The organism is Caulobacter sp. 17J80-11, assembly GCF_014349105.1.
Classification (GTDB): domain Bacteria; phylum Pseudomonadota; class Alphaproteobacteria; order Caulobacterales; family Caulobacteraceae; genus 17J80-11.
Genome location: NZ_JACSJI010000001.1, coordinates 379,627 through 434,603, shown reverse-complemented (window position 1 = coordinate 434,603; position 54,977 = coordinate 379,627). Strand labels below are relative to the sequence as shown.

The 54,977-nt window shown below is 70.2% G+C and carries 53 protein-coding genes and 1 tRNA gene (1 of these 54 running past the window's edge); 22 read left to right on the top strand and 32 right to left on the bottom strand.

The genetic code is table 11. The features are described 5' to 3' along the window. The first annotated feature begins 135 nt into the window (after window positions 1-135). Window positions 136-678 (top strand): hypothetical protein, encoded by a 543-nt coding sequence (locus tag H8B08_RS02235; RefSeq protein WP_187448575.1) that lies wholly within the window; start codon window positions 136-138, stop codon window positions 676-678. Window positions 679-714: 36 nt separating this feature from the next. On the opposite strand, the gene metH is transcribed toward H8B08_RS02235, so the two are convergent. Genes metH through H8B08_RS02215 form a run of 4 tightly spaced genes read right to left on the bottom strand, consistent with a single transcriptional unit; the run spans window position 715 to window position 6,336 of the window. After that, complete coding sequence (gene metH / locus H8B08_RS02230; protein ID WP_187448574.1) at window positions 715-3,378, bottom strand: methionine synthase; 2,664 nt, start codon at window positions 3,376-3,378, stop codon at window positions 715-717. Next, window positions 3,378-4,442 (bottom strand): homocysteine S-methyltransferase family protein, encoded by a 1,065-nt coding sequence (locus tag H8B08_RS02225; RefSeq protein WP_187448573.1) that lies wholly within the window; start codon window positions 4,440-4,442, stop codon window positions 3,378-3,380. The genes metH and H8B08_RS02225 overlap by 1 nt, the downstream gene beginning before the upstream one ends. Beyond that, on the bottom strand, window positions 4,439-5,377 hold the full coding sequence (gene metF / locus H8B08_RS02220; RefSeq protein ID WP_187448572.1) for a methylenetetrahydrofolate reductase [NAD(P)H]: 939 nt from the start codon (window positions 5,375-5,377) through the stop codon (window positions 4,439-4,441). The genes H8B08_RS02225 and metF overlap by 4 nt, the downstream gene beginning before the upstream one ends. After that, window positions 5,374-6,336, bottom strand: coding sequence for a metalloregulator ArsR/SmtB family transcription factor (locus tag H8B08_RS02215; RefSeq protein WP_187448571.1), 963 nt, complete (start codon window positions 6,334-6,336; stop codon window positions 5,374-5,376). Before H8B08_RS02215 ends, metF begins: the two co-directional genes overlap by 4 nt. 201 nt (window positions 6,337-6,537) lie before the next feature. Here H8B08_RS02215 and H8B08_RS02210 point away from each other — a divergent pair, with 201 nt between their 5' ends. The 3 genes from H8B08_RS02210 to H8B08_RS02200 all read left to right on the top strand — a co-directional run bounded on the left by H8B08_RS02210 (window position 6,538) and on the right by H8B08_RS02200 (window position 9,896). Beyond that, entirely contained in the window at window positions 6,538-8,631 is a 2,094-nt protein-coding gene (locus tag H8B08_RS02210) for a glycogen debranching N-terminal domain-containing protein (RefSeq protein ID WP_187448570.1), read from the top strand. Window positions 8,632-8,681: 50 nt separating this feature from the next. Then, a complete protein-coding gene (locus H8B08_RS02205; RefSeq protein WP_187448569.1) occupies window positions 8,682-9,383 on the top strand; it encodes an SDR family NAD(P)-dependent oxidoreductase in 702 nt (233 codons plus the stop codon). A gap of 75 nt (window positions 9,384-9,458) precedes the next feature. Further along, window positions 9,459-9,896 carry a hypothetical protein gene (locus H8B08_RS02200; RefSeq protein WP_187448568.1) on the top strand — a complete coding sequence of 146 codons (438 nt, stop codon included), beginning with the start codon at window positions 9,459-9,461 and terminating at the stop codon, window positions 9,894-9,896. Between the two features lie 4 nt (window positions 9,897-9,900). On the opposite strand, the gene H8B08_RS02195 is transcribed toward H8B08_RS02200, so the two are convergent. From H8B08_RS02195 to H8B08_RS02170, 6 genes are all read right to left on the bottom strand, one after another. Continuing rightward, window positions 9,901-10,755: a hypothetical protein gene (locus H8B08_RS02195; protein WP_187448567.1), complete on the bottom strand. Its 855-nt coding sequence runs from the start codon at window positions 10,753-10,755 to the stop codon at window positions 9,901-9,903. A 56-nt stretch (window positions 10,756-10,811) separates the two neighbouring features. Next, complete coding sequence (locus H8B08_RS02190; RefSeq protein WP_187448566.1) at window positions 10,812-11,183, bottom strand: VOC family protein; 372 nt, start codon at window positions 11,181-11,183, stop codon at window positions 10,812-10,814. Window positions 11,184-11,264: 81 nt separating this feature from the next. Then, window positions 11,265-12,194: a 2-hydroxyacid dehydrogenase gene (locus tag H8B08_RS02185; protein WP_187448633.1), complete on the bottom strand. Its 930-nt coding sequence runs from the start codon at window positions 12,192-12,194 to the stop codon at window positions 11,265-11,267. 111 nt (window positions 12,195-12,305) lie between these two features. Then, on the bottom strand, window positions 12,306-14,666 hold the full coding sequence (locus H8B08_RS02180) for a family 16 glycosylhydrolase (RefSeq protein ID WP_187448565.1): 2,361 nt from the start codon (window positions 14,664-14,666) through the stop codon (window positions 12,306-12,308). Between the two features lie 469 nt (window positions 14,667-15,135). Further along, window positions 15,136-16,803 (bottom strand): energy-dependent translational throttle protein EttA, encoded by a 1,668-nt coding sequence (gene ettA, locus H8B08_RS02175; protein WP_187448564.1) that lies wholly within the window; start codon window positions 16,801-16,803, stop codon window positions 15,136-15,138. Window positions 16,804-16,986: 183 nt separating this feature from the next. Beyond that, window positions 16,987-19,914, bottom strand: a complete 2,928-nt coding sequence (locus tag H8B08_RS02170; RefSeq protein WP_255500619.1) for a TonB-dependent receptor domain-containing protein — start codon at window positions 19,912-19,914, stop codon at window positions 16,987-16,989. A gap of 560 nt (window positions 19,915-20,474) precedes the next feature. On the opposite strand from H8B08_RS02170, the gene H8B08_RS02165 reads away from it, so the two are divergent. Continuing rightward, the gene (locus H8B08_RS02165; RefSeq protein ID WP_187448563.1) at window positions 20,475-22,691 is read left to right on the top strand and encodes a S9 family peptidase; all 2,217 of its coding nucleotides are present in this window, start codon (window positions 20,475-20,477) and stop codon (window positions 22,689-22,691) included. A 37-nt stretch (window positions 22,692-22,728) separates the two neighbouring features. Then, complete coding sequence (locus H8B08_RS02160; protein WP_187448562.1) at window positions 22,729-23,016, top strand: SemiSWEET family sugar transporter; 288 nt, start codon at window positions 22,729-22,731, stop codon at window positions 23,014-23,016. Here H8B08_RS02160 and H8B08_RS02155 read toward each other — a convergent pair. Both H8B08_RS02155 and H8B08_RS02150 read right to left on the bottom strand, forming a co-directional pair. Beyond that, the gene (locus tag H8B08_RS02155) at window positions 22,995-23,489 is read right to left on the bottom strand and encodes a GAF domain-containing protein (RefSeq protein WP_187448561.1); all 495 of its coding nucleotides are present in this window, start codon (window positions 23,487-23,489) and stop codon (window positions 22,995-22,997) included. The two genes, H8B08_RS02160 and H8B08_RS02155, sit on opposite strands and share 22 nt — an antisense overlap. Then, complete coding sequence (locus tag H8B08_RS02150; RefSeq protein WP_187448560.1) at window positions 23,489-24,220, bottom strand: bifunctional 2-polyprenyl-6-hydroxyphenol methylase/3-demethylubiquinol 3-O-methyltransferase UbiG; 732 nt, start codon at window positions 24,218-24,220, stop codon at window positions 23,489-23,491. Before H8B08_RS02150 ends, H8B08_RS02155 begins: the two co-directional genes overlap by 1 nt. A gap of 135 nt (window positions 24,221-24,355) precedes the next feature. On the opposite strand from H8B08_RS02150, the gene H8B08_RS02145 reads away from it, so the two are divergent. Together H8B08_RS02145 and H8B08_RS02140 are read left to right on the top strand one after the other, a co-directional pair. After that, window positions 24,356-25,822 (top strand): tetratricopeptide repeat protein, encoded by a 1,467-nt coding sequence (locus H8B08_RS02145; RefSeq protein WP_255500617.1) that lies wholly within the window; start codon window positions 24,356-24,358, stop codon window positions 25,820-25,822. Window positions 25,823-25,845: 23 nt separating this feature from the next. Then, window positions 25,846-27,078 (top strand): hypothetical protein, encoded by a 1,233-nt coding sequence (locus H8B08_RS02140; RefSeq protein ID WP_187448558.1) that lies wholly within the window; start codon window positions 25,846-25,848, stop codon window positions 27,076-27,078. Between the two features lie 88 nt (window positions 27,079-27,166). On the opposite strand, the gene H8B08_RS02135 is transcribed toward H8B08_RS02140, so the two are convergent. Continuing rightward, complete coding sequence (locus H8B08_RS02135) at window positions 27,167-28,078, bottom strand: hypothetical protein (protein WP_187448557.1); 912 nt, start codon at window positions 28,076-28,078, stop codon at window positions 27,167-27,169. Between the two features lie 161 nt (window positions 28,079-28,239). Between H8B08_RS02135 and H8B08_RS02130 the strand changes: the two genes are divergently transcribed. Together H8B08_RS02130 and H8B08_RS02125 are read left to right on the top strand one after the other, a co-directional pair. Then, entirely contained in the window at window positions 28,240-28,404 is a 165-nt protein-coding gene (locus H8B08_RS02130; RefSeq protein ID WP_187448556.1) for a hypothetical protein, read from the top strand. A 74-nt stretch (window positions 28,405-28,478) separates the two neighbouring features. Beyond that, the gene (locus tag H8B08_RS02125) at window positions 28,479-28,949 is read left to right on the top strand and encodes a hypothetical protein (RefSeq protein WP_187448555.1); all 471 of its coding nucleotides are present in this window, start codon (window positions 28,479-28,481) and stop codon (window positions 28,947-28,949) included. 4 nt (window positions 28,950-28,953) lie between these two features. On the opposite strand, the gene H8B08_RS02120 is transcribed toward H8B08_RS02125, so the two are convergent. Both H8B08_RS02120 and H8B08_RS02115 read right to left on the bottom strand, forming a co-directional pair. After that, window positions 28,954-29,235, bottom strand: coding sequence for a hypothetical protein (locus H8B08_RS02120; protein WP_187448554.1), 282 nt, complete (start codon window positions 29,233-29,235; stop codon window positions 28,954-28,956). 243 nt (window positions 29,236-29,478) lie between these two features. Next, window positions 29,479-30,126 carry a trimeric intracellular cation channel family protein gene (locus H8B08_RS02115; protein WP_187448553.1) on the bottom strand — a complete coding sequence of 216 codons (648 nt, stop codon included), beginning with the start codon at window positions 30,124-30,126 and terminating at the stop codon, window positions 29,479-29,481. Between the two features lie 100 nt (window positions 30,127-30,226). Between H8B08_RS02115 and H8B08_RS02110 the strand changes: the two genes are divergently transcribed. From H8B08_RS02110 to H8B08_RS02100, 3 genes are all read left to right on the top strand, one after another. Next, window positions 30,227-30,709, top strand: coding sequence for a nucleoside deaminase (locus H8B08_RS02110; RefSeq protein ID WP_187448552.1), 483 nt, complete (start codon window positions 30,227-30,229; stop codon window positions 30,707-30,709). Between the two features lie 54 nt (window positions 30,710-30,763). Continuing rightward, window positions 30,764-31,285: a thermonuclease family protein gene (locus H8B08_RS02105; RefSeq protein ID WP_222934249.1), complete on the top strand. Its 522-nt coding sequence runs from the start codon at window positions 30,764-30,766 to the stop codon at window positions 31,283-31,285. A gap of 71 nt (window positions 31,286-31,356) precedes the next feature. Beyond that, entirely contained in the window at window positions 31,357-31,623 is a 267-nt protein-coding gene (locus H8B08_RS02100; RefSeq protein WP_187448551.1) for a hypothetical protein, read from the top strand. Between the two features lie 13 nt (window positions 31,624-31,636). Here H8B08_RS02100 and H8B08_RS02095 read toward each other — a convergent pair whose 3' ends face one another. The 3 genes from H8B08_RS02095 to H8B08_RS02085 all read right to left on the bottom strand — a co-directional run bounded on the left by H8B08_RS02095 (window position 31,637) and on the right by H8B08_RS02085 (window position 33,149). Further along, complete coding sequence (locus H8B08_RS02095) at window positions 31,637-32,308, bottom strand: SPOR domain-containing protein (RefSeq protein ID WP_187448550.1); 672 nt, start codon at window positions 32,306-32,308, stop codon at window positions 31,637-31,639. Window positions 32,309-32,507: 199 nt separating this feature from the next. Further along, window positions 32,508-33,041 carry a peroxiredoxin gene (locus H8B08_RS02090; protein ID WP_187448549.1) on the bottom strand — a complete coding sequence of 178 codons (534 nt, stop codon included), beginning with the start codon at window positions 33,039-33,041 and terminating at the stop codon, window positions 32,508-32,510. A 32-nt stretch (window positions 33,042-33,073) separates the two neighbouring features. Next, window positions 33,074-33,149 (bottom strand) — tRNA-Ile (locus H8B08_RS02085). A 195-nt stretch (window positions 33,150-33,344) separates the two neighbouring features. On the opposite strand from H8B08_RS02085, the gene H8B08_RS02080 reads away from it, so the two are divergent. Beyond that, window positions 33,345-34,103 (top strand): SIMPL domain-containing protein, encoded by a 759-nt coding sequence (locus H8B08_RS02080; RefSeq protein ID WP_187448548.1) that lies wholly within the window; start codon window positions 33,345-33,347, stop codon window positions 34,101-34,103. A gap of 40 nt (window positions 34,104-34,143) precedes the next feature. Here the strand turns inward: H8B08_RS02080 and H8B08_RS02075 are convergent, their stop codons facing one another. Together H8B08_RS02075 and panD are read right to left on the bottom strand one after the other, a co-directional pair. Further along, entirely contained in the window at window positions 34,144-35,595 is a 1,452-nt protein-coding gene (locus H8B08_RS02075; protein WP_187448547.1) for an amidohydrolase family protein, read from the bottom strand. A gap of 59 nt (window positions 35,596-35,654) precedes the next feature. After that, complete coding sequence (panD, locus tag H8B08_RS02070) at window positions 35,655-36,011, bottom strand: aspartate 1-decarboxylase (RefSeq protein WP_163262094.1); 357 nt, start codon at window positions 36,009-36,011, stop codon at window positions 35,655-35,657. A gap of 263 nt (window positions 36,012-36,274) precedes the next feature. On the opposite strand from panD, the gene H8B08_RS02065 reads away from it, so the two are divergent. After that, a complete protein-coding gene (locus tag H8B08_RS02065) occupies window positions 36,275-36,820 on the top strand; it encodes a YbhB/YbcL family Raf kinase inhibitor-like protein (RefSeq protein ID WP_255500616.1) in 546 nt (181 codons plus the stop codon). A 19-nt stretch (window positions 36,821-36,839) separates the two neighbouring features. Here H8B08_RS02065 and H8B08_RS02060 read toward each other — a convergent pair whose 3' ends face one another. Next, the gene (locus tag H8B08_RS02060) at window positions 36,840-37,181 is read right to left on the bottom strand and encodes a hypothetical protein (RefSeq protein WP_187448546.1); all 342 of its coding nucleotides are present in this window, start codon (window positions 37,179-37,181) and stop codon (window positions 36,840-36,842) included. 158 nt (window positions 37,182-37,339) lie between these two features. Between H8B08_RS02060 and H8B08_RS02055 the strand changes: the two genes are divergently transcribed. Further along, a complete protein-coding gene (locus tag H8B08_RS02055) occupies window positions 37,340-37,564 on the top strand; it encodes a flagellar basal body rod C-terminal domain-containing protein (RefSeq protein ID WP_187448545.1) in 225 nt (74 codons plus the stop codon). 48 nt (window positions 37,565-37,612) lie between these two features. Then, window positions 37,613-38,227, top strand: a complete 615-nt coding sequence (locus H8B08_RS02050; protein ID WP_187448544.1) for a TIGR02466 family protein — start codon at window positions 37,613-37,615, stop codon at window positions 38,225-38,227. 21 nt (window positions 38,228-38,248) lie between these two features. Here H8B08_RS02050 and H8B08_RS02045 read toward each other — a convergent pair whose 3' ends face one another. The 8 genes from H8B08_RS02045 to H8B08_RS02010 all read right to left on the bottom strand — a co-directional run bounded on the left by H8B08_RS02045 (window position 38,249) and on the right by H8B08_RS02010 (window position 44,233). Continuing rightward, complete coding sequence (locus H8B08_RS02045) at window positions 38,249-39,889, bottom strand: M20/M25/M40 family metallo-hydrolase (RefSeq protein WP_370545375.1); 1,641 nt, start codon at window positions 39,887-39,889, stop codon at window positions 38,249-38,251. 113 nt (window positions 39,890-40,002) lie between these two features. Beyond that, on the bottom strand, window positions 40,003-41,349 hold the full coding sequence (locus H8B08_RS02040) for a transporter (protein WP_187448543.1): 1,347 nt from the start codon (window positions 41,347-41,349) through the stop codon (window positions 40,003-40,005). 43 nt (window positions 41,350-41,392) lie between these two features. Beyond that, window positions 41,393-42,043, bottom strand: a complete 651-nt coding sequence (locus H8B08_RS02035) for a C39 family peptidase (protein WP_222934248.1) — start codon at window positions 42,041-42,043, stop codon at window positions 41,393-41,395. A gap of 76 nt (window positions 42,044-42,119) precedes the next feature. After that, entirely contained in the window at window positions 42,120-42,479 is a 360-nt protein-coding gene (locus tag H8B08_RS02030; RefSeq protein ID WP_187448542.1) for a hypothetical protein, read from the bottom strand. Window positions 42,480-42,804: 325 nt separating this feature from the next. Next, window positions 42,805-43,113, bottom strand: a complete 309-nt coding sequence (locus tag H8B08_RS02025; protein WP_187448541.1) for a hypothetical protein — start codon at window positions 43,111-43,113, stop codon at window positions 42,805-42,807. Between the two features lie 75 nt (window positions 43,114-43,188). Continuing rightward, window positions 43,189-43,482 (bottom strand): hypothetical protein, encoded by a 294-nt coding sequence (locus tag H8B08_RS02020; protein ID WP_187448540.1) that lies wholly within the window; start codon window positions 43,480-43,482, stop codon window positions 43,189-43,191. An 82-nt stretch (window positions 43,483-43,564) separates the two neighbouring features. Further along, on the bottom strand, window positions 43,565-43,852 hold the full coding sequence (locus H8B08_RS02015; RefSeq protein WP_187448539.1) for a hypothetical protein: 288 nt from the start codon (window positions 43,850-43,852) through the stop codon (window positions 43,565-43,567). 99 nt (window positions 43,853-43,951) lie between these two features. Next, window positions 43,952-44,233, bottom strand: a complete 282-nt coding sequence (locus H8B08_RS02010) for a hypothetical protein (protein ID WP_187448538.1) — start codon at window positions 44,231-44,233, stop codon at window positions 43,952-43,954. A 407-nt stretch (window positions 44,234-44,640) separates the two neighbouring features. Here H8B08_RS02010 and H8B08_RS02005 point away from each other — a divergent pair, with 407 nt between their 5' ends. Continuing rightward, window positions 44,641-45,396, top strand: a complete 756-nt coding sequence (locus H8B08_RS02005) for a response regulator transcription factor (protein WP_187448537.1) — start codon at window positions 44,641-44,643, stop codon at window positions 45,394-45,396. 7 nt (window positions 45,397-45,403) lie between these two features. Here the strand turns inward: H8B08_RS02005 and H8B08_RS02000 are convergent, their stop codons facing one another. Continuing rightward, window positions 45,404-46,036 carry a M23 family metallopeptidase gene (locus tag H8B08_RS02000; RefSeq protein WP_255500615.1) on the bottom strand — a complete coding sequence of 211 codons (633 nt, stop codon included), beginning with the start codon at window positions 46,034-46,036 and terminating at the stop codon, window positions 45,404-45,406. Window positions 46,037-46,385: 349 nt separating this feature from the next. Between H8B08_RS02000 and H8B08_RS01995 the strand changes: the two genes are divergently transcribed. From H8B08_RS01995 to H8B08_RS01985, 3 genes are read left to right on the top strand one after another with little or no spacing between them, the layout of a single operon-like run. Beyond that, a complete protein-coding gene (locus H8B08_RS01995) occupies window positions 46,386-47,993 on the top strand; it encodes a DUF4153 domain-containing protein (RefSeq protein WP_187448535.1) in 1,608 nt (535 codons plus the stop codon). Between the two features lie 2 nt (window positions 47,994-47,995). Then, complete coding sequence (locus H8B08_RS01990) at window positions 47,996-48,703, top strand: response regulator transcription factor (RefSeq protein ID WP_187448627.1); 708 nt, start codon at window positions 47,996-47,998, stop codon at window positions 48,701-48,703. After that, the gene (locus H8B08_RS01985; protein ID WP_187448534.1) at window positions 48,700-50,277 is read left to right on the top strand and encodes a HAMP domain-containing sensor histidine kinase; all 1,578 of its coding nucleotides are present in this window, start codon (window positions 48,700-48,702) and stop codon (window positions 50,275-50,277) included. Before H8B08_RS01990 ends, H8B08_RS01985 begins: the two co-directional genes overlap by 4 nt. Before the next feature lie 54 nt (window positions 50,278-50,331). Here H8B08_RS01985 and rpoD read toward each other — a convergent pair whose 3' ends face one another. Together rpoD and dnaG are read right to left on the bottom strand one after the other, a co-directional pair. After that, entirely contained in the window at window positions 50,332-52,263 is a 1,932-nt protein-coding gene (rpoD, locus tag H8B08_RS01980; RefSeq protein WP_187448533.1) for an RNA polymerase sigma factor RpoD, read from the bottom strand. A gap of 69 nt (window positions 52,264-52,332) precedes the next feature. Continuing rightward, a complete protein-coding gene (gene dnaG / locus H8B08_RS01975; RefSeq protein ID WP_187448532.1) occupies window positions 52,333-54,204 on the bottom strand; it encodes a DNA primase in 1,872 nt (623 codons plus the stop codon). A gap of 141 nt (window positions 54,205-54,345) precedes the next feature. On the opposite strand from dnaG, the gene H8B08_RS01970 reads away from it, so the two are divergent. Beyond that, window positions 54,346-54,977 carry the 5' portion of an aromatic ring-hydroxylating dioxygenase subunit alpha gene (locus tag H8B08_RS01970; protein ID WP_187448531.1) on the top strand. 430 nt of this gene lie beyond the right edge of the window, so 632 of the gene's 1,062 nt are visible here — the first part of the coding sequence; its start codon is at window positions 54,346-54,348; its stop codon lies beyond the right edge, outside the window.

The window sequence follows — 54,977 nt, the reverse complement described above, 5'->3', positions numbered from 1 at the left end:
CTTCCGATGACCTCCGCCCCCCGCGGAACTCAGGCCAAGCTCGACCGTTCCAGTTGGCGTCTCCCGACGCTTCGGGCAAGATGCCATGGCGCGCGCCCGCACGGCTACGCGCGCTTTGAGAAGGATCCACGCCGCATGGCCGCCACCCTGCTCGCGCTCGCCCTGCTCTTCGCCGATCCCGCCGCTGCGACGTCGGACGCCCCGGTCTCGACCCGCGCGGCTGACGCCGCCCCGCCCAGCCCGGCCGCGGATATCCTGCCGCAGGGCGCGCCGGCCGACGACTTCGGCTTCGTGGCCTGGTGCTACGGCGTGCTGAGCGGCCACATGGACCTGGCCGAGCGGGTTCAGGACAAGCTGCCGCTGGACGAGGCCCAGACCAAGATCGGCAGGGCCTACCTCGCCGGTTACGAGACGGCGCTGGACGCCGCGCCGGAAGGCAAGACCGAGGCCGGGCGCAAGCGCGCCATGGCCGAGCGCGAAGACGGCTGGAAGAAGTGGGACGAGGCCCGCAAGGTCGACCACCAGCTGGCCGCCGACTCCTACCTGGCCTGGCAGTTGCCGCCCCGCTGCGAGCACGCCGCGCAGCGCCTGGCAGGCCGCAAGGACATCTTCCGCCTGAACGCTTCCGTCGAGCACGGCGGCGAGGCCGACGGCCCCGTGGGGCGGCCGAAGTCGTAACTCTCCGTCCCCTCTCCCCTTGCGGGAGAAGGTGACTTAAGCCGCCGCCGCTTCCGCCGCGGGGTCGTAGTCCAGGATCGGCGACAACCAGCGCTCGGCTTCCGCGAGGCTCCAGCCCTTGCGGCGGGCGTAGTCGACGACCTGCTCGCGGGTGATCTTGCCGACCCCGAAGTAATGCGCCTCGGGGCGGGCGAAGTAGAGGCCCGAGACCGACGCCGGCGGCGTCATGGCCAGGCTCTCTGTCAGCTCCATGCCGGCGTTGATCTCGGCCTGCAGCAGGCGGAACAGGGTCAGCTTTTCGGTGTGGTCGGGCTGGGCCGGATAGCCGGGGGCCGGGCGGATGCCCTGGTATTTCTCGGCGATCAGCTCGTCGACCGTGGCGGTCTCGTCGGCCGCGTAGCCCCACAGCTCGCGACGCACCCGCTTGTGCATGGCCTCGGCGAAGGCTTCCGCCAGGCGGTCGGCCAGCGCTGTGACCAGGATGGCGGAATAGTCGTCGCCGGCCGCCTTGAAGCGCTGGGCGATCTCGACCTCGCCGTGGCCGGCGGTCACCGCGAAGCCGCCGACCCAGTCCGGCGCGACGCCGACCGGGGCGACGAAGTCCGACAGCGCCGTGTTGGCCTTGCCCTCGCCCTTGGCCATCTGCTGGCGAAGGGTGTGCAGGCGGGCGAGCTCGGTGGTGCGCGCGTCGTCGCCGTAGACGATCACGTCGTCGCCGTCGCTATTGGCCGGCCAGAAGCCGACCACGCCGCGGGCCTCGACCCAGTTCTCGGCGATCATCCTGTCCAGCATGGCGCGGGCGTCACGATAGAGGTCGCGCGCCGCCTCGCCGACGATCTCGTCATCCAGGATCTGCGGGAAGCGGCCGACCAGCTCCCAGCTGGCGAAGAAGGGCGTCCAGTCGATGTGCTCGGCCAGGTCGGCCAGGTCGTAGGGCGCGAAGGCGCGCACGCCGATGAAGCTGGGGGCCGGCGGGGTCCACGCCGCCCAGTCGATCTGGAACTTGTTCGCGCGCGCCTCGGCCAGGCTGGAGCGCGGCTTGGCCGGCCCGCGGCCGTAAGACTCGCGCACCTTGCGGTACTCCGCCCGGGTCTGCTCGACGAACGGGACCTTGTCGGACGGAGACAGCAGGTTCGACACCACGCCCACGGCGCGGCTGGCGTCCAGCACGTAGACGGTCGGCCCGCGCCGGTAGGCCGGCTCGATCTTCACCGCCGTATGCGTGCGGCTGGTCGTGGCGCCGCCGATCAAGAGCGGCAGGGACATCCCCCGGCGCTCCATCTCCGAGGCCACGAACACCATCTCGTCCAGCGAGGGCGTGATCAGGCCCGACAGGCCGACGATGTCGGCCCCGTGCTCGACGGCGGCGTCCAGGATCTTGTCGGCCGGGACCATGACGCCCAGGTCGACGACCTCGTAGTTGTTACACTGCAGGACCACGCCGACGATGTTCTTGCCGATGTCGTGGACGTCGCCCTTCACCGTGGCCATCACGACCTTGCCGGCCGACTTGCGTTCCTGGCCTTCCTTCTCGGCTTCCATGAAAGGCAGCAGCCAGGCGACCGCCTGCTTCATGACGCGGGCGGACTTCACCACCTGGGGCAGGAACATCTTGCCCGCGCCGAACAGGTCGCCGACGACGTTCATGCCGTCCATCAGCGGGCCTTCGATGACGTGCAGCGGACGCTCGGCCTTCAGCCGCGCCTCCTCGGTGTCAGCCTCGATGAAGTCGGTGATGCCGTGCACCAGGGCGTGGGCCAGGCGCGCCTCGACCGGCTGCTCCCGCCAGGCCAGGTCCACGACCCTGGCCGCGCCCTTCTCGCCCTTGTACTTCGGGGCCAGGTCGACCAGCCGCTCGGTCGGGGAGACGCCGCCGCGGGCGGCGCGGTTCAGGATCACGTCCTCGACCGCCTCGCGCAGCTCGGGGTCGATGTCGTCGTAGACCGGCAGGTCGCCGGCGTTGACGATGCCCATGTCCATGCCCGCCGCGATGGCGTGGTACAGGAACACCGAGTGGATGGCGCGCCGCACCGGCTCGTTGCCGCGGAAGCTGAACGAGACGTTCGACACCCCGCCCGACACCCGCGCGTAGGGCAGCATCTGCTTGATGCGCCGCGTCGCCTCGATGAAGTCGACGGCGTAGTTGTCGTGTTCCTCGATGCCGGTGGCGACCGCGAAGATGTTCGGGTCGAAGATCACGTCCTCGGGCGGGAAGCCGAGCTGGTCGACGAGGATGCGGTAGGCCCGCTCGCAGATCTCGACCTTGCGGGCGGCGGTGTCGGCCTGGCCCTGCTCGTCGAAGGCCATGACCACCACGGCGGCGCCGTAGCGCAGGCACTTCTTCGCGTGCTCGACGAAGACCGCCTCGCCTTCCTTCAGCGAGATCGAGTTCACGATCGCCTTGCCCTGCACGCACTGCAGGCCGGCCTCGATCACCTCCCACTTGGAGGAGTCGATCATGATCGGCACCCGGGCGATGTCGGGCTCGGAAGCGATCAGGTTGAGGAAGGTGACCATGGCGGCGCGGCTGTCGAGCAGGCCTTCGTCCATGTTCACGTCGATGACCTGGGCGCCGGCCTCGACCTGCTGTCGGGCGACCGACAGGGCCTCGGCGTACTGGCCCTCGGCGATCAGCTTGCGGAATTTGGCCGAGCCGGTGACGTTGGTCCGCTCGCCGACGTTGACGAAGATCGGGCGCATCAGCTCACCAGTTCGAACGGCTCGAGGCCCGACAGGCGCATGGCGCGCGGGCGCTCCGGGACGGCGCGCGGCTTCACGTCGGCGACGGCTTTCGCGATGGCGCGGATGTGGTCCGGGGTGGTGCCGCAGCAGCCGCCCAGGATGTTGACCAGCCCGCTGCCGGCCCATTCGCCGAGGAAGCCGGAGGTCTCGCCCGGGCCCTCGTCGTACTCGCCCATGGCGTTGGGCAGGCCGGCGTTGGGATAGCCGCCGATCAGGGTGTCGGCCACGCGCGCGAGTTCGGCGAGGTGCGGACGCATCAGCTCCGCGCCCAGCGCGCAGTTCAGGCCCACGGCCCACGGCCTGGCGTGGCGGATGGAGTTCCAGAACGCCTCGACCGTCTGGCCCGACAGGGTGCGGCCCGAGCGGTCGGTGATGGTGCCGGAGATCCAGATCGGCAGGGGCTCGTAGCCCTGGTCCTCGAGGTCGAGGATGGCCTTGATCGCCGCCTTGGCGTTCAGCGTGTCGAAGATGGTCTCGACCAGGAAGACGTCGATGCCGCCCTCGTGCAGGGCGCGGGCCTGCTCGGTGTAGGCGGCGTAGACCTGGTCCCAGGTCACGCCGCGGGCGGCCGGGTCGTTGACGTCCGGGCTGATCGACAGGGTGCGGTTCAGCGGTCCCAGCGAGCCGGCGACGAAGCGCGGCTTTTGCGGCGTCTTCTCGGTCCAGCGGTCGGCGCTCTCGCGCGCCAGCTTCGCGGCGGCCAGGTTGATGTCCGTCACCGCCGCCTCGAGCGCGTAGTCCGCCTGGCTGATCGCGGTGGCGTTGAAGGTGTTGGTCGAGGCGATGTCGGCGCCGGCCTCGAAATAGGCGTCGTGCAGGCCGGCCACGGCGTCGGGCCGGGTCAGGCACAGCAGGTCGTTGTCGCCCTTCAGCGGATGCGGATGCTCAGCGAAGCGCTGCCCCCGGAAGTCGTCTTCCGACAGGCCCATGCGCTGGAACATCACGCCCCAGGAGCCGTCCAGGATCAGGATCCGCTCGCGGGCGGCGGCCTTCAGCGCGGCGACGCGATCGGCGCGGGTCATGCGTGAACCTTCTCGCGCACGCCCAGCACCCGGCAGATGGCGTAGACCAGGTCGGCGCGATTGAGCGTGTAGAAGTGGAACTCGGAGAAGCCCTCCTCCTCCAGCCGCGCGCACATCTCCGCCGCCACCGAGCTGGCCAGCAGACGGCGGGTGTCGGGATCGTCGTCCAGGCCGTCGAACAGGTTGGCCAGCCAGGCCGGCACCGAGGCCTGGCAGCTCTCGGACATGCGGCACAGGCCCTTGAAGTTGGTCACCGGCATGACGCCCGGCACGATCGGGATGGTGATCCCGGCCGCGCGCGCGCGGTCGACGAAGCGCAGGAAGGCGTCGATGTCGAAGAAGAACTGGCTGATCGCCCGGGTCGCGCCGGCGTCGATCTTGGCCTTCAGCACGTCGAGGTCGTGGTCGATCGACGGGCTCTCCGGATGCTTCTCAGGATAGACCCCGACGCTGATCTCGAACGGCGCGATGCGCGCCAGCGCGGCGGTCAGCTCGGTGGCGTTGGCGTAGCCGTCCGCGGGAGGAACGTAGACGCCGCCCACGCCCGTCCCGCCCGGCGGATCGCCGCGCAGGGACACGATGTGGCGCACGCCCGCGTCCCAGTAGGCGCGCGCGACGTCGTCGACCTCGCCCCGGGAGGCTTCCACGCAGGTCAGGTGGGCGGCGGGTTGCAGGCAGGTCTCGTCCAGGATGCGGCGCACGGTGCGGTGGGTGCGCTCGCGGGTCGAGCCGCCTGCGCCGTAGGTGACCGAAACGAAGGACGGGCCCAACGGCTCCAGCCGCCGGATCGAATTCCACAGGTTGGCTTCGGCCTCGTCGGTCTTCGGCGGGAAGAACTCGAAGGAGACCTTCACTTCCCCGTGCTCGCGGCCGCCGGCCCGGGCGACAGGGCCGAGCGGCGAGAGAAGCAGGGCGCGGGCGGCGGCCAGGCTCATGCGGCGCTCCTTTCGGCCTGCGCGCGCAGGCCGGTCCAGATCTTCACGGTGAGGCCCTCGCGGTCGGGGGCCAGTTCGACCGGCTCGACGCGGTCGAGATCGGCTTCCTCCAGCCAGCGGTCCATCTCGTCGTCGGCGAAGCCGAGGCGGCGGTGCTGGTGGTCGGTGCGCAGGAATTCCAGCGCGTGAGGCGCGAAGTCGACGACCAGCAGCCGTCCGCCCGGGCGCACCAGGCGCGCCGCCTCGGCCACCGCGGCGGCCGGGTCAGACAGGTAGTGCAGCACCTGGTGCACGACCACGAGGTCGGCGCTGTGGGCCGGCAGGCGGGTGGCGAAGATGTCGCCGTGGCGCAGTTCGACCTTCTCCAGGCCCGCGCGCGCGACGTTGGCGCGGGCGATGTTGAGCATGTGCTGGCTGAGGTCGAGGCCGACCGACATCTTGGCGCGGCGGCCCAGCAGGGTCAGCATCCGGCCCGAGCCGGTGCCGAGGTCCACCACCCGCTCGAACGGGCCCGGACCGGCGGCGCGGTCGATGGCCGCCTCCACCGCATTTTCCGGCACGTAGAGCGAGCGGATCTCGTCCCAGCGCGGGGCGATCCGCTCAAAGTACTCCGCCGCCGCGGCCTCGCGCTCGGTGCGGACCTCGCCCAGGCGCTGGAAGTCGCGGTCGGGCTGTCCGTCGTCATGCAGCAGGTCCAGCACCGCGTCGGCCAGGCGCCGGCGCGGGCCGTCGGTGGCGAGGCGGTAGAACACCCAGGCGCCGTCGGGGAATCGCTCGATCAGCCCCGCTTCGCTCATCAGCTTCAGATGCCGTGAAACGCGTGGTTGGCTCTGGTCGAGAATCCGCGACAACTCCATCACCGACAGCTCTTCGGCCGCCAGCAGGGCTAGGATGCGCAGGCGCGTGGGCTCACCGGCGGCGCGCAGGACTTCGACAGCTTCATCAGCGTTCAGGCTCATGGGGCATATAAAGATATCTTTATATGCTTATGGCAAGTGGAAAGGCGCGCCAGCCAAGGCGTTCGTGCGCCGCTGACACAAGAAATCCCGTCGCGCGGCAACGCAGCGGCGGCGGGTCGGGTTCGCCACGCACGAACCGACGTGCCGAGGCGCCCTGTCGTGAACCCCAGCGAACGGCGGCGAGCATCCGAACTCGCCTTCATGACCGAAGTGGTCCAGCCGGTGATGATCAAGGCCGGCGAGCTGTTCCTGGTCGCGCGCGCCGACGGCGCCGTCCCGGCCGGCAACGACGACGGCTTCGGCCTGTTCTTCCGGGACAGCCGTTACCTGCAGCGCTACGAACTGACCCTGGGCGGCCAGCCGCCGATGGCGCTGATGTCCAGCTCCGCGCGCGGCGCCATGGCGGTGCTGGAGCTGGCCAACAACCGTTTCACCACCGACCACGGCTTCGTCGAGCAGCAGAGCATAGGCGTGCGGTGGGAGCGGACGCTGGACCCCGACCGCGCCGCCCTGGTCGAGCGGCTGCGGATCCGCAACTTCATGACCGAGCCCCTCCACGCGCCGCTGACCCTGAGCTTCGGCGGCCGGTTCGAGGACCTGTTCGAGGTGCGCGGCTACGCGCCCGCGTCGGCCGGCCAACTGCGCCCGCCGCGACGGCGGGGCCGGCGGATGCTGATGCGCTACGACGGCGCCGACCGGACGGTCCGGCGCATGGCGCTGCGGTTTTCGCGCCCCCCGCGCTTCGCCGAGGCCCCCGGCGGCGAGACGGCGGCTCACTTCGCCTTCACCCTGGCTCCGCAGGAAGCCGTCGATCTGACCCTCGAGCTCCGGTTGGGCGAACGCTCGGCCGACGCGCCGAGAGCCGCGCCGCGCGCCCGCAAGGGCCCCGCCCCGGCCGGCTGGCTGCACAGCGACGACGCCCGCCTCAACGTCGCGATCGAGCGTTCGCTCAGCGATTTGCGGATGCTGCAGAGCGGGCGCGATCCCGACTACGTGGCCGGCGGCCTGCCCTGGTTCGTCGCCCTGTTCGGCCGCGACAGCATCACCGCCGCGATACAGAGCCTGGCCTTCGACCCGGAGATCGCGGCCGGCACGCTGCGCGCGCTGGCCCGCTGGCAGGGACGCCGTTTCGATCCGCGCACCGGCGAGGAGCCGGGCAAGATCCTGCACGAGCTGCGGGTCGGCGAAATGGCCCGCCTGGGCGCCATACCGTTCACGCCGGGCTACCAGTCGGTCGATTCCACGCCGCTGTTCCTGGTCCTGCTGGGACTGCACGCGCGCTGGACCGGCCGGCTGGACCTGTTCCTCGAACTACGCGAGGCGGCCGAAGCGGCCCTGGCCTGGCTGCAGGCACGCATGACGGACGGGCTGGAGGGCTTTCTCGACTATGACGGGGTCACCCCCGAAGGGCCGATCAACCAGGCATGGAAGGATTCCGCCTCAGCGGTCCGGCGCGAGGACGGCGGTCTGCCCGACCCGCCGCTGGCCCTGGTGGAGGTGCAGGCCTGCGCCTTCAAGGCCCTGACCCTTTCGGCCGAGCTGTTCGCGCGGGCCGGCGACACCGCGCGGGCGGCGGGGCTGGAGGCGCAGGCCCAGGCGCTGGCGGGGCGCTTCGACCGGGCCTTCTGGATGGAGGACGAGGACTGCTACTGCCTGGCGCTGGAGCGCGACGGCCGGCAGGTCCGCTCGGTCACCTCCAACGCCGGCCACGCGCTCTGGGGCGGGATCGCGCCATCGGACAAGGCCGCCCCGCTGGCGGCGCGGCTTCTGCGCGAAGACCTGTTCTGCGGTTGGGGCGTGCGCACGCTCTCGAACCGGTCACGGGCCTACAACCCGGTGCACTATCACCTGGGCAGCGTTTGGCCGTTCGACAATTCGCTGATCGTGACCGGCCTCGTCGACTACGGGCATACGGACACCGCGCTGAAGATCTTCGAAGGCGTGCTGGCCGCCGCCGGCTATTTCAGCATGACCCGCCTGCCCGAGTTCTTCGTCGGCGTGCAGCGCGAGCCCGGCCTGTTTCCCGGTCGCTGCCCCTACGCCGATCCGCTGCAGGCCTGGTCGGCCGGCGCCCTGCCCTACATGGCCAGCGCCCTGCTCGGCCTTCGGCCCGACGGCTTCGCGCGCACCCTGCGGATCGCGCGCCCGACCCTGCCCGCCGGCGTGAACCGGCTGCGGCTGCAGACGCAGGTGGCCGGCGCGCCGGTCGACTGCTGTTTCGAGCGGGACGAGGACGGCGAAGTCCGCGTGGAGGGCCGAGGCCCGATCCAGGTCGTCCGCGACGATCACGCCTGATCCCGACCGCGCGGCCGCGGGTTGATGCGCGACAGGCGATGGAGCGCGTCATGGACAAACCGGTCTGCGTGGTGGTCGGCGTGGGTGAAGGCAACGGGGCGGCCCTGGCCCGGCGCTTCTCCGACGACGGCTATGCGACGGCGCTGCTGGCGCGCGGGCTGGACCACACCACCGCGCTGGCCGCCGAACTACCCGACAGCCGAGCCTACGCCTGCGACGTGGGCGAGGCGCGCGCCGTGGGCGAAGCCTTCGCCGCCATCCGCCACGACCTCGGCGAGCCGGCCGTGCTGGCCTACAACGCCGGGTCCGGCGTGTGGGGCTCGGCCGAGGAGATCACCCCCGCCCAGTTCGAGGCCGCCTGGCGGGTGAACGCGCTGGGCCTGCTGCTCTGCGCCCAGCAGGTGGCGCCGGCGATGAAGGCGAAGGGCGCCGGCGCGATCATCGTCACCGGCGCCACAGCCTCGCGCCGGGGCGGGATCAAGACCGCGGCCTTCGCGCCGGCCAAGGCGGCCCAGCGCAGCCTGTGCGAGTCGCTGGCCCGGCTGCTGTGGCCGGCCGGGATCCACGTCGCCCTCATCGTCGTGGACGGCGTCGTCGACCTGCCGCGCACCCGCGCCGCCATGCCGGACAAGCCGGCCTCCTTCTTCGTCCAACCCGACGACGTGGCGGCCAACGCCGCCTGGCTGGTCGCCCAGCCGCGCTCGGCCTGGTCGTTCGAGATCGAGGCGCGGCCCTTCGGCGAGAGCTGGTGACCCCCCGCGTGGACGATTGACAGCCGTACGCGGCGAGCGATCACTGACCATCGGGTCCGGAGGGGGAACGGTCCGATGAACTGGAAAACGACGGTGGCGGCCGCCTTGGCGGCGGCGCTGGCGGCGAGCGCGGCGCTCGCCCAGGAGGATCCGAGCCGGGTGATGATGATCGACGGGGCGCCGGGGCTGATGCTCTACGCCGCGCCGATGTACCTGGCCGACGGCAAGCCGGTGGACCAGATCTACCTGATCAACCACACCAAGCAGCGCTATTGCTTCCGCCTCGAGATCGCCAAGCAGAAGTTCGTCCACGCCGATCGCAAGGTGGTGGTCACCGCCTCGGCGCCGGGCGTGAACATGCGGCTGAACCAGGTGAAATTCCTGATGCCGAACAGCAGCTATCTGCCGAAGTACCGGGCCACGCCCCTGCCGGACGGCGAGACCTGGTCCTGGTGCAAGAAGGCGCTCACGCAGACAGACCCGGAGAAGACGCCGGCCACGCCAGGGGCGTGACCGCTCAGCGCCTCGCCGGGACCGCCTGCGCCGCCTCGCCTGCGTCCTGCGACTGGACCGCCTGCGCCTTGGCGGCTTCGCTCCGACGGATGCGCGCGGCGGCCCGCTCCAGCGGCGCCTCGTCGATGCGCACCGCGCCCGGGCGCGGGCGGTCGATGTCGACCACCAGGGTGATGGTCAGCGCGATCAGCAGGAACAGGGTGGTGGAGGCGGCGAAGTGGCGCCCGCCGCTGGCCAGACCATAGCCCATGAACAGGGCGCACATCATGGCGTACAGGATCAAGGTGCGCAGGATGACGACCGGCACGCGCGTCTCGGTGGCCGCCCGGCGGGTCGCGCCGGCCGCGAACATGTCGTTGGTGGCCAGCAGCAGCGGCGTCGCGATATGCGCCTGGGCCGGATCGTGCACCGCCGGGGTCAGCGCCGCCCAGATCCGCTCCTGCATGCGGGCGGCGTCCTCGGCGATGTCCCTGGCCCGCTCCGGCTCCGCCACCGCCGCGTCGGCCCGCTCCCGCAGGTCCAGGTACTCGACGACGAGCCGGCTGAGTTCGCCGCGCTCAGGCTCGTCGATCAGCTGATAGCGCAGGTAGGCGGTGCGGATCGCGTTGGCTTCGACCGCGACCGCTTCGTTGCGCAGGTCGTGGTGCGCGGCGGCCATGGAGAAGGTGAAGGCGATCAGCAGGCCCAGCAGGGCCAAGGCGGCGGAGATCAGATAGCCCACCCCCGGCCCCTCCTGGGGCGGCTCCCAGCGCAGCGAGATGGCGCGCCGCAGACGGAAGGCCAGCTCCTCGGTCAGGATCATGCCGACAGCGAGGGAGACGCCGAGGACCCAGAGCGGGACTTCGTCGAAGACGGTCATCGCGAGCTCCCGAGGCGCCGACCGCCGGCGCGCGGGAGCAACTCAGGAAGGCGGGTCTAGGCGCCAGCCGGCGGCTGCCAGAGCTCGACCTTCACGCCGGCCGGGTCCAGCAGCCAGGCGAACTGGCCGTTCGCGTCGCCCTCTTCGCGGCCCAGAGGTTCGACGCCGGCGTCCTTGGCCCTGGCCAGCACGCCGTCCAGGTCGTCGACGATCAGGTTGATCATGAAGGGCTGCGCCGACGGCTCGAAATAGGTGGTGTCGGCCTTGAACGGCGACCACAGGGTGAAGCCCTGCTGGGGATGCGGCCACATGGCCCCGCCCCAGCCGTCCTGGATCTCGAACCCGAGCACGCGGCGATACCAGTCGCTCAAGGCGTCGCCGTCGGCGGCCTTGAAGAAGATCCCGCCCAGTCCCAGCACCTTGGCCATGCGCAGCCTCCCGATTCAGGCGCTCCCGATTCGGAGGCGATCATGGCGGCGAACGGCGTTCGCGTCAGGTTAAAGCCGCGCTCAGCGCACCGGCGTCTTCACCGGCTGGTCGGCGAAGAAGGCTTCGAGGTTCTGCATCAGCAGCATCAGCATGGCCTGCACCGACTCGGTGGTCGCGCCGGCCGTATGCGGGGTCAGCACGGTGTTGGGCACGTCGGCCCAGCGCGCCGCCGGCGTCGGCTCTTCGACGAACACGTCCAGCGCCGCCCCGCCCAGCCGGCCGTCCTTCAGCGCCGCGATCAGGGCGTCCTCGTCGACCACCTGGCCGCGGGCGACGTTGACCAGCAGGCCGGCGGGGCCCAACGCCTCGATCACCTCGCGCGAGATCTGGCCGCGGTTCTCCTCGTCGGCCTTGACGCAGACCGCCAGCACGTCGCTGTCACGAGCGAGCTCGACCAGGCTGGCGGCGCGCGGCCAGGCCGCGTCCGGTTTCGGGTTGGGTCCCCACCAGGCGATCTGCATGCCCAGCGCCTCGGCGCGGGCGGCCAGCGCCTTGCCGATCATGCCCAGGCCCACGACGCCGAGCTTCTGGCCCTTCATCGAGCGGGTGATGGTCTTGCTTTCCGGGGTCCAGCCGCCGGCGCGCAGGGCACTGTCGCCGCTGACGATCTCGCGCCGCGCGCCCAGGATCAGGCCGAGCGCGTGGTCGGCGACGTCCTCGTGGTTCACGCCCGGCGCGTGGGTGACCTCCAGGCCGCGGCCCCGCGCCCAGGCCACGTCGATGCCGTCGTAGCCGGAGGTGAAGCAGGCGATCAGGCCCAGTTGCGGCAAGCCCTCGATCAGGCGCTTGTCCAGCGCGAACTCGCCCGCCACCACCAGGGCGCGGACGGCCCGGGCGACCTCGACCGGCGGGCCTTCCCAGAACCGGTGGACGGCGTAGCGGCTCTCCAGGAAACCGCTCAGCGGCGCCAGGTGGCGCTGCATGATCAGGACGGCGGGCTTGTCGCTCATGTCCTTCGGGTGGGCGATCCGACGCACGCCGTCAAGCCGCACAGCCGCGCAAAAAGAAGGGGCGGGAACCCTCAGGTTCCCGCCCCAGTCGGCTGATAATCAGCTTGCCGATCAGGCCCAGTGCCAGTCGTCGACCTTCACCAGGGCGTGCATGTTCACGCTCTTCAGCGTGACCGAGTCGCCGCTCGAGAAGCTGAACACCGTGTCCGAGCCGACCTGGGTCACGGTCGGGGCCGCCGTGTGGCCCTGGTAGCCGCTGAAGTCGAGGCTGTCTTCGACACCGCCCGGCTTGAAGTTGTAGATCGTGTCCTTGCCGGACCCGACGCCGAAGACGAACAGATCGTCGCCCGCGCCGCCGTCCATCACGTCGTTGCCGCCCATGCCGTGGACCTTGTCGGCGCCGGCCAGGCCGTTGATGCGGTCCGAGCCCGAGGTGCCGACCAGGATGTCGGCGCCCGTGGTCGCTTTCAGGTTCGGCGTCGACGGATCCGGAGTGGGCGTCGGCGTCGGGGTGGGCGTCGGGGTCGGGGTCGGCGTGGGGGTCGGGGTCGGCGTGGGGGTCGGGGTCGGCGTCAGGTTGCCTTCCGCATTGCCCCAGTGCCAGTCGTCGACCTTCTTGAGGGTCGACATGTTCACGCTCTTCAGCGTGACCTTGTCGCCGTTCGAGAAGCTGAACACCGTGTCGGCGCCCGACTGGGTCACCGTCGGCTTCAGGCCCGCCGCCTGGTGGCCGTTGAAGTTCAGGCCGTCCTCAGCGTTCTTGAAGTTGTAGATCGTGTCCTGGCCGGACCCGGTGCTGAAGAGGAACTGGTCCTTGCCCGCGCCGCCGTCCATGACGTCGTTGCCGGCGCCGCCGGTGATGTGGTCGTTGCCGGCCAGACCGTTGATGCGGTCCGCGCCCGAGGTGCCGACCAGGTGGTCGTCGCCCGTGGTCGCCTTCAGGTTCGGCTCACCCGGAGTCGGGGTCGGGGTCGGCGTGGGGGTCGGCGTCGGAGTCGGAGTCGGCGTCGGGGTCGGCGTCGGAGTCGGAGTGGGCGTCGGGGTCGGCGTCGGCGTGCCGGTCCCGTCCAGGCTGTAGGCGCGGATATAGTCGATATCCATCTTGGCCGGGAACTTGGTGGTCCCGTCCGGGCTGCCCGGCCACGAGCCGCCGACCGCCAGGTTGGCGATCATGTACATCGGCTTGTTCATGTCGGCCGGGGTGGCCGAGCGATAAACTTCAGCGCCGTCGACGTACCAGACGATCTCCTTGGCGTCCCACTTGGCGCCGTAGGTGTGCATGCCGTCGGTGGAGTCACCGATGACGTGGCCCTTGGAGTCGTAGGTGTGCGAACCCGAGGCCTTCGAATGCTGGGTCGTGTAGACGATGGTCGGATCCGAGCCGATCATCTCCATCACGTCCAGTTCGGGCGGCCACGACCCGTCCTGCGGCAGCAGCCAGAAGGCCGGCCACAGGCCCTGGCCGCCCGGCAGGTCGGCGCGCATCTCGAAGTAGCCGTAGGTCTGGCTGAAGGTGCCCTTGGTGTTGATCGTGCCCGAGACGTACTGGTTCGCGGTGCCGCCGATCGCGTCCTTCTCCGCCTGGGTGGTCGGACGGGCGCTGATGCTCAGCACGCCGTTGTTCACCGAGAACGGGTTCACGCCCAGCCCCTTGAACTCGGGGTCCATGTAATACTGCAGCTCGCGGTTACCCGGCAGGGTACGGGTGTCGTACGAGGCGCCCGGACCGAAGGTGGTGTTCCAGGTGCCCGCGCCCTTCCAGTCGATGCGACGGTCGAGCGTGTTGAAGTCGTCGTTGAAGGTCAGCTTCAGCTTGCTGTAGTCGATCGGCAGCTGGAAGTCGTCGGCCGCGAAGTCCGCCACCTTGTGGTTGCGGAAGGTGATCGACTGGTCCGAACCCAGGTTCAGCACCACGTCGGAGCCGCTCTGGACCATGGCCGCCTTGACCTGGTCGAAGGTGAACAGGTTGCCGCCCTTCAGGCGCAGCATGTCGGTCTTGCCCGCGCCCGCCTCGAAGTCGGTGATGACGTCGCTGCCTTCGCCGCGCGCGACGATGAAGATGTCCTGACCCGCGCCGCCGGTCAGCACGTCGTTGCCGCCGCGCCCGTCGATGGTCTGGTTGCCGTCCAGGCCCTTGATCACGTTGGCGAGCGCGTTGCCGGCGCCATACGAGTCATAGCCGTGGAGCGTCAGGTTCTCGATGTTGTCCGACAGGAAGTAGGTGCGGATGGCGTTGACCGTGTCGACGCCCTCGCCCGCCTTCTCGATGATGATGTCGGTGCGGTTTTCGGTGGTGTAGGTGTCGTCGCCCGCGCCGCCGACCAGGGTGTCGCCGCCGCCGCCGCGAATGGCGTCGTTGCCGGAGGTGCCGGTGATGGTCTCCTTGGCCGAGGTGCCGGTGAAGCCCTTGGTGGTCGCCCCGCTCAGCGGCAGCGCGTTACCCTTGTAATCAATATTAGTAATATCGGCCATGGGAACTCCCAATCGAAGTTATTGGGAGACGTTATCGGTCAAGATCGATGATCTCAAAGCGACGGGCCGTCGCAACAGCGCACGGTTCGCCGTACATGCTCAGCGAACATCTTTATGTATTCTTGAGGCGAATTGACGCAGGCCGACCGCAATCGCTTCTACGCCGGAAACAGGCCAGTCCTTTGCCCCGCAAGGCCTGAGTTAATATTTCAGCGCGCGTCGAAGCCGGCGGGCTTGCGGCCCTGCGGCGGCCCGCACGGCCGGGGCTGCGGCGAAGGGCTTGGCCGCGCCCCGGGACGGACGGCGCGGACCGGTCGCAGACTGACCTTCCGGATTCTCAACGACACCCGCCCCCGGAGGGCGCGAGACCTTTCGGAGGACGACCGAACCTTCAATGAACTTGATGGCCGCCCCGCGGCTGGCGCCGCAAAGGAAAAGGGCCCGGCGGTGATCCGCCGGGCCCTTCCTGTTAGCGCGAGAACTTTTGGAACTTGATCCGGTGCGGGATCAAGCTGTCGGCCCCGAGGCGGCGCTTCTTGTCCTCCTCGTAGGCTTCGAAGTTGCCCTCGAACCATTCGACGTGGCTGTCGCCCTCGAAGGCCAGGATGTGGGTGGCCAGGCGGTCCAGGAACCAGCGGTCGTGGCTGATCACCACGGCGCAGCCGGCGAAGTCCTCCAGCGCCTCTTCCAGCGCCTGCAGGGTTTCGATGTCCAGGTCGTTGGTCGGTTCGTCGAGCAGGATGACGTTGCCGCCGGCGGCCAGGGTCTTGGCCAGGTGCACGCGGTTGCGCTCACCGCCCGACAGCAGGCCGACCTTCTTCTGCTGGTCGCCGCCCTTGAAGTTGAAGCCGCCGACGTAGGCGCGGCTGTTGATCTCGCGCTTGCCGACCAGCATCACGTCGGTGCCGCCGCTGATCTCCTGCCAGACGGTCTTGTTCGGATCCAGCGCGTCGCGGCTCTGGTCGACATAGGCCAGCTTCACGGTCTCGCCCAGGCGGATCGAGCCGGCGTCGGGCTGCTCCTGGCCGGTGATCAGCTTGAACAGGGTCGACTTGCCGGCGCCGTTCGGACCGATCACGCCGACGATGCCGTTCGGCGGCAGCTTGAAGCTCAGGTCCTTGAACAGGACCTTTTCGCCGTATTCCTTCTCCAGCCCCTGGGCCTCCATGACCATGTTGCCCAGGCGCGGGCCCGGCGGGATCTGGATGGTGGCGAAGGTCTGGGCCGCGCGGGCGTTCTCCTGCTCGGAGACCATCTTCTCATAGGCCGCCAGACGGGCCTTCGACTTGGCCTGGCGGGCCTTGGCGCCGGAGCGGACCCACTCCAGTTCGCGGGTCAGGGCGCGCTGGCGGGCTTCGCTCTCGCTCTGCTCCTGCACGACGCGCTTCTGCTTCTGCTCCAGCCAGCCGGAGTAGTTGCCCTCGTAGGGCACGCCCTTCCCGCGATCGAGCTCCAGGGTCCACTTGGTGACCTGGTCCAGGAAGTAGCGGTCGTGGGTGACCAGGATCACGCAGCCCGGGAAGGCTTCCAGGTGGTGCTGCAGCCAGGCCACCGACTCGGCGTCCAGGTGGTTGGTCGGTTCGTCGAGCAGCAGCATGTCGGGCTTGGACAGCAGCAGACGGGCGAGGGCCACGCGGCGACGCTCGCCGCCCGACAGCTTGTCGACGCCGGAGTCGTTCGGCGGACAGCGCAGGGCGTCCATAGCCATTTCGATGCGGCTGTCGATGTCCCAGAGGTTCTCGGCGTCGATCCGCTCCTGGAGGGCGTTCATCTCCTCCATCAGCTCGTCGGTGTAGTTCTCGGCCATCTCCATCGCCACGGCGTTGAAGCGGTCGAAGATCTTCTTCTCTTCGCACCAGGCGATGACGTTGTCCCAGACGTTCAGGGACGGATCGAGATGCGGCTCCTGCTCCAGGTAGCCCATCTTGGTGCCTTCGGCCGCGCGGGCCTCGCCGCCGAACTCCTTGTCGATCCCCGCCATGATCTTCAGCAGCGAGGACTTACCCGAGCCGTTGACCCCGACCACGCCGATCTTGGCGTCGGGATAGAAGCTCAGCCAGATGTTCTCGAAGACCTTCTTGCCGCCGGGATAGGCCTTGGTCAGGCCCTGCATCTGGAAAATGTACTGTTGAGCCATGGGCGAGCGCCTGCGGGTTCGCGGGTGAAAAAACAAAGACGGGGTTGGGCGCGCATTTAGCGGTCGCCGCGCCGGAAGGCTAGGCCCTGCGGCGTCGCGGCCGGGTCCGCAAACGAAAACGGCGGGCCTTTCGGCCCGCCGTTCCCGTCTTGATCGAGGCGTTCAGCCCCGGATCCGACCGCCTTAGAACTTGGCGGTCAGGCCCAGGTAGAAGCGACGGCCGAGCACGTCGTAGGTCGACGGGTCGGTGTTCGCCTGAATAGCCGGGGTGTAGACCGGCGGCATCTCGTCGGTGAGGTTGTTGATACCGGCGCGCAGGGCCACCTTGTCGTTCACCGACCAGGAGCTGTTCAGGTCGAAGTAGTTGACCGCGTCGATGGTCTTGCTGGTGTCGTTGAAGTTCTCGACCTCGCCCTGGTAGCGCCAGCGCACGCCCAGCGAAGCCGGACCGTAGGACCAGTCGGCGCCGGCCAGCCACTTCCATTCCGGGAAGGTCATGCCGAAGCTGTTGCTGATCGTGCCGGTGCGGTCGGTGAACGCGCCGTTCGGAACGTTCTGGATCTCCCACTTCTGCAGCTTGGTGCCGGTGACGTTGAACTTCATCTTGCCCAGGTCGGGCAGGCCGACGTCGGCGAAGGTGAAGCCCCAGTCGACCTGGAAGTCGATGCCCGAGGTGCGCAGCGCGCCGAGGTTGCCGTTGAACTCCTTGGCGCCGATGACTTCGCCGGTCGCCGGGTTACGGCTGAACATCTGGCAGGCCCAGTGGTTCGGGTCGTAGGTCGGGTTCGACGTGCCGTTGGCGTTGTAGCAGAGCTGCAGCTGGTCGGTGGTGGCCACCGAGGCGATCACGTCGGCGATTTCGATCGAGTAGTAGTCGATCGAGCCCGACAGCTTCTCCAGCCACGGGTTGTCGAAGCGCGGCTGCCACACCAGGCCGACCGAGAAGGTGTCGGCGGTTTCTTCCTTCAGATCCGGGTTGCCGCCGGTGAGGCCCGACGCCTGGGTGTTGGTGTAGGTGTAGCTGTCGATGATCGCGCCCGGGACGCCCTGGGCGGCGCACAGCGCCTTGACCTGAGCGGCGTTGGGGCCGGTCCGGTACTTGCCGCCGACGTCGCACGGGTCGCCGCCGTTGCCGCTGGCCGACGGGGTGCCGATGGACGCGAAGGTCAGGTTCTGCGGCGCGTACAGTTCGCCGATGGACGGGGCGCGGACCGCGCGCTGGAAGCCGCCGCGGGCGCGCACGCCCCCGCCGATCAGCCAGTCGCCGTCGATCTTGTAGGCGCCGACCTGACCGATCGAGCTGTAGTCCGAGATGCGGCTGGCCAGGTTGAGGTTCAGCTCTTCCACGAACGGCAGATCACGCAGGACCGGGATCAGCACTTCGCCGAAGTATTCCTTCACGTCCACCACGCCTTCGAGCGGCTTCTGGGCGTTGAAGCCCGCCACGTCGCCGGTCGACAGCAGGGCGTCGGGGGTGAAGGTGTACTCGTCCTCACGGTAGTCCATGCCCGCGGCGAAGCGCACTTCGCCGGCCGGCAGGTCGAACAGGCCGCCCTGGACGGTGGCTTCGATCACGCGCTGGTCCGAACGGGTCGAGTTCTTGCTGGTGCGGCCGACGTAGGCCGCGCAAGCCGCCGACATGGCGTTGTCGCCGAACGGGTTGAAGCCGCCCGCGCAGATCGAGTTGCCGCCGTCCGCCGCGTCGAGCAGGGTCTGCACGGCCGAACGCGAGATGTTGCCGTTCTGGGTGGTGAGGCGGTCGACGCGGCCCATCTGGGCGTAGACGTCGTAGCTCCAGTCCTTGATCGGCAGGTCGCCCTTCACGCCGGTGACGATCTGGAAGACGTCGTAGTTGTCGACGCCTTCACGCGGACCGACGGTGTTGAAGCGCTTGTCCAGACGGAAGGTGCCGTTCGGGTTCGTACGCGAGTTCAGCAGCGACTTCAGCTCGGCCGGGATGAACGGGTTGGTCGCCTTGACGCGGAAGCCGGTGGCGCTGCCCGCGGCCGGGGTCGGCGCCAGGATCTGGGTCGACTCGTACTGGGTGAACAGGGCCTGCCCGTAGGCCTTGGCCCACTTGTTGACCTCGTACGTGCCGCTCGCGAACACGTTGTAGCGGGTCAGCGGCATCGCCAGGTAGTTCAGCGCGCCGGTGTTGTAGGCGAAGTTCGGGTTATAGGTCGCGCCCGGCTGGGCGAAGCCGTCATAGTCGATGCCGCCCGGGCTGACGAAGCCGTTGCGGTTCTTGTAGGTGAAGACCGAGCCGTCGTTGTTGAAGCCGAAGGTGTCGCCCGGCTTGCCGCCGGCGATCGCCGCGGTCACCGCCGCCTGCGACGGCAGGTTGGTGGCGTCGAAGATGGTGCTGCCCAGCGGCGTGGTCGCCGAGGCGCCCGAGACCGACGAGAACGGACGCGCGGCGTTGAAGATCTCGCCGCGGTTCGAGTAGCCCAGCGACAGCACGGCGTTGCCGCGGTCGTCGGCGAAGTTGCCGCCCATGGTCACCGAGACGCTCTGGGTCTCGCCGTCGCCCCTGGAGGTCTGGCCGTACTGGGCGTCGACCTGGATGCCTTCGAAGTCGTCGCGCAGGATGAAGTTGGTGACGCCGGCCAGGGCGTCGGAGCCGTAGGTCGCCGAGGCGCCGCCGGTGATCACTTCGATGTTCTTGATCAGGGCGGTCGGGATGACGTTGACGTCGACCGTGCCGTCCGAGTTCGAGCCGACCACGCGGCGGCCGTTCATCAGCACCAGGGTGCGCTGCGAGCCCAGGCCGCGCAGCTGCAGGTTGGCCTGGCCGCCGTTCGACGGGTTGTTCGAGGTGAAGTTCGACTGCGGGACGAACTGCGGCATGTCGTTCAGCAGGGTGTCGATGGTCACCGAGCCGGTGTCCTGGAAGTCCTGCTGGCCGACCGTCACGATCGGGCTGTTGGCGACGTAGTCCTTGCGGGCGATGCGCGAGCCCGTAACGACGATTTCTTCAACCGCGGCGTCGTCCGAAGCGGTGTCCTGGGCGGCTTCCTGGGCGTAGGCGGCGGTGGAGGCGGCCGCGGCGATCATCAGGGACGCCAGGCCGGCGGACGCCAGCAGGCGCTCGCGCTTGTAAACAGTGAACAACGATACTCTCCCAATCGCGGCGCCCTCGTTTCGACATCGATTGGGCGTCCGCGGCTGGAATTCGACGAAAACTTGTCGTTCAAACAATGCGACAGGACGTACAAAACACCTAAGAACAATGATCGACGTAAGTAAGTGTCACAAAAGACACACTTATCCGCGACAGACTGACGCATACGCCGCGACAATTTCGTCAATACTTATATTGTCTTGATATGTATCGATGTTCTTTTGATACGGAACATCGTTCAACTTGTCGCCAGGACCGGCGAACCCCCTCGCAGCACACGGAAAGCGAGCTGAGCCGCCGGGCGAGTCGCGGCGCGGCCGCAGGCGCCCGCCCGGACGGGAGCTCAAAATCCCGCGGCCTGGGCGGCGTCAGCGTGCGGGCCGCCCGAACCGCCGCGGTTGTCGGATACGCCGCCACGAGCGCGGCCAGGGGGCCGGGATCGGCCACGCCTTCACCAGCGCCGCCCGCGCCGAACCGCGACCTTGACTCCCCGCCCCCGCCGGGGCGAGCGTCCGGCCGCCCTCGAGACGAGGGTGTCGGGGAAGTTTCCATGTCGCGCCTCAAGGTCGCGCTGCTCAGCGCGGCGCTGTTCGTTCCCGCGTTTTCGGCCCACGCCGACGGCCTGACGCCCGAGCGGGTGTTCGCCGATCCGGGCCTGAACGGGCGCGCGGCGCGCGGCGTGGCCCTGTCGCCCGACGGCCAGCTGGTCACCTATCTGAAGGCCAAGGACGAGGACCAGAACGTGCTGGACCTCTGGGCCGCCGACGTGAAGGGCGGCGAACCGCACCGCCTGATCGACGCGCGCGCCCTGGCGCCCGCGGACAAGGATCTGTCCGAGGCCGAGAAGGCCCGGCGCGAGCGCATGCGCGTCTCCTCGCGCGGCGTGGTCGAGTACCACTGGGACGAGGAAGGCCGCTTCATCCTGGCCCCGCTGGACGGCGACCTGTGGCTGGCCCAGCGCGCCGACGGCAAGGTGCGCCGGCTGACCGAGACGCCGGGCGACGAGGTCGACGCCAAGGTGTCGCCGAAGGGGACATTCGTCTCCTATGTCCGCGACCAGAACCTCTACGTCACCGACCTGGCCTCGGGCCGCGAACAGGCGCTCAGCACCGACGGCAAGAACACCCTGTCCTGGGGCGTGGCCGAGTTCGTCGCGCAGGAGGAGATGGACCGCGACACCGGCTACTGGTGGTCGCCAGACGAAACGAAGATCGCCCTGACCCGGGTCGACGAGAGCCCGGTCGACGTGATCCCCCGCCTGGACGTCGGCGCCGAGGGCGCGCGCATCATCGACCAGCGCTATCCGCGCGCCGGCCGGCCGAACGCGATCGTGGAGCTGTACGTTCACGACATGGCGCGGGGCCAGAAGGTCAAGGTCGACCTGGGCCCGAACACCGACATCTACCTGGCGCGCGTGACCTGGTCGCGCGACGGCAAGACCCTCTACGTTCAGCGCCAGAGCCGCGACCAGCGCACCCTGGACCTGCTGGCGGTCGATCCGTCCACCGGCGCCGCGCGCACCCTCCTGACCGAGACCTCGCCGCACTGGGTCGAGCTGACCGACGACTTCAAGCCGCTCAAGGACGGGACCTTCCTGTGGTCGTCGGAGCGGTCCGGCTGGCGCCACCTCTATCTGTACGGCGCCGACGGGCGGGTGGTCCGTCAGGTCACCACCGGCGATTGGCCGGTCGACAAGATCGAGGGCGTGGACGAGGCCAAAGGCCTGGTGCTGTTCGGCGCCTCGAAGGACACGCCGCTGGAGCGCCAGCTCTACAGCGTCTCCTACAAGCGCGGCGGCGCGTCCAAGCCGCTGACGCAAGGGCACGGCTGGTGGACAACGACCGTCGCCGACGCCGGCGGCGCCTTCGCGGGCACCTATTCCGATCTGTCGACCCCGCCGCGCACCGGCCTTTACGCGCCGGACGGCAAGCTGGTGCGCTGGATCGAGCCGAACACGCTCGACGCCTCGCACCCCTACTTCAAGTACCTGGACCAGCACCGCGCCCCGAGCTTCGGCGCGGTTAAGGCGTCGGACGGCACGGACCTGCAGTACGCGCTGTACACCCCGGCCGGCTTCGATCCGTCGAAGAAATACCCGGTGATCGTGTCGGTCTACGGCGGCCCGCACGTGCAGAACGTCAAGCGCGCCTGGGGCTCGCCCAACGACCAGCTGCTGCTGCAAGCCGGCTACGTGCTGTTCCGGCTGGACAACCGCGGTTCGGCCAACCGCTCCGAGGCGTTCAAGACCGCCATCGACCGCAAGCTCGGCACGGTGGAGGTCGAGGACCAGCTGGCCGGCGTGACCTTCCTGAAGACCCTGCCCTACGTCGATCCGAACCGGATCGGGGTGATGGGCTGGAGCTACGGCGGGTTCATGACCCTGATGCTGCTGACCGAGAAGAACTCGCCGTTCGCGGCGGGCGCCGCCGGCGCGCCGCCGACCGACTGGTCGCTGTACGACACCCACTACACCGAGCAGTTCATGGGCAAGCCGGAGGAGAACAAGGACGGCTACGCCCGCTCCGAGGTGATCCCCCGCCTGAAGGACCTCAAGGGCGACCTGCTGCTGCTGCAGGGCATGGCCGACGACAACGTCACCTTCGACAACAGCACCCGGGTGATGGAGGCGCTGCAGGCCGGCAGCCGCCCGTTCGAGACCATGGTCTATCCGGGCCAGCGGCACGGCGTCCGCGGCAACGCCAAGCAGCTGCACCTGTGGCGCACCTACCTCGACTTCTTCCGCCGCAAGCTGCAGCCGGGGAGCTGAACCGGAGCCCGGCCGCCCCGCGCGCGTTCAGGACGCCATGGCGTCCTTGATCATCAACGCGATCGGCGCGGTCGCGGCCGGCTGCACCATCGTCAGCTTCATCCCGCAGATCGCCAAGATCCTGCGCGAGCGCGACGCCTCGGCGGTGTCGCTGCGCATGTACCTGTTCACCGTCACCGCCTTCGTGCTGTGGACGCTGTACGGCGCGTTGCTGAAGGCCTGGCCGCTGGTGGCGGCCAACAGCGTCAGCCTGGCGTGCGCCGCCACCGCCCTGTGGTGCAAGTGGCGCTTCCGCGACGGGGCTCAGGCCGCGAAGGCGCGCTGAAGGATCCGCTCCAGCCATTCCGCGTCGACCTGGTCGAACGCGTTCTTCTCGGTGGCGTCGACGTCGAACACGGCGATCAGACGGCCCTCCGCGTCGAACACCGGCGCGACGATCTCGCTGGCCGAGCGGCTGTCGCAGGCGATGTGGCCGGGGAAGGCGTGGACGTCCGGCACGACCTGGGTCTTTTGCTGGGCGGCCGCCGCGCCGCACACGCCCCGGCCGAACGGGATGCGCAGGCAGCCCAGGGTGCCCTGGTAGGGCCCGACCACCAGCTCGTTCTGCTTCGTCTCGTCGACCAGGTAGAAGCCGGTCCAGAAGAAGGCCGGGAAGGCGTCGGCCAGCATGGAGCTGAGGGTGGCCATGCGCGCGATCCGGTTCGGCTCGCCCTCCAGCACCGAGGCGATCTCCTCGGCGACCTCGGCGTAGCGGGCGGCCTTGTCGGCGGGGCGGTCGGCGCGGGCGACGTAACTCATCAGGCGGACTCCGGTTTGCGCGCCACCATATAGGCCTCGCTGTTCAAAAAGAGAGGCCCCCCGCGCCACGGGCTGCCGACGATCCGCTCCAGGGCGAAGCGCGCCCTGAGCTGGCCCAGCAGCCGCCGGTGATCGAAGCCGAGGTGGTGGGGGAAATAGGCCCGCCCGGGCGCGATCTCGGCCAGGAGCCGCGGCTCGGGCGCCCGGCCGGCCGCCGCGCTCAGGATCGCCGGCCAGCGCGCGTCGTGCTCGCCCGGCCGACGCAGGACCCGGAAGGCGCCTTTGACCAGGGCCGGCGGGCCGACCTCGACCGGCACCCCGGCCACCAGACGCCCGCCCGGCTTCAGCACGCGGACGATCTCGTCCAGCGCCCGATCGGTCTCGGCCGGCGGCAGGTGCTCGAACACCTCCGTGCAAAACACCAGGTCGGCGGCGAAGGCCTCGAGCTCGGCCTCCTCGGCCGCCGCCGTCGCGTTGACCGCGCCGGCCAGCTGGGCCAGGGCCTGGGCGCGCAGGTCGGCGGCCGGCTCGAAGCAGGTCACCCGCGCCTTGGGGAAACGCCGGGCCAGGCGCAGGGCCAGTTCGCCGTCGCCGCCGCCGTAGTCGACGACCACCCCGGCGACGAACCCCTCCGGAACGAACCGCAGGGCGTCCGAAAGGCGACGCTCCTGAACCCAGCGCTTCAGCGGGTTCGGATCGCTTCGGGTCAATTCGGCGTAGCTGGTCGCCATGCGGCCCCTGTCTCTCCCACGCCCCAGTTCGCCGAAACCAAATAGCGCTGTTAGGTGTTCACCTTGACAGCGGGATCGCGCCGCCCGCACAAGTGCAGCGTAACAATTATAGTTAACATGCGCTGGGGTGGTGTGATGTTGGACGATGCCGCCGAAGCGCGTCGGATCCGTGCGACGCACTTCGGCCATGCGGCCTTCGTGAAACTGACGGCGGCCGCGCTCGTTGCGGCGGTCGCCCTGCCCCTGTCCGGGTGCGACGACGACTACGCCCTGTTCTCCGGTCGCAAGCCGCAAGGCGGCGAAGCCCGCCTGGGCTGTCCGCGGCCGGCGCCGATCACCGGCGTCCAGCCCGGGTTCAACGACCAGGAGCGCGAGATCCGCCGCCTGCGTCGCTCGGGCTTCCAGAACGACTTCTTCGCCCAGCTGGAGCTGGCCCGCCGCTACCGGGCCGAGCGCGCGGTCGACAAGAACCTGGAAGATCCGATCGAGTCCTCGGTCTGGTACGCGGTGGCCCTGGCCAACGCCGAAGGCTATGCGCCGATCAACCGGGCCGCGCCGCGCAAGAGCTTCGCGGGCTTCCGCCGGGCCGGCTACGACGACTGCCGCGCCTGGGAGCGCCACTTCGCCTACCAGGCGCTGGACCGCCAGCTGTCGCGCATGTCCAGCGACGAGCAGGCCAAGGTCCGCGACCGCGTGGTCTACATCCTGTCCAGCATGGGCGCGGAGGGCTACCGCACCCTGGCGCGCATCTACGACCAGGACTACGGCCCCTACGGCGAACCGGCCGACAACGCCCAGGCGCTGAACGCCTGGGGCAAGGGCGAGACCAAGAGCAAGGGCCACCGCGCGGCGCTGGGCCTGTTCCAGCGCAACGACGTGGACGCCTACCTCTACAACTACCTGGCGGTGCAGACCGGCGACGTCGGCGCCTACGTCCTGCTGAAGGACTTCGAGCGCTCCGATCCGCGCCGGGCCGGCTACGGCGCCTTCGTCGAGGCCAAGGCCAAGAAGTGGGTGCCGCCCTTCGAGTTCTATCCGACCGACGCCCCGGCCGGCGGCGTGCCGCACTCCGACGAGAGCGAGCCGCGCGGCGACGCCTATGAGCAGGCCCTGCGCCGGATCAACGAACTGCCGTTCACGCACGTCGGCCAGGCGCTGAAGTACCTGGGCGTCACCGAGACGGTGGCGACCAACCCCGACCAGCTGTCGCGCGGCAACGTCGAGACACTGGAAGGCATGCTGGGCCGCTCGCAGGACGGCCGGCTGGATCCGATCGAACGGGTGCGCGCCATTCAGTACGCCGCCGTCTCCGGCTCGCCGCGGGCGCAGCTGGTGCTGGCGGTGATGTACGCCGAGGGCGTGGGCGTGCCGGCCGACTACGCGCGCGCCTTCCACTGGTTCTCGGAGGCCGACAAGCAGGGTTCGGCCGAAGCCAAGTTCGCCATGTCCACCTACTTCGCGCTCGGCGTCTCCGGCGTGGCCGATCAGGACAAGGCCAAGGCGGTGGTCTACCGCATCGACTCGGCGCTGGAGGGCTTCGCGCCCACGGTCGAGCGGGTCCAGGGCATCCTCGCCCAGGTCTCGCGGTCGCAGCAGCGGTGAGCGCCATGGAGAAGACGAACCCGATGTCCAAGCGTCTCCGCGGCCTGGCGATCGCCGCGGCCCTCACCGTGGCCGCGCCCGCGGCCCAGGCCTTCCCCGACGCCAAGGTCGAGACCCAGCTGCGCCCCTGCTTCGGCCTGCTGACCGATCCGGCCGTGGCCAAGCGCTGCCAGGGCGGCAAGAAGCGGCACTACGACCGCGGCGACTACAACAAGGTCTACTGCGACCGCGCCCGCCCCGGCGACGTGAGCCGCAAGCTGGCCGGCATGCCGGCCGGCTCGACCCTTTACCTGGTGGCCAACACCCGGGCCTGCGAGGACTCGCTCGACATCACCAGGTCGATCACCATCATCGGCGAAGGCAGCGCGCGCGCGCACCTGCAGGCCCTGTCCGGCCGTCCGTGCGTCACCGTGCGCGGCGACGTGCGCGACGTGACCCTGGCCGACCTGCGCATCGCCACCGACCACGCCGGCGGCGTCGGCTGCATCGCCGCCCAGGGCCGCGACCTCAAGCTCGACCACACGCTGGTGAAGTACGACGGCGACGCCTCGGCCATCACCGTGCGCGGCGGCGGCCTGCTGACCCTGCAGCGCGACACTCACGTCGTGGCCCTGTCGCGCGAAGCGGCGGTCGACGTGGAGGGCGTGCTGGAAACCCGCAACGCCTCCATCTTCGCGGCGCGCTACGGCCTGCGCATCGCCCCGCAGGGCGACAGCCGGCTCGACGACCTGTCGATCGTGCGCCTGGACGACTGGACCGGCTCGGAGCGCGTGCAGAGCTCCGGCGGCCTGGTGGTGCGCGACGGCGCCGGGCGCCTGGTGCAGGTCAACGGCGGCAAGATCGACGGGTTCTCGCGCGGACTGATGGTGCTCGGCCAGGACGAGGTCATGATCGAGCGCGCCAAGATCCTGGGCGCGGACTGGGCCGTCACCTCCAACGGCCGACGCCTGCGCGTGGTCGGCAGCGAGATCGAGGCGGTCGAGGTCGGCGTCTATGTGGACACCGGCGAGGCCTGGGTCGGCGACAACACCTTCTTCGGCGTCCGCCGCGCCGGCATGTACGCCGAGTCCGGCGCGCGGGTGCGGGCGCGCGACAACGCCGTCTACGCCCACGCCGACGGCTGCCAGCGACTGGACCTGGGCGGCTTCAACCAGGATCGCTCCAGCCTGAGCTGCCGGCCCTGGTACGAGGCCCCGGAAATCTGGCGCAACCGCCGCGACGTCAACCGGCCCCGCTACGGCGAAATCTGGTCCTGACCGCCCGGCTCACAGGACGCCGAGAAAGCAAGAGGCCCGGCCGCCGCAGCGGCCGGGCCTCATTCTTTTTAACCGGCGGCTGGCGTGATCAGCAGGGCGCGTTCGCGGCCGACACGCCGGCCGACAGCACCGCGCCGGCGGCGAGCGCGCCCGCGCCCGACCCGCCGCTGAGCGCCGTGGCGGCCGCCGCCACGCCCAGACCGGTGGCCGAGCCGGCGAAGAAGTCGCTGACGAAGCGGCGGTGATCGGAGTCGTACGGGCCCGCCTCGGTCCGGGCCCGGCCGCCGTCGCTCATGGTCGTGCGCGCCGCGCAGCCGGTGTAGGGGTCGTAGGTGTCGTACTGCGGCCCCCGGCCGTCGGGATTGCCGGTGACCGACCAGCGCCGGCCGGTGTCGGCGTCGATGCCGCGCACGGTGGCGTCGTAGTCGCCGTTGTAGGCGTCGATCTCATAGGCGTCGCCGGTCTGGTCGTCGGCGGCGCACATGTAGGGCACGTTCGGCTGCGACAGGTCGCCGTCGACGGCGAAGGCCGAGGCCGTCTCGTCGTTGCGGCCGGTGACCTTCACGCCGCCGCCGTCGTTGTCGACCAGCACTTGGGTGCCGGTGGTCTGGTCGTAGGTCATGATCGCCGGCGCGCGGCGGCCGTTGTGCATGCCGCAGTAGCGCGAGCGGACCGGCTCGTCGTAAGGCCGGCGCACGTAGGGGTACGGATCGCGCGCGTCGCCGTAGCGGCCGTCGGCGTAGCGGTCGTCTGACCGATCGTCGTAGCGGGCGTCGACGCGATCGCCGTAACGGTCGTCCGCGTACCGATCGTCCCGCCGGTCCTCGGCGCGCCGGTCGTCCGCGCGCCGGTCGTCGTAGCGGCGATCGGCGCCGCGGTCGTCGCGCGCGCGCGCGTCATAGGCGGGACGGCCTTCCGCCGCCGCCGCCAGGGCCGAAGACGCCTGCGCCGCAATCGCGAACGCCGTCAGCAGGCACACCGTGCCGACCCGAAGCTTCATCACCCGTCCCTCACCTAGCGAACGTCGCTCGTCGACCTGCGGTCAACGGCGAAGCATAGAACGAAACCTCGCCGGGCGCCAAAAGTTCATTAACCATACGCTAGCGCTGGACGTCGCCCTGCGGTAACGATGTTACGCTCGTGCGAGGGGAGATCGTGATCATGAGAACACTGCTTCTGGTCGCGGCCCTCGCCGCCGCGGGCTGCACCACTTACCCGCACACCCCGCCGGCCCCGCCGCCCGGCCCGCCCCCGCCGGCCGCCTGGGATGCGCCCCCGCCGCCGCCCCCGCCGCTCTCGGAGATCCCCGGGCCCGAAGCCCGCTGATCGGCCGCATCGGTTCCAGCTAGACATCGTCCGCGCGCACCCCGAGACTGGCCCCGCCTTTGGGGGAGGGCGGGATGAAAGCAGCTGCGCGCGCCGACGACGAGGTCGTGTCGCCTGAGCTTCGCAAGAAGGCCATCCCGGCCTGCGAGATCCTGCTGCGCCTGATCCGCACGATCACCGACACCCAGCGCGAGGACCTCACCGACCTCGAGACCAGCGTCATCTACATCGCCGTGGCCTGCGCCACTGTCAGCGGCGCCATGCGCGACCCGGCGGTGCTCGACCTGCTGGATGCGGGCCAGCCGATCCCCGACGACGCGCGCCAGACGGTCAGCCGCCGCGCCATCGCCGAGTCCACCGGGCTGCCGCGCGAGACGGTGCGCCGCAAGATCGCCGTGCTGGTCGAAAAGGGCTTCCTGATCGAGGAAGGAAACGGGGTGCGCACGCCCCCGGACCCGATCCTGCACCATCGAAACCTGCAGTTCGTGCGCGAGCTGGTGCACGAGCTGGAGCGCGCCCCGGCGCGCCTGGCGCGCTACGACTGACCGCTCAGGCGGCCGTTACGCGCAAAGCCGGCAGGTCGTGGCGCACCTGGCGGACGTGTTCTTCGATGATCGCGCGGGCCGCCTGGGTGCGGCCGCTCAGCTCCGCCCCGGCGAAGGCCATCAGGCCGAAGCCGCGCACCTCGGTCTCGAGCGCCTCGGCGACGCGCTCGGCGCCCGCCGGCGTGTCGACCAGCACCTTCATCAGGGCGCGGGTCATGACTTCGAGGACCGTCACGTCGATCCACATGGCGTTCAAGTCGTTACGCAGCTTCTCGACAGACTCCATGGGGCGCGATCCTTTCGGGGGAGGAGGAACGGCGCGCCCTCTATCGTCATAAATCCGAAATACCTATGTTCAAGCGACCCATTCCGGGTCGATTGTCGCTCAGCTTTTTGAGGCGATGCTGGTCGAACCACGCCGATTACGGCGACTTTCCGACAAATTGCGGCCGAAAATTGTTCGGGAAGCGGCGACGCAGATCAACGAATACAGCGCAACACCCAGGTTCGTCCAGCGAATACGGCCGAACTAGGACCGGCCTGCGGCCGGCGCGGCCCCGGGGAAGGCGGGCAGACGCCAGCCGAAACGCAGCGCCCCGGCCCGCAGCGCGAAGCCCGCCACGGCGCCGGCGGCCCCGGCCGGGGTGGCGCCGACGCCCAGCTGGCCCAGGCCGACGAACACGCCCGCGCCCAGCAGGGCGGCGGTGATGTAGATCTCGCGGCGCATCAGCACCGAGGGCTCGCCGGAGAGCACGTCGCGGACCACCCCGCCGAAGGTCGAGGTCAACACGCCCATGACCACGCAAACCAGGGCCGGGAAGCCGAGCGCCTCGGCCTTGGCCGCCCCGACGACCGTGTAGGCGGCCAGGCCGATCGCATCGAGCCACAGCAGGGCGCCGAGCCCCGTGCGCCGGCCGCGCAGCACCCACACCGCCACCGAGGCCAGCAGGCACACGGCGAGGTAGCCCTGGTCGCGGGTCCAGAACACCGGCGCGTCCAGCAAGAGGTCGCGCAGCGTGCCGCCGCCGATGCCGGTGAACGCGCCGAAGAAGGCCAGCGCGATCAGGTCCTGCTTGCGCCGCGCCGCCGCCAGGGCGCCGGTGGCGGCGAACAGGGCCACGCCGGCGTAGTCCAGCCAGACCAGCGGAATGGGAATCGCCCCCGGAATCTCGACCACGCGAAACGCCCTCGCCTTGAAGACCTGCGCCCGATTGGCCCGGCGCGGGGCGCAGCGTCAAGCGGGCGAACCGCCGCCCCGCCCGCCTCGTTGTGGGCCCATGACCGATCCCGCCGACGAGCTTTTCCTCAAGCAGGCCGTGGAGTTGGCGCGCGAGAACGTGCTGGCGCGCCGCGGGCGGCCGTTCGGCGCGGTGCTGGTCCGCGACGGGAAGGTGCTGGCGACCGGGGTCAACGAGGTGCTGGCCGGCGGCGACCCCAGCGCCCACGCCGAGCTGCAGGCCATCCGGGCCGCGACCGCCGCCCTGGGCGACACGCGTCTGGACGGGGCGGTGATCTACGCCAGCGGCCAGCCCTGCCCCATGTGTCTGGCGGCCATGTACCTGACGGGCGTGTCCCGGGCGGCCTACGCGTCCTCCAACGCCGAGGGCGAGCCCTACGGCCTGTCGACCGCCGACATCTACGAGGACCTGTGCCGCCCGCCCGACCAGCGCCGGCTACGGGCCGAGCACGCGCCGATCACGGCGGAAGGCGAACCCCCTTACGAAGCCTGGCGGCGGCTGCAGGCCGGTGACGGCCCGTAAACCCGAGTCCGCCAGGGTGCGGCGCGTATCCGTTCGCGTAGAGGCGTATTGTTCGTGTCGCGTATCGCGTGGGCCGCCGTGGCGGCCGTCCTGTTGGCGAGCCCCGCCCTCGCCGTTCCTCTCCCTTCCGAACCCCTGATCGGCCGCGCCTCGGTGATCGACGGCGACACGCTGGAGATCGCCGGCAAGCGCGTGCGCCTGCACGGGGTCGACACCCCAGAAAGCGCCCAGACCTGCCTGAACGCCGACGGCGCGGCCTGGCGTTGCGGCCAGCGCGCCGCCCTGGCGCTTTCCGACCGGCTCGGCCAGCGCACCGTCACCTGCCGTCCGCGCGACGTCGATCGCTACGGTCGCATCGTCGCCGCGTGCAGCGTCGGCGGGCGCGACGTCGGCCGCTGGCTGGTCAGCCAGGGCTGGGCGGTCGCCTACCGGCAGTACTCGAAGGATTACGTCTCGGCCGAGGACGCCGCCCGCGTCGCGCGGCGGGGCATCTGGGCCGGGACCTTCACGCCGCCGGACGAATGGCGTCGGGAGCGCCGCGCCAGGGGCGCCGCAAAAAGGCTCGGGGCGCGCTAAGCCGTCGCATCCCCGCGCCCGCCGAACAACGGCATGTTAGGGTATAGCTCGGATTGTCGGGCGGGGGCCTCATGACCATCAAGACCATCGTCGCACGCGCCGAACTTGAGACGCCGCCGCTGACCGCGGGGAACCTGCTGCGCCGCCTGGCCGGCCGGCCGCTGAAGACGCGCCCCGCCGTGCACGAGGCCGAAGCGTTGGTCCGCCACAACGCCGGGCCGGAGCCGCGGCTGAAGCTGTCGGTCGAGGGCTTCACGGTCGTGGTCGACACGCCGGCCATCGACGGCTGCGACTGCGAGGTGCTGGACGTGAACCTCCGGAGCTCGACGCCCCGCTAGAGCGCGTTCCGCGTCAGGACTTCGCCTTCCAGATCCGCGCGGTGAACGGCGCCGTCTGGCAATGGCCCACGGACACGCCCCCTGAGGGGCTGGTCCAAGTGAAGCCGCCGTCCGTGCGCCGGATGATCATGGTCGCGCCGCCCGGCTGCAGCACCCGGATGACCTGATCGTCGGCCGACTGGATCGCGCTGGACGCGCGCGCGCACATCCGGTGGTCGCACATCAGCCGCCGCGAGAAATCCAGGCTGTAGCGCACCGGAATGCGGGCCCCGGCCGGGATTTCGATCGGGGCGGCGTCGCCGCTTCGGATCTGCTCGCTGGTGCAGATCAGGTCCAGTTGTTCGGGCGGAGCCTCGGCCATGACCGGCGTGACCGGCAACGCCGGAGCGGCCGCCGCGACCGCCAGGCGCGCGCCCCGCCGCAACAGACAGTCCCGTCCGGCCGCCTTGATGCGCTCGCAATAGCCGCCGGCCTCGGCGTCCGAAGCGAAGCCCGTCACCAGCGCCCGGTAGAAGGTCTTGCCGTCGCGCGAGATCGAGGTGACCTCGACGCCCCCGCCGCCGGGAAACAGGCGCCTGAACTTCTCCGCCTCGCTCTCGGCCACGGCCGGCGACGCGAACGCGCCGACCTGGACCTTGGTCTCGTCGATGGTGGGTTCGGCGCTGGCGGCCGAATGAGCGCTCAACGCGACAAAGGACGCCAGCCCTGCAAGCAAAGCCTTCATGCTCCCCCCGCTGAAGGCGCTGCTGGTCGCGCGGTCCGGCTGAGCCGATCACAGCCACGCGCGTCACGCCCCCGAAGCGTTAACGCACAGCTTGCGATCCGGTTTCATGAACGTCGCCGTCCGCAGGCCCGCTTGCGCGGGCCACTGCGAACCACCGTCCTCAGTGCTTGGCGTGCAGCGCCTTGACCGCGTCCAGCATCTTCTGGACGTGCTGGTCGGGATTGCTGTCGGTGTAGCTGGCGACGATCTTGCCGTTCGGGGCGATCACGTACGAGGTGCGGTTCGAGTACGCCGGATTGCCCTGGCTGCGCGCGTCGTAGCTCGCCGCGATCGTGGCGCCCGGGTCAGCGGCGACCAGGAACTTGTCGCGGCATTCCACCGACGAGAACTCGGCCACGCGATCGATATTACCCGCGGTGATCCCCACCACGGTGGCGCCCAGCTTCTTGAAGTCGTCGGTCGCCTCGGCGAACTCGTGGGCCTCCAGCGTGCAGCCCTTGGTGAAGGCGGCCGGGAAGAAATACAGCACCACCGGCCCCTTCTTCAGGGCCTCCTTCAGGGAGAAGGTCTGGGTCTTGCCGGCCAGCGCGCCCTGGGCGGTGAAGGCCGGGGCCGGCGCGCCGTCAGGCAGGGCCGCCCAGGCCGGCGCCGCGACGGCCATCGAAATGGCGGCGGCGAGAATCAATTTGCGCATGTCGTCTCCACTCAACGCCTTTTCCGGAGCGCTGGTAGGCGCGGCAGGACTCGAACCTGCAACCAGACCGTTATGAGCGGTCGGCTCTAACCATTGAGCTACGCGCCCGACGCAGCGGGGGTCCGGCGTAGCAAATCGGCCGCGGCGGGGAAAGCGGCGGAAGCGCGGCGGGAACCTGAACGGCTCAGCCTGACTTCCGGTCAGGTCCCGTTCAGCGAGCGGCGGTCACGTTGCCGTCACGGTTCGGGCTAAAGCTCAGCCGTCGACGGGGCGACGAACACCCCGCGAAACCGGAGACGACGAATGAAAGCCCTGCTCCGCTCCGCCGCGCTCGCCGGCGTCCTGCTGGCCGTAGCCGCCCCGGCGGCCCTGGCCCAGAGCGGCCCCATGCCCCCGGAGGGCGGCCCGCACATGATGATGATGCGGCACGGCCCGGTGCTGAACCTGTCCGCCTATGGCGAGACCCGGGTCGCCCCGGACATGGCCACGATCAGCCTGGGCGTGGTCACCGAGGCCCCGACCGCGGCCGACGCCATGCGCCAGAACCGCGAGCGCATGACCCAGATGATGGCGGCGCTGAAGAAGCAGGGCGTCGCCGAGAAGGACATCCAGACCTCGGGCCTGAACCTGTCGCCGCAGTACACCTATCGCGAAAACCAGCCGCCGCTGCTGCGCGGCTATCAGGCCACCAACCAGGTGACGGTCATCGTCTACGACCTGACCAGGCTGGGCCAGGCGGTCGACGCCACGGTGGCGGCCGGCGGCAACCAGGTGAACGGGATCAGCTTCGGCCTGCGCGACCCGCAGACGGCCGAGAACGCCGCCCGGGTCGCCGCGGTGAAGGCGCTAAAGGCCAAGGCCGACCTCTACGCGGGGGCGACCGGCCTGAAGATCAAGGGCCTGCAGAGCCTGTCGGAGGGCGGCGGCTACAGCGCCCCGCCGCCGATGCCGGTGCCGATGTTCAAAGCCGCCCGCGCGGAGGCGATGGACTCCACCCCGATCGCCGGCGGCGAACTGGTCCTGCGCGTCGACGTGCAGGGCGTGTACGAGATGCAGCCGTAAGGAACGAGGTCTCCCTCCCCATGAAGGGGAGGGAGAAGGATCACTTCACAGCCGCCTTCGCCTCGGCCGCCGCCACCTTGTCGGCGGCCGTTTGCATCAGGCCGTCCAGGGCCGCGCGGTCGAGGTACTCGCCGTGCAGCACCACGCCGTCGATCGCCCGCGTGGCGGAGATGTCCTTCAGCGGGTCGCGGTCCAGGATCACCAGGTCGGCGGCCTTGCCGGGCGCCACCGCGCCGTAGCGGTCGGTCTGGCCCAGGAACTTCGGCCCGGCCAGCGTGGCCGCCTGCAGGGTCTGCAGCGGGGTCAGGCCGGCGTCGACGAACAGCTTCAGCTCGTCGTGCAGGCCCACGCCCGGATAGTTGTACGAGTTCAGGAAGCCCGCGTCGGTGCCGGCCATCAGCATCACCCCGGCCTTGTGCAGCAACGGCAGCAGGCTGGCGTCCTGCTCGGCGCGGCGGTGACGCGCGGCGATCGCCGCCGCATCGTCCTTGGCGGCCCGCTCGATCCGCCAGGCGTAGGTCGCCTTCAGGCCCGGACCCAAGTAGCGCAGGTAGGGGTCGCGGGCGTGATCTTCCTGGTCGAGGTAGGCGATCACCCGCCCGCCGTTCAGCGTCGGCGTGATCGCCACGCCGTGCTCGGCCAGCTTGCGGAAGCCGACCTCGGCGGTCGCCGGATCGAAGCTTTCGACCAGCCGGTCGCGCGCCTGGGTGTAGGTCAGCTTGCCCGCCGCGTACTCCGCCGAGATCTCGGCGTCCTGGGGCGAAGCGGCCTTCAGCGCATAGTCGACGTGCTCGATCGAGCCCAGGCCCGCGGCCTCGATCTGGTCGATGGTCAGGGACAGCGGCACGTGCGCGGAGGTCTTCAGCCCGCGCGCCTTGGCCTCGCCCAGGGCGTAGAGGAAGAGCTCGGGTTTCAGCGTGTTGTCGGTGATCTTCACGAAGTCGACGTGCATGGCCTGGAGCTTGTCCAGACCGGCGCGCACCTCGGCCTCGCTGCCGACCTCCAGGTCGCCCGGCCAGATCGAGTTGATTCCCTCCAGCTTCGGGCCGGAGGTGAAGATGGTCGGCCCGAGCAGCTCGCCGCTGGCCACCGCCGCGCGCCAGGCCAGCACGCTGTCGCTGAGGTCGCCCGCGCAGTCGCGCACGGTGGTCACCCCGTTGGCGACATAGAGCGGCAGCAGGTCCTTGTTTTCCTCGATCAGGGCTTCGCCGCCGCCGAAGTGGACGTGCATGTCCCACAGGCCGGGGATGACGAACTTGCCCTTGCCGTCGACCACGCGGGCGGCGTCGAAGCGCTTGGCCCGGCGGTCGGCGTCGACCGCCACCACCGTGCCGTCGCGCACGGCCACGAGCCGGTCGGGCAGCAGGCGTCCGGTCTCGACGTCGACCACCGTGGCCTTGCGGACCAGAAGATCGACCTTCTCGGCCGCGCAAGCGCCGCCGGCCGCGGCCAGCACCAGGGTCAGGGCCGCAGCGCCCGCCAACTTACGCATGGAATCGTCTCCGGCGCCCCCGCCGGCCGGCCCGAGTCGGACCGCCGCCCCTAAGGGGGTCAGGCCGCCTTTTTGACGACGTTGCCTTCGTCCAGCAACACCACGCCGGGCGTGTAGTTGCGGGCTTCGGAGGCGTCCATCTGGCAATAGGTGACGACGATCACCTTGTCGCCCTTCTGGACCAGGCGCGCCGCGGCGCCGTTGACGCCGATCACCTTCGAGCCGCGCGGGGCCTCGATGGCGTAGGTGGTGAAGCGCGCGCCGGTGGTGATGTTCAGGACGTCCACCTGCTCGTGCGGGAAGATTCCCGAAGCGTCGAGCAGGTCACGGTCGATGGCGATCGAGCCTTCGTAGTCCAGATCGGCCTGGGTCACCGTCGCGCGGTGCAGCTTGGCCTTCATCATGGTCACCAGCAAGGGCGGCCTCACGCTTCCTGAGCGGCGATCACCCGCCGCGAACCGAGCGGTGATATAGCGAGGCAAGAGTTCCGCTTCAATATTCCGCGACCGCGAACAAAGTTCGCACCCGCGAAAAGGGGAAACTTCCCTGGCCGGACCGGGTTGAGGGGACCGTGCCCCGCCCCTGTCAGCCGCTGACCTCCTGCTTCGCCGCGCTCGCGCTCGGCCTAATGGGCTGCGGCCGGGACGAGGGCGCCCATTCGTCGACCAGGAAGGACGCCATGCCTGAACACAGCTCCGGCGAATCCATCGCCATCCTGCGCCTCGACGCGCGTCCGAACGCGCCGGCGATCCGCGTCACCTCGCCGGCCTTCTCGCCCGACGGCATGATCCCGCTGCGCAACAGCGCCTACGGCGACAACTGGTCGCCGCCGCTGACCTGGACCGCAACGCCGGGCGCCCAGAGCTACGCCCTGATCGTGGAAGACCCGGACGCGCCGCGCGCCGAGCCCTTCGTGCACTGGATCGCCTGGAACATTCCCGGCGACGTCACCTCGCTGCCGGAGAACCTGTCCAAGGCCGAGAAGCCCGGCCAGCCGCAGGGCATGATCCAGGGCGTCAACGGGGCCGGCGAGACCGGCTGGTTCGGGCCGCGCCCGCCGGCCGGGCACGGCGTGCACCGCTATCACTTCCAGCTGTTCGCGCTGGACGGAAAGCTGGACATCGGTCCCGACGCCGAACTGCAGACCCTGATGAACGCCATGAAGGGACGCATCCTCGCCGAGGGCGAGCTGGTCGGCCGTTTCGAGCAGAAGCGTCCGCAGTAGCGGCGCCGGGACCTGGTCCTTAGCGCGGACGCGACTGCGTCTTCACGCACATGGGCTTGCCCTCGAAGGTGTCGCCGATCAGCGAGCCGTCGCGGGCGGCCGCCTTGCGGGCGCGGTCCAGGGCCGCGGATTCGGCCGGCGGGGTCTGGCCCTCAGCGCACCAGGACGCCTTCACCTTGGCGCTGTCGCCCGGACAGACGCACATGTCGTCGTCGCCGGACATGCCGCCGCGGTCGCAGACGACGCCGACGCGCTGGCCGTTGCTGAGGCACACGTAGGTCTGGCTGTCACGGCTGCCGGCGTAGGCGCCCCCGCCCATGAACGCGGCCGCGAGGCCGACTGCGAGAACTGTCTTCAACATACGTTTCTCCCGAAGTTCCCCGTCCCCGCGATAACTGTCGCCGCAGCAGAGCAGTTCGACAAGCCCGCGTTCGTCGACCTCCGGCGTGTGCGTTCACCACGTTTGCACGCACGCGCTTAACCCCGCCGCGCGAGGGTGCGGGACGAGGAGCTTTCCGCATGCAAGCCATCGCCGCCTCCGCCGCCGGAATCGCCAACGCGATCAACCGCTTCGACGCCAGCGCCCAGCGCACGGCCCGCTGGGGCTCGTCTGTGGGCGGCGACGTCGACCTCGCCCAGGAGGCGGTGGAGATGATCGGCGCCAAGGCGGCGCTGAAGGCCAACGTGCAGGCGATGAAGACCGCGGACGAGATGACCGGCGTCCTGCTCGACATCATCGCCTGAGCTGCGAGCGGCTTTGACAGCCGCCCGGCGCGCGTCTAACGGCGCGCCATGTCGACCCTGCAGACCCTCTTCGTCACCGAAGTCTACCGCGCCGCGGTCGCGCCGGACCCGGCCTTCCTGGCCGAGCTGGAGGCGACCTGCTTCGGCATCGCCGAGGAGGATCGCGCCGGGCGCGCCTGGTGCCGCGAGCACGGCTATCGCGGCTACACCTCCTACGCCTCGCTGGACGACCTGCCGATGCGGGCCAGCGTGTTCGACGAACTGAGGCGCAAGCTGGACAAGCACGTCGCCAGCTTCGCCCAGGCGCTTGAGCTGGACCTCGGCGGCCGGCGGCTGAAGCTGGACAGCCTGTGGATCAACATCCTCAAGCCCGGCGGCGCGCACAGCGGCCACATCCACCCGCACAGCGTGGTGTCCGGCACCTTCTATGTGAACGTCCCGGAGGGGGCGAGCGCGCTGAAGCTGGAGGATCCGCGCCTGGCCATGATGATGGCCGCGCCCACCCGCCGCGCCGACGCGGCGCTGCAGCGGCGCCCGTTCGTCTATCTGCAGCCGGCCGCCGGCGACGTGATCTTGTGGGAGAGCTGGCTGCGCCACGAGGTGCCTGCCAACGCCGCCAAGCAGGAGCGGATCAGCGTCAGCTTCAACTACGGCTGGCGATAATCCGCCCCCACGGGCGAGGGATCACTTCTTCCCGAACAACTCGCCGAAGAAGTCGCCCTTGTTCCAGTGCGGGCGCTCGGGCGTGTCGGCCAGTTCGCGGGCGATCTCGTAGTTCACCTTGGCGAACAGGGCGCCCGCCCGCCAGTCGATGGGCTGGTTCAGATCGTCGCCGGGCCGGTGGTAGCGCTCCTTCAGGAACGACTTGATCGCCGCCTCGCCGCCGTTGGCCGGGCCGGTCATCAGGAACACCGACGGCACGCCCTGCTCGACGAAGCGGTAGTGGTCCGAACGGGTGAACAGGCCCTGCTCCGGCATGAAGTCGGGCGACAGGCCGACTCCGGCGCGGGCGACGGCGTGCTGCACTGTCGGGCCCAGGGACGAACGCTCGGCCCCGAACGCCACCACGTCGGTGAAGGCGTAGTTCAGCACCGGCATGTCGAGGTTCACGTCGGCGACCATGGCCGACTTCGGCACGGTCGGGTTGGAGGCGAAGTACTCCGAGCCGATCAGGCCCTTTTCCTCGGCGGTCACGGCCACGAACAGCACCGAGCGGCGCGGCTTGGACCCCGCATCCATGAAGCCGCGGGCAGCCTCGAGCATGGAGGCGATGCCGGTGGCGTTGTCCATCGCCCCATTGTGGATGCCGTCGCCGCCGTCGGCCCGCACCTGCACGCCGACGTGGTCGAGGTGGGCGGAGAGCACCACGTACTCGTTCTTCAGGACCGGGTCCGAGCCCTCGATCATGCCAACGACGTTCTCGCTCTCGACGGGGCGGGTCTCGGTCTTCAGGTCGGCCGCCAGTTTGGCCTTCAGCGCGAAGCGCGGCGGCGCGCCTTCGGGCTTGGCGGCGGCGGCGAAGATCGCGTCGAGCGTCTGGGGCGCGCCCTGGAACAGCTTGGCGGCGCCGGCCAGGCTCAGCGTGCCCAGCAGGGCCGCGTCACCGCCGTGCACCGCCGGGCGGCCCGCGGCGTCGCGCCAGGTCATCGACCAGCTGTCCTGGTGCGAGCGGCGGTTGGCCCACGGGCGCACCTTTTCCGCCTCCGCCGTGGGCAGGAAGACGACGCCGACCGCCCCGCGCGCGGCCGCAGCGTCGCGCTTCACCTTCAGGCTGGAGAAGTAGGCACGCTCCTCGGTCTGGAACGAGTTGGGCGCTCCCTCCAGGAAGACGACGATCTTCCCTTTCACGTCGAGCCCGGCGAAGTCGTCGCGGCCCCGGCCGGGATCGACCACGCCGTAGCCCGCGAACACCACCGGCGCGCTCAGCTTGACCTCGGCCGAGCGCGGATCAGCGCCGGGCAGGTAGTCGTCGCCGTAGACCAGGCGCACGGCCTTGCCGTCCGCCCCGGTCAGGGTCATCTCGCCCTGCCCGGCCGTGCGGTAGGCGGTGAGCGGGACGTGCTGCAAATAGCTGCCGGCGTCGCCGGCCGGCTTCAGGCCCAGCTTGGTGAACTCGGCCGCCACGTAGGTGGCCGCCAGGTCGTAGGCGGCCGTGCCGGTCTCGCGGCCAAGCATGCGGTCGTCGGCCAGGAAGGTCACGTGGCCCTTGAACACGTCGGCCGACGGCTGGAATCCGCCCGGCGCCTCCGCCGCGACGGCCGCGCCGCCGATCACCGAAGCTAACACCGCAGCCGTGGCACCGGCCCAAATCTGTTTCGCGCGCACGAACGCCCCCTCGCCTGTCTCCGCCCGGTGTACGCCCGGACTTGCCGGCGGCGATACCAGGCTTGGCCGCGTCCGGGGTCAAGCGCGACCGCGACCAAGCGACAAAGAAGCGCTCAGAACAGGCTGTCGAACCGGATCGGCAGGGCGATGCCGAAGGTGTAGTCCGGCGCGGCTTCGGTCAGGCCCACCCCGACCTGCACGTCCAGCAGGACGCGCTTGGTCAGCACTGCCGAGGCTCCGAGGTTGAGGGTGCTGACCGTGGTGTCGGAGCCCGGCACGTCATTGCCCCTGAACTTGGTCTGCGACACCCAGTTCTGGTCGATGTTGAAGCGCAAGGACGTGGTCGGGGTGACCGCGAGCACGGCGCCCAGCGACAGGCCGATCTGGTCGCCCGGCGTGATGTCGTGCGCCTCGAAGGTGTTCTCGTAGGACAGCGTGCCCACCCAGACCAACGGGTCGGCGCGCTTCACCGCGGTCAGCGACACGCCGAGTTCGTCGAAGTCGCTGCCGAAGCGGAAATTCCCGTCCGTCTCGCCGGTGGTGGTGTTCCAGTTGAGCGCCGCGATCACGTCGGGCCGGCGGCCCTTCTCGCGCATCAGCACCTTGCTCAGCGCGACGCCCAGGTCGCCCCAGCCGTCGCCGTCGAGGCGGCTTTCCAGCAGGTCCGAAAAGCCCGTCGACGTGACCGTGGAGACGTCCCGCCAGTTGTAGGGGATGTTGAACTCGATCTGGGATTCCCAAGGCAGGCCGTAGCGCAGGGCCAGCGCCGCCTGGACGGCCTCGGTGCGCACCCGCTGCTGGCCGATCGCGTCGACGCCGTCCTGGGTGACCAGGACGGGCGCGTCGGCTTCGAGCCAGCCGTACTGCACGCTGGGCTGGACCTCGAACGAGTTGGCCGGGAGCAGCAGCGCGCCGGTCGCCACCAGGGTGCGTTCCAGCGCCCGTTCGGCCGCCTCTTCGTCGACGGCGAACTGGCCTGGGGCGCCTGAAGGCGGCGGCGTGCCGCCCTGCGCGGTCTGGGTGTTCTGCGGAGCGGGCGCGCCGGGCTGCGTGTTCGGGGGCGCGGCGACCGGCGCCGCTGCGGCGACCACGTTGCCGGGGGCCGCCGGGGACGGAGCCGCCGGCGCCGCCTGGGCGACCTGGGCCGCCGACGACGACGAAGCGGGTGGGACTGGAGCGGCGGCGACGTTTGCAACGCCGCCGGGCGTGCCCTGCGCCCGGGCCTGACCGGCGGCGCGCTCCAGCGCCTCCACCCGGCGCAGCAGGTCGGCGATGACCGCGTCACGCTCGTCGAGCTGGTGCTTCAGCTCCTCGGCGGATGGCGACGGCGCCTGCGCCTGGGTCGGCACCGCCGACAATGAGAGCGCGAGGGCGGTGGTGACCGCGGCGGCGGCGACGGAATTGCGCAACGCGCGCCGGCGCCGGCGCCGGCGCTCGCCCGGCAAGTGCGCGTCCCCCATGTTAAAGACCCTTCGGCTGCTGTGCAGTTTGTTATGCGGGGCGCTATCGTGCCAACGGCGACACCGCGATGCGCAACACGGACTCCGGCGGTAGCTGAATTGTTTCGGAGGGTCCCAATTGGTTGGGGGGCTCGCGACCGTCGGTGCGGCGCACCACGAAGCCGACCCGTCCCATCTTCGGGTGGTTGATCCAGGCCTTTTCGAACGCCTCCGCCGGCATGGTCCGATTGCCGAACGCCGGGTCGGCGAAATAGACGGTGCCGTCGCGCACGCCGGTGACCACCACGAAGTGGTTGTATCCAATGAAATTCATCGGCGTGATCATCGGCGCGTAGGTGATCAGGTCGCGCAGGGTGAGCTTGCCGAAGCCGACGCCCTCATAGCCGCGGCTGGAGACGTAACGCTTGAGGTCGAGCATGGAGAATCCCTCGCGGATTCTCACCAGTTCCGGATGGGCGATATATTCCTTCCGGCTGATCAGCCCCCGCGCGATCTCCTTCTCGGTGACGTGATCGCCGTGCTGGTAGTTCAGGATGGTGGCCAGGGCGGCGGCGCCGCAGCTGAGGTCGAACTTCTGGACGACGACCTTGTCCTGCCGGATCTCAAGCATCGAGCGCACCGGCTCGGCGGCGTGCGCCTCAGCGGCGAGCGCGGCGGCGACAAGCGCGCCGGCCGAGTAGATCAGATTTCGCATGAGGGGCTTCATGACGACCTCCGGGTCCAGCGGCCCGCCGGCGTTCGGCCGGGCGGGCCGCCGTCGGCCTCGGCGATTAGCCCTTCCCCGACTTGCCGACCAGGTTCGGGTTGACCGTCAGGCCGAGCTTCTTCAGTTGGCCGAAAGCGTTGCCTTTGCCGTTGCCGCCGCCGGCCAGGTTCACCTGGACCACGTAGATGATGTTGTTGATCACCACGGTCGAAATGGCCGTGGCCCCGTCGCCGATCGCGATGTTGTTGAGGTCGACGTTGGTAATCGGCGCGATGATCACGAAGTTCGACTGTCCGCCGTTCTTGCCGGCGGTGAGGTTGTCCATCTGCGTGTCGTCCAGGCGCGTCGGACTGGAGTCTGCGGCGAAGGCGGATCCGCCGCCAAACAGCGCGGCGATAGTCGCGATGGCGAGCAACTTCTTCATAGCTGATCTCCTGGGGTTGCTGTGCGCAAAGGCGGCCTCGTCGCGTGCAAGACGAGACGCCCGGCGGCCGGGATGTATTCCCGTAACCCCGATGGAGAGACAGACTAGAATTCGGCGTACGACCGTTTGGGTAGGGAACACGCCCGCCCCACACGCAGAACGCGTTGATCTCTATCGATGATCGCACCTCTGCGAGCCGTACGAAGCTTCGCGAACGATTACGCCATATTCGGTATCCCTAAATCTCGCCAACGCTGCGGAACAGCGCCGGCCGCCGGCCACGGTCGGCCGGGACGACGGCCGGCGGCTCGCCGCCCAGCGCCCGTCAGTCGCCGCGGGTCACGCTGACCTGGCTGACGCTCCGAACGATCTTCACGTTGTTGCTCTTGCCGTCGTTCGACGAGGTGATGGTCGTCGTCGGCGTCCAGTGCCACTTGCCGCCGAGCTTCGCCCGCAGTTGCTCGACGCGCGCCCTGACGGCCGCCAGCCGCGCGAGGACGTCCGGACGCGCGCCGGCGGTGGCCTCGTCCATGGCTGACGGGGACAGGACTACGGGCTCGGCCGCGGCGACGGCCGCCGAGCCCAGGACCGCGCCGGCCACAACCCCGGCCAGCAAGTGAGCGGAATGCTTCATTTCGTGATCTCCAGCGGCTCGTGCGGGCCACTCCCGCCCGTCCGCTGGACCGGCAGGCCGCCCCGCCGAACCGGTTCAGTTGTCGATTGAATAGTGGGTGGTGATTGCGACGTGGCTTTCGACCACGGACGACCCGTCAGACGAGACGTCATAGCTGTTCACGATGGTCGTGCCGCCGCCCGTGAAGTCGCCTTGCCCGAACCCGGACAGGTCGATGGACAGCCGATCGCCGAACGCGTCGTCGAACGCCCCCGCCGTGGTCCGGTCCAGATCGCTGTCGGCCAGCACCGTCGGGCGCGCCTCCGCCGCCGAGACGGCGCAGGCGAAGAAGCCGGCGGCGAGGCCGGCCAAACCAATACGCAGCTTCATAGCCACATCTCCTCGGCGCGCAGCTAAGCGTGTCCCGCCTCCGCCGGCGGCGAAGACGGGACCGTTCAGGTCGCGACCTGGGTCAGTTCCAGTTGATCTTCTGCCGGATCGCGGCGACCTGCACCGCGTTTACGATATTGCCGGCGCTGGCGGTTCCGCTGCCGACATTCACGGCGACGGCCGTCGGCACGATCACCTGGGTCGGAACGGCGACTGCGATGTTCAAGTTGACGGCGCCGGCGCTGACGCCGTCCATTTGCGTTTCGTCCAGACGCATCGGTTCGGCGCCGGTGGCCGGCGCGGCGAGCGCGGCCGTGCCGGCCATCACAACGGCCGTGGCCGAGGCCGCGGCCAGGAGCAGTTTGGTCATCTGTCCGGTCCTTTAGCGAGAGAATGGAGCGACCGGCGCCCGTTCAGGCGCCGGCCGATCCGCCCGCCCCGTCGGCGGGGCGGGCGGGTAAGGTCCGGCTCAGCAGTGCGTGAACGCGGTGAACTTGCAGTTCGTCTGCGAGATGTAGGTGTTCTGGTTGGCCTTCACGCCGCTGTACACTTCGCCGCCCTTGGAGGCGTAGTTCTTCACTTCCAGCGCCTGCAGGTTCGAAACCACGGCGACGTTGGTCTGATTGTTGTTCAGGAAGCCGGCGCTGACCGTATCCATTTGGGTGTCGGCCAGACGATCAGCCGCGAGGGCGGAACCGGCGGTGGCGCCCAGCAGAGCGGTGGCGGCGGCGATGGCGAACAGCTTCTTCATGACAAACTCCATTTGGTTCGATTGAGCCAAGGCCGGGCCACCCGGTGAGCAGGAGGTCGTCCCGGCCGCCGCAATCAATCCCAGATCGAGCCTGCACTCGACAGACTAGAATTCGGCTTACACCGCTGTTGGTACGACGCTAGGTGAGAAAGGTAAGTATAGCTTCAGGCACACGGCAACCTGACAAGCCGGATACCGCCAAGACAACTACCGCGCTACTACCACCTATTCGGTACGCCTCTCGACGTTCGGGTCGGAACAATAGACCCGTCCACTCGGTCTCTGAGCGCGGTCGGCGACGCGAGAGACGGCGACCGTCACACACCCCTCGGGGCGGGGACCCACACGACAGCACCACGCGAACCCCGGACGAGCTCTGTGTTCGAGCCACGAACAGGGAGAGCTAAATGCCTCTGACGACCACGGACCATCGCGACATGCACGCGCTCGGCGCGCTTCCGCCGTTGAGATCGAAACCGGGCGCTCCCGCCGCGCCGGCCGTGCCTGCGCCGCCCGCCGTCGGCCGCCCGTTGTCGGTGCTTCTGATCGACCCTTCCCCGCTGACCCGGGAGTGTTTGAGCCTGGCCCTGGCCGAGCACGCCGACGAGTTTTCCGTGGTGGCGGCCAGCGCCCCGGAGCAGGCCCGCGCGACCGGGCCTGTGGACCTGGTCCTGCTGCACGCCGGCCGCGAGGCCAAGGACGCGGCCGCGCTCGTCCGGGATCTGCCCACCATCACCGCCGCCCTGCCCGACGCCTCGATCGTGCTGCTGGCCAACCGGCACTCGCCCGGCGACGTGCTGAGCGCCTTGCGCCTGGGGGTGCGGGGATGCCTGTCGCACGACGTCAGTCCGGACGAGCTGTGCCGGGTGCTGCGCCGGATCAGCGCCGGCGAGGTGTTCGTCCCCGCCGACGCGGTCGACGCGCCGTCAGGCGAGCCGCAGGCGTCGCCGGCGGCGACCGGGCCGGCGGACCCCGCGCACCCGGCCCTGACTCCGCGTCAGTCGGACGTACTGGTCCGCATCCGGCAGGGAAAGTCGAACAAGGTGATCGCCTTCGAGCTGGGAATGCAGGAGAGCACGGTGAAGGTCCACGTGCGCAACATCCTCAAGCAACTGGGCGCCACCAACCGCACCGAGGCGGTCTATCTGGCCAACCTGGGCTGACGCGCGGTCAGGCCGCGGAGTCGGCCGGGACCTCGAGGCGCGCGGTGATCAGCCGGGCGGCGTCCATCTTGTGACCGCCCAGGCGCGACACCTCCAGGTGGACGTGGTCGGTGATGCCGGGATAGCGGTCCTGCAGGCTGTGCGCGGCGCCGATGTTCTGGCCGGCGTGCACGGCCTGGCCCTCGACCACGGCGGCGTCGACGTACATCACGCGCGTGACGTAGTGCAGGGCCGGGTTGGTGATCTCGACGAAGCGCAGGTTGCGGCTGTCCTCGTAGACGTAGCCGATCTTGCTGACATAGCCCGACATCGGCGCGCGCACGTCCTGGCCGCCGTGAGCCCGGTAGTCGACGCCGGCGTGCTCGCGCCCGCCGCCGTCGCGCGAGGCGCCGAACTGTCCCGAGCCGTAGGCGTCGTGGTCGCGCGGGGCTTCGCCGGTGGGATTGACGAAGTCGGCCTGGCCGTCGCCGTCGACGTCGGCGCCTTCCCAGACCAGGCGAGGCACCAGCAGCGGCGCCTCGAAGGCGCCGGCAGAAGCCGGCAGGACCGACGCGGTCAGATCGATGCGATCGGCGCCCCCGGTGACCACGCGCGCCTGCGCGCCGGCGTGCCACAGTCCGGTGGCGACACCCGCCAGCATCGCGAACTTCAGCAGACGGCGCGAAAAGACATGCATGAGCAGAATTACCTCGGTGCGAAATGCGATCGGATCAAAAGGCCCGCGCCGGAGCGCGTTGAGCGCCCGATGACCTGCGGACACCGGTGATATGCGAACATCGGCATCGGATACCGATGCGACACGTTGTCCGCCGCGCGCGCAGACCGGCTGAGGACCTAGATAATCAGGGGCGTACGGGCCCCGGTGCGTCCGTCCGCCGCACCGGCCGCCTGCACGGAATCTGCACGCAAAGCCCTCGCGCCCGGCGCCGGGGGACGCATCGGCCTCCACCGGCGCGCGGCAATCAGGCTCCACAGTTCACGGAGCCTCCATGTCAGCCCCTCCCCTGACCTTCTGGCGCAAGCCGCTCGCCGCCGCCGCCCTGGCGACCCTCGCCGACCAGCTCCTCTACGGCCACGGCTTCGGCTCGGCGCTGGGCGTCTTCGCCCTGGCCTGGACCCTGACCCTCGCCCTCGCCCGCCCCGCGGTCCGTCGCGATCGCCGCGCCCTGTTCGCCCTGGCGATCGCCGCCCTGTTCGCGCTGGTCCTGATCGACCGTCCGGGCCTGGTGGCCTGGAGCCTGTTCGGGATCGCACTCGGCGCCGCCGCCCTACTGCCGCGCACCGGCCGCTTCGACGACGTCTGGCGCTGGGCGCAGCGGTTGATTGTTCAGGCGTTCGCCGGGATCTGGGCTCCGCTGGGCGACCTCGGCCGGCTGCGCCGGGTCGAGCGCCTGAGCGGTCGGCGGGCCCCCCGTCCGACGGCGCTGCTCGGCGTGCTGGCCCTGCCGCTGGTCGGCGGAGCGGTGTTCCTGACCCTGTTCGCCGCCGCCAACCCGATCATCGCCGACCTGCTGGGCCGCGTGCGCCTGCCCTCGCCGGACCTGCTGCGCTGGATCTTCTGGGCGAGCGTGGGCGTCGCGGTCTGGGCGACCCTGCGGCCGCGTTCGAAGCGCAGGCTGCTGCCGCTGCCCGGCGGCGGCGCGCCGGGGCCGCTGCCGGGCGTGACGGTCGCCTCCGTCGCCCTGTCACTGATCCTCTTCAACGCCCTGTTCGCCGTTCAGAACGGCCTCGACCTGGCTTTCCTGTGGAGCGGCGCGGGCCTGCCCGAGGGCGTGACCCTGGCCGAGTACGCCCACCGCGGCGCCTATCCGCTGATCGCCACCGCCCTGCTGGCCGGCCTGTTCGTGCTGGTCGCGCTGCGCCCCAGTTCCGACACCGCGGCGAACCCGCTGTGCCGGCGTCTGGTGGTGCTGTGGGTGGTGCAGAACATGTTCCTGGTCGCCTCCAGCATCCTGCGCACCCTGGACTATGTGGAGGCCTACTCCCTGACCCGCCTGCGGCTCGCCGCCCTGGTCTGGATGGTGCTGGTGGCCGTGGGCCTGGCGCTGATCTGCTGGCGGCTGCTGCGCGGCAAGAGCGGGGCCTGGCTCATCAACGCCAACGCCCTTACCGCCGCCCTTGCGCTGGCGAGCGTGAGCGTGGTCGACCTCGGTGCGGTGGCCGCGCACTGGAACGTCCGCAACGCCCGGGAAGCCGGCGGACGGGGGACGCAGCTCGACTTCTGCTACCTGAACCAGCTGGACGGCGGGGCCCTGACCGCCCTGGCCCAATTGGAGACCCGCCCCGGCGAGCCCGGCTTCAAGGCCCGGGTGACGGCGGTGCGCGGCGCCGTCCAGCGGCGGGTCGAGGCCCGCCAGGCGGACTGGCGCGAGTGGACCTGGCGCGACGCCCGCCGGCTGGCGGCGGCCCGCGCCCTGGTCGGCGACGCGCCGGCTCCCAGCCGCATGCTCTGCGACGGGGCGCCCGAGCCGGTCGCCGTCGCCGCGCCGACCACGCCCGCCTCGTCGGCGCGCGAATACTACGGCCCGCGCGAGCTGGTCGACGCGCCGGAAACCGCGGTCTCGCCGGCCCCGTTGACCTCGGAAGCTCAGCCGTGATCATGCGCGCCATGTCCCGCTCCATCCTGGTCGTCGACGACGACCCGCACATCCGCCAGCTGCTCGGCTTCGCCCTCGCCAAGGCCGGGCTGGAGGTCCGTGAGGCCGCCGACGGCGAGGCGGCGCTGGCGGCGGTGGCGGCCCACGCCCCCGACCTGGTGGTGCTCGACATCAACATGCCACGCATGGACGGGCTGGAGGTCTGCCGGCGGCTGCGCGCCCAGGGCGAGCTGCCGATCCTGTTCCTGTCCTCGCGCGACGACGAGATCGACCGGGTGCTGGGCATCGAGCTCGGGGCCGACGACTACGTGGTCAAGCCGTTCAGCCCGCGCGAAGTGGTGGCCCGCGTGCAGGCCGTCCTGCGCCGCTCGGCGCCGCGCGAACCCGCCTCGGAGGGCGCGGTCGCGCGCGGGCGCCTCAGCCTCGACCCGGACGGCTGGCGCGCCCGCTGGGAGGGGACGGAGGTGACGCTGACCGTCACCGAATTCGGCATACTGCGCGCGCTGGCTGGCGCGCCGGGCAAGGTGTTCACCCGCGACCACCTGATCAGCCGCCTGCACGGCCCGGGCTTCGCGGTGACCGACCGCACCATCGACAGCCACGTGCGCAACCTGCGCGGCAAGTTCGCCAGCGTCGGCGGCCACGACGTGATCGAGACCCGCGCCGGGGTCGGCTACCAGCTGGGGGCCTGCACCGGCGCGCGCGCGTGATCGGGCGTTTCAAGGCCTTTGTCCGCAGCCGTTGGCCGTCCTTGCGCCTGCGCACCATCGTGCTGGCGGTGCTGATCTTCACCGCCGCCCTGCCTGGGGTCAGCGCGATCTTCCTGCGGGTGTACGAGAACACCCTGGTGCGCCAGACCGAGGCCGAGCTGGTCGCCCAGGGCGCGGCCCTGGCGGCGGCGGCCGAAGCCGCCTGGCCGGGCGCGCCCGCCGCCCCGCAGCTCCCGCCGCTGCAGCCCGCCGACTACCGGCCCGAGCCGCCCAGCATCGACCTCAGCGCCACGCCGGTGCTGCCCGAGCGGCCGCGCGCCGCGCCCGCCCTCACCCCGGCCGATCCCGACGCGGCGGTCGCTGCGGCCGCGCTGGCCCCGCTGATCCGCGCCACCAGCCGCACCACCCTGGCCTCGATCGTGCTGGTCGACCGCAGCGGCCGCGTGGTGCTGGGAGCGGACACAGGCGGCGACTACGCCGTCCTGCCGGAGGTGCGCGCGGCGCTGGGCGGCGCGCCGGAGACCGTGCTGCGTCGCAACGGGGCCTACCGGCCGCGCTATTCCTTCGAGTGGCTGAGCCGCGCCTCGGCGCTTCGGATCCACCACGCCCGTCCGGTGCGGGTCGGCGACCAGGTGGTGGGCGCGCTGCTGCTGTCGCGCTCGCCGCGCGCGCTGTTCCGGGGGATCTACCAGGACCGCGGCAAGATCATGCTGGGCGTGGGCGCGATCTTCGGCCTGCTGGTGGTGTTGTCGGGCCTGGTTTCGCGCGGCGTCACCCGCCCGATCGAGGCCTTGAGCGCGGCCGCCCGCGAGGTCGCCCACGGCCACGGCGCCATCCCGCCGACGCCGCAGACCGCTGCGGTGGAGATCCGCACCCTCTACGAGGACTTCGCCGTCATGGGCGAGGCGATCGCCCGCCGCTCGCGCTATCTGCGCGACTTCGCGGCGGCCGTGAGCCACGAGTTCAAGACCCCGCTCGCCGGCATCCGTGGCGCCACCGAGCTGCTGGAAGACCACCACGCCGACATGAGCGAGGCGGAGCGCCGCCGCTTCCTGTCGGCCATATCGGCCGACGCCGCGCGGTTGTCGCAGCTGGTCGGCCGCCTGCTGGACCTGGCCCGCGCCGACATGGCCCGGCCCGAGGCGGGCGTCTCCATCGACGTGGCCCCGCCGGTGCGCCGCGTGGCCGACGCCCTGACCGTCGGCGGCTTCGCCGTGACGGTCGAGCTGGCCGAGCCGGCTCCGCGGGTCTCGGTTCCGGAAGCCACCATCGAGGCGGTGCTGACCGCCCTGCTGGAGAACAGCCGCCAGGCCGGCGCCGGCCGCGCCGTCATCGCCGCGCGCGCCACGCCCGAGGCCCTGGTCCTGTGGGTCGCCGACGACGGCCCAGGCGTGCCGCAAGCCGACCGGCCGCGGCTGTTCGAGCCCTTCTTCACCAGCCGCCGGGCCGAAGGCGGCACCGGCATGGGCCTGGCCGTCGCCCGCTCCCTGCTCGCCGCCAGCCACGGGCGGCTGGAACTGGTCGCCTCACAGGCCGGCGCCCGCTTCGAGGCGACCCTCCCCCGCGCGCAATGAAAAAGGCGCCGGCCTTTCGACCGGCGCCTTTCAATTCCAGTCCGGAAGGACCGATCAGCTGTCCAGGAAGCTGCGCAGCTTCCGCGACCGCGACGGGTGCTTTAGCTTGCGCAGGGCCTTGGCCTCGATCTGGCGAATGCGTTCGCGGGTGACCGAGAACTGCTGGCCGACTTCTTCCAGGGTGTGGTCGGTGTTCATGCCGATGCCGAAGCGCATGCGCAGGACTCGCTCCTCGCGCGGCGTCAGCGACGCCAGCACGCGGGTGGTGGTCTCGCGCAGGTTCGACTGGATGGCCGCGTCGATCGGCAGGACCGCGTTCTTGTCCTCGATGAAGTCGCCGAGGTGGCTGTCCTCTTCGTCGCCGATCGGGGTCTCGAGCGAGATCGGCTCCTTGGCGATCTTCAGGACCTTGCGCACCTTCTCCAGCGGCATGGCCAGCTTTTCGGCCAGCTCTTCCGGGGTCGGCTCGCGGCCGATCTCGTGCAGCATCTGGCGCGAGGTCCGGACGATCTTGTTGATCGTCTCGATCATGTGCACCGGGATGCGGATGGTGCGGGCCTGGTCGGCGATCGAGCGGGTGATCGCCTGACGGATCCACCAGGTGGCGTAGGTCGAGAACTTGTAGCCGCGGCGGTACTCGAACTTGTCGACCGCCTTCATCAGGCCGATGTTGCCCTCCTGGATCAGGTCCAGGAACTGCAGGCCGCGGTTGGTGTACTTCTTGGCGATGGAGATCACGAGGCGCAGGTTGGCCTCGACCATTTCCTTCTTGGCCTGACGGGCCTCGCGCTCGCCCTTCTGCACCGTCTGGACGATGCGGCGATAGTCGTCGATCGGCACGCCCGCGTCGGTCGCCAGGGTGGCGACGTCGCCGCGGATGTCGGCGATCTGCTGGGACTCGTTGTCGGCGAACTTGGTCCAGCGCACGCCCATGTCGCGGACACGCGTCGCCCAGGTCGGATCCAGCTCCGAGCCGAAGTAGGCCTTCAGGAATTCCGTGCGCGAGATGCCGTAGCTGTCGGCCAGGCGCAGCAGGCGGCCTTCCAGCTGCATGAGCTTGCGGTTGATGGCGTACAGCTGCTCGACCAGCGCCTCGATACGGGCGTTGTTCAGCTTCACCGTCTTCAGGCGGCCGGAGATGGCGGCGTTGGCCGCCTCGTAGGCCTTGCGGTCGGCGGCCGACAGGTCCTCGCCGCGCAGGCGGGCCGAGACCAGCTTCTCCTGCAGCTTGCGGAAGCCTTCGAAGTCGGCGGCGATCAGGTCGAGCGTCGCCATCACGCCTTCGCGCAGCTCGGCCTCCATGGCCGAGACGGTCGGGCCGGCGCCGTCGTCGAAGTCCTCTTCGCCCTCGCCTTCCGGCTCGGCCGGAGCTTCAGCCGGGGCGGCTTCCGCCTCGACTTCCTCTTCCTCGCCTTCCTCGCCGGTCGGCGGGCCGCCCTGGCCGCCGTAGGTGCCTTCCAGGTCGATGATCTCGCGCAGCAGGATGCGGCCGGCGGCGAGTTCGTCGCGCCAGACCATGATGGCTTCGAAGGTCAGCGCGCTCTCGCACAGACCGCGGATCATGGTGTCGCGGCCGGCCTCGATGCGCTTGGCGATGGCGATTTCGCCCTCGCGCGACAGCAGCTCCACCGAGCCCATCTCGCGCAGGTACATGCGCACGGGGTCGTCGGTGCGGTCGTAGGTCGGCTTGGACTCGGTCTCGGCCACGACGGCGGTTTCTTCGCGAACCGCCACCTCGCCGCCTTCCTCGGCGGCCTCCTCGGCCTCGATGACGTTGATGCCCATCTCCGAGAGCATGGCGAGGGTGTCCTCGATCTGCTCGGAGCTGAACTCTTCGGACGGCAGGACCTTGTTCAGCTCGTCCATCGTGACGTAGCCGCGGGCCTTGGCCTGCTTGATGAACTTCTTGACCCCAGCGTCGGTCAGGTCCAGCAGAGGCCCGTCAGACGAAACTTCGGCCTCTTGCGTTTCCACCTGATTGGTCATTCGCGTCTCCGGCCGACCCGCCCCCCGGGGTTCGGCAAACACCAAATCCAAAATCGGCGCCGCGTCGGGTTACGACCCGTCGTCCGCCCAAATCGTTCCCGTCTTGATCGCCCGCCTGAGCGCGTCGCGTTCGGCTTTCAATCGCTTGAACGCCTCGGGATCGGAACCGAACAGGTCCTCCGTTTTCCCAGACGCCAAAGCGCGCTCCAACGCAGACAACCGCGAAAGAGCGTCGAACGCTTGCGACCACAGGCCTCGCGCGTCGGCGAGCGTCTTTTCCGGGGCCAGGAACGGCGCGCCCGATTTCAGGGCCGCCCTTTCGACCTCGCGTAACAACGCACCGAGTCCCGATTTGGCCAGATGGCGAGTAAGAGCGTCTCTGTCAAGGGTATCGGCCTGCAGCCGCAGTCGGATGATTTCCTTCGCCAATCCGTCCAGCGCCGGATCGCCGAAGCCGCAGGCCTCGATCTCCTCCAGCCGCTCGTCCAGACGGGCCGGATCGTCGATGGCGCCCTGGGCCACGGCGGCGGCCGTGGCGTCCAGGGTCTGCGCCAGGGAATTGGCCGCGCGGCGCCCGCCTTCGGTAGCCCCGGACAGGGCCGGCGCGCCGCCGCGCCGCCACTCGCCGCGGCCCCGGCCGGCCGGCGCCGCCCCGGACGAAACGTCGCGGGGAAACAGGCCGTCGAAACGGGTGAACAGGTCGTTGCGGTACTGCTCCGAAAGGTCCTTGTCCTGAATGGCCGCGGCGACGGCGCGCAGGCGGCTCTTCAGTCCGGCCCGGCGCTCGGGCGTGTCCAGCGGCTCGGCGTCGCGTTCGCGCTGGAACAGCACCTCGACGAACGGCTTGGTGTCGGACAGCTGGTCGCGGAGCGCCAGCGCGCCCTTGTCGCGCAGCAGGTCGTCGGGGTCCTGGCCGCCGGACAGCAGGCAGAAGCGGAACGAGCGGCCCGCCTTCAGCTGCGGCAGGGCCCGGTCGATCGAGCGGAAGGCGGCGCGCAGGCCGGCCTTGTCGCCGTCGAAGCAGAGCACCGGCTCGGAGTGGATCCGCCAGAGCAGCTCCATCTGCTCTTCGGTCAGGGCCGTGCCCATGGCGGCCACGGCCGCCACGCCCGCGCGCTGGCAGGCGATCACGTCCATGTAGCCTTCGACCACCACCGGGGCCGCGTCGTCCGCGCCGGAGCCCAGGATCTTCCGCGCCTCGGGCAGGCCGTAGAGGTTGCGCCCCTTGTGGAAGAGCGAGGTCTCCGGGCCGTTCAGGTACTTGGCCTTGTCGTCCGGGTTCATGGCCCGGCCGCCGAACGAGATCACCCGCCCGCGCCCGTCCACGATCGGAAAGATGATGCGGTCGCGGAAGCGGTCGTAAGGCTGGCCGCCGCCTTCGGGCGAGATCAGCAGGCCCGCCTCGACCAGCTCGGCCGGCTTGGCCCCGCGCTGGACCAGCACGTCCTTGAGCGCCGTGCGCCCAGCCGGCGCGTAGCCCAGGCGGAAGCGGCCCCACTGGTCCTCCGGCAGACCGCGCTTCGCCAGGTAGGCGCGCGCGTCCGCGGCGCCCGGGCGCCTCAGCTCGGCCTCGAACCACTTGGCGGCCAGCTCCAGCCAATCCTGCAGGCCCTGGCGCTTGTGCTCCATCTCGGCCGCGCGCGGATCCTCCGCCGGCAGCTGCAGGCCGGCCTCGGCCGCCAGCCGCTCGATCGCCTCGCGGAAGCTGAGCCGCTCGGTCTCCTGCAGGAAGGAGATCACGTCGCCGTGCTTGCCCGACGAGAAGTCGTGGTAAAAACCCTTGTCGTCGTTGACGTAGAACGACGGCGACTTTTCCTTGGTGAAGGGGCTCAGGCCCACCCACTCGCGCCCCTGGCGCTTGAGCTTCACGCTGCGGCCGATCACCTCCGAGGGACGGAGGCGGGCCTTCAGCTCGTCGAGGAAGCGGTCGTCGAATCGCACCGGCGCTCAATCCACGATGCGGACCGCGAGCGCAATGCGATCGAGTTTCGCACGTCCCCCCGACATCTCCACCAAGTTCATACGCCCACGGCGCAGTTTGTCCACGTTGACCCGCGTCCGCAGGCGTGCGGAACATCGCGCATGCTGATCACCGCCCGCGCCGAGCTCTATCGCAGTCCCTCCGCCTTCGAGCGCGAACGCCACGGCGTGTTCGCGAAAAGCTGGCAGTTCCTCGGGCTGGAGCGCGACCTGGGCGAGCCGGGCGACTACCTGGCCGATTCGATCGCCGGCTTTCCGGTCGTGGTCGTGCGCGGCAAGGACGGGGCGCTGAACGGCTTCCACAACGTCTGCCGCCATCGCGCCGGCCCGCTGGTCGGCGAGACCGCCGGCAAGTGCGAGGGCGAGTTCGTCTGCCGCTACCACGGCTGGCGCTACACCCTGGACGGGCGGCTGCGCAGCGCGGTCGGGTTCGGCGCGGCCGAGGGCTTCGACCCGCGCAACTTCCCGCTGTTCCCGATCCGGGTGGAGACCTGGCGCGGCTTCGTGTTCGTGAACCTGGACGCCGACGCCGCGCCGCTGATGGATACGCTTCAGCCGCTCGAGACCCTGTGGCGCGAGCGCGAGATCGAGATCCCGACCGCCACCCTGCGCCGCAGCCACAGCCTGGGCTGCAACTGGAAGGTCTACGTCGAGAACTATCTCGAGGGCTATCACATCAGCGCCGTGCACCCGACCCTGGCGGCCGAGGTCGACTGCGGCGCCTACCAGGTGCG

Coding starts and splice junctions, on each gene's coding strand:
- H8B08_RS02235 (WP_187448575.1), top strand. CDS start 136: ATGGCCGCCACCCTGCTCGCGCTCGCCCTGCTCTTCGCCGATCCCGCC.
- metH (WP_187448574.1), bottom strand. CDS start 3,378: ATGCGCCCGATCTTCGTCAACGTCGGCGAGCGGACCAACGTCACCGGC.
- H8B08_RS02225 (WP_187448573.1), bottom strand. CDS start 4,442: ATGACCCGCGCCGATCGCGTCGCCGCGCTGAAGGCCGCCGCCCGCGAG.
- metF (WP_187448572.1), bottom strand. CDS start 5,377: ATGAGCCTGGCCGCCGCCCGCGCCCTGCTTCTCTCGCCGCTCGGCCCT.
- H8B08_RS02215 (WP_187448571.1), bottom strand. CDS start 6,336: ATGAGCCTGAACGCTGATGAAGCTGTCGAAGTCCTGCGCGCCGCCGGT.
- H8B08_RS02210 (WP_187448570.1), top strand. CDS start 6,538: ATGACCGAAGTGGTCCAGCCGGTGATGATCAAGGCCGGCGAGCTGTTC.
- H8B08_RS02205 (WP_187448569.1), top strand. CDS start 8,682: ATGGACAAACCGGTCTGCGTGGTGGTCGGCGTGGGTGAAGGCAACGGG.
- H8B08_RS02200 (WP_187448568.1), top strand. CDS start 9,459: ATGAACTGGAAAACGACGGTGGCGGCCGCCTTGGCGGCGGCGCTGGCG.
- H8B08_RS02195 (WP_187448567.1), bottom strand. CDS start 10,755: ATGACCGTCTTCGACGAAGTCCCGCTCTGGGTCCTCGGCGTCTCCCTC.
- H8B08_RS02190 (WP_187448566.1), bottom strand. CDS start 11,183: ATGGCCAAGGTGCTGGGACTGGGCGGGATCTTCTTCAAGGCCGCCGAC.
- H8B08_RS02185 (WP_187448633.1), bottom strand. CDS start 12,194: ATGAGCGACAAGCCCGCCGTCCTGATCATGCAGCGCCACCTGGCGCCG.
- H8B08_RS02180 (WP_187448565.1), bottom strand. CDS start 14,666: ATGGCCGATATTACTAATATTGATTACAAGGGTAACGCGCTGCCGCTG.
- ettA (WP_187448564.1), bottom strand. CDS start 16,803: ATGGCTCAACAGTACATTTTCCAGATGCAGGGCCTGACCAAGGCCTAT.
- H8B08_RS02165 (WP_187448563.1), top strand. CDS start 20,475: ATGTCGCGCCTCAAGGTCGCGCTGCTCAGCGCGGCGCTGTTCGTTCCC.
- H8B08_RS02160 (WP_187448562.1), top strand. CDS start 22,729: ATGGCGTCCTTGATCATCAACGCGATCGGCGCGGTCGCGGCCGGCTGC.
- H8B08_RS02155 (WP_187448561.1), bottom strand. CDS start 23,489: ATGAGTTACGTCGCCCGCGCCGACCGCCCCGCCGACAAGGCCGCCCGC.
- H8B08_RS02150 (WP_187448560.1), bottom strand. CDS start 24,220: ATGGCGACCAGCTACGCCGAATTGACCCGAAGCGATCCGAACCCGCTG.
- H8B08_RS02145 (WP_255500617.1), top strand. CDS start 24,356: ATGTTGGACGATGCCGCCGAAGCGCGTCGGATCCGTGCGACGCACTTC.
- H8B08_RS02140 (WP_187448558.1), top strand. CDS start 25,846: ATGTCCAAGCGTCTCCGCGGCCTGGCGATCGCCGCGGCCCTCACCGTG.
- H8B08_RS02135 (WP_187448557.1), bottom strand. CDS start 28,078: ATGAAGCTTCGGGTCGGCACGGTGTGCCTGCTGACGGCGTTCGCGATT.
- H8B08_RS02130 (WP_187448556.1), top strand. CDS start 28,240: ATGAGAACACTGCTTCTGGTCGCGGCCCTCGCCGCCGCGGGCTGCACC.
- H8B08_RS02125 (WP_187448555.1), top strand. CDS start 28,479: ATGAAAGCAGCTGCGCGCGCCGACGACGAGGTCGTGTCGCCTGAGCTT.
- H8B08_RS02120 (WP_187448554.1), bottom strand. CDS start 29,235: ATGGAGTCTGTCGAGAAGCTGCGTAACGACTTGAACGCCATGTGGATC.
- H8B08_RS02110 (WP_187448552.1), top strand. CDS start 30,227: ATGACCGATCCCGCCGACGAGCTTTTCCTCAAGCAGGCCGTGGAGTTG.
- H8B08_RS02100 (WP_187448551.1), top strand. CDS start 31,357: ATGACCATCAAGACCATCGTCGCACGCGCCGAACTTGAGACGCCGCCG.
- H8B08_RS02090 (WP_187448549.1), bottom strand. CDS start 33,041: ATGCGCAAATTGATTCTCGCCGCCGCCATTTCGATGGCCGTCGCGGCG.
- H8B08_RS02080 (WP_187448548.1), top strand. CDS start 33,345: ATGAAAGCCCTGCTCCGCTCCGCCGCGCTCGCCGGCGTCCTGCTGGCC.
- H8B08_RS02075 (WP_187448547.1), bottom strand. CDS start 35,595: ATGCGTAAGTTGGCGGGCGCTGCGGCCCTGACCCTGGTGCTGGCCGCG.
- H8B08_RS02065 (WP_255500616.1), top strand. CDS start 36,275: ATGCCTGAACACAGCTCCGGCGAATCCATCGCCATCCTGCGCCTCGAC.
- H8B08_RS02060 (WP_187448546.1), bottom strand. CDS start 37,181: ATGTTGAAGACAGTTCTCGCAGTCGGCCTCGCGGCCGCGTTCATGGGC.
- H8B08_RS02055 (WP_187448545.1), top strand. CDS start 37,340: ATGCAAGCCATCGCCGCCTCCGCCGCCGGAATCGCCAACGCGATCAAC.
- H8B08_RS02050 (WP_187448544.1), top strand. CDS start 37,613: ATGTCGACCCTGCAGACCCTCTTCGTCACCGAAGTCTACCGCGCCGCG.
- H8B08_RS02040 (WP_187448543.1), bottom strand. CDS start 41,349: ATGGGGGACGCGCACTTGCCGGGCGAGCGCCGGCGCCGGCGCCGGCGC.
- H8B08_RS02035 (WP_222934248.1), bottom strand. CDS start 42,043: ATGCGAAATCTGATCTACTCGGCCGGCGCGCTTGTCGCCGCCGCGCTC.
- H8B08_RS02030 (WP_187448542.1), bottom strand. CDS start 42,479: ATGAAGAAGTTGCTCGCCATCGCGACTATCGCCGCGCTGTTTGGCGGC.
- H8B08_RS02025 (WP_187448541.1), bottom strand. CDS start 43,113: ATGAAGCATTCCGCTCACTTGCTGGCCGGGGTTGTGGCCGGCGCGGTC.
- H8B08_RS02020 (WP_187448540.1), bottom strand. CDS start 43,482: ATGAAGCTGCGTATTGGTTTGGCCGGCCTCGCCGCCGGCTTCTTCGCC.
- H8B08_RS02015 (WP_187448539.1), bottom strand. CDS start 43,852: ATGACCAAACTGCTCCTGGCCGCGGCCTCGGCCACGGCCGTTGTGATG.
- H8B08_RS02010 (WP_187448538.1), bottom strand. CDS start 44,233: ATGAAGAAGCTGTTCGCCATCGCCGCCGCCACCGCTCTGCTGGGCGCC.
- H8B08_RS02005 (WP_187448537.1), top strand. CDS start 44,641: ATGCCTCTGACGACCACGGACCATCGCGACATGCACGCGCTCGGCGCG.
- H8B08_RS02000 (WP_255500615.1), bottom strand. CDS start 46,036: ATGCTGGCGGGTGTCGCCACCGGACTGTGGCACGCCGGCGCGCAGGCG.
- H8B08_RS01995 (WP_187448535.1), top strand. CDS start 46,386: ATGTCAGCCCCTCCCCTGACCTTCTGGCGCAAGCCGCTCGCCGCCGCC.
- H8B08_RS01990 (WP_187448627.1), top strand. CDS start 47,996: ATGCGCGCCATGTCCCGCTCCATCCTGGTCGTCGACGACGACCCGCAC.
- rpoD (WP_187448533.1), bottom strand. CDS start 52,263: ATGACCAATCAGGTGGAAACGCAAGAGGCCGAAGTTTCGTCTGACGGG.